The organism is Modestobacter lacusdianchii, from assembly GCF_054177765.1.
The window spans coordinates 115,159-171,766 of sequence record NZ_JBJJTJ010000002.1 but is presented as its reverse complement, the minus strand read 5'-3'; the positions used below and the strand labels follow the sequence as shown (position 1 = coordinate 171,766).

General features: G+C 73.5%; 52 protein-coding genes, 2 tRNA genes and 1 pseudogene (2 of these 55 running past the window's edge). 28 read left to right on the top strand and 27 right to left on the bottom strand.

Annotation, left to right across the window (positions count from 1 at the left end; translation table 11 throughout):
* On the bottom strand, nt 1–225 hold the 5' end (the start) of the coding sequence (locus tag ACJTNH_RS02290) for a hypothetical protein (protein WP_458172653.1). It extends 819 nt beyond the left edge of the window; only the first 225 of its 1,044 coding nucleotides appear in the window; it begins with the start codon at nt 223–225; its stop codon lies beyond the left edge, outside the window.
* A 154-nt stretch (nt 226–379) separates the two neighbouring features.
* Nucleotides 380–1,657, bottom strand: a complete 1,278-nt coding sequence (locus ACJTNH_RS02285; protein WP_458172652.1) for an Nramp family divalent metal transporter — start codon at nt 1,655–1,657, stop codon at nt 380–382.
* A 67-nt stretch (nt 1,658–1,724) separates the two neighbouring features.
* Here ACJTNH_RS02285 and ACJTNH_RS02280 point away from each other — a divergent pair, with 67 nt between their 5' ends.
* The 3 genes from ACJTNH_RS02280 (at nt 1,725) to ACJTNH_RS02270 (ending at nt 5,439) form a co-directional block, all read left to right on the top strand.
* A complete protein-coding gene (locus ACJTNH_RS02280) occupies nt 1,725–3,035 on the top strand; it encodes an alpha-hydroxy-acid oxidizing protein (protein ID WP_458172651.1) in 1,311 nt (436 codons plus the stop codon).
* A gap of 89 nt (nt 3,036–3,124) precedes the next feature.
* Nucleotides 3,125–4,531, top strand: coding sequence for an amino acid permease (locus tag ACJTNH_RS02275; RefSeq protein ID WP_458172650.1), 1,407 nt, complete (start codon nt 3,125–3,127; stop codon nt 4,529–4,531).
* Entirely contained in the window at nt 4,528–5,439 is a 912-nt protein-coding gene (locus ACJTNH_RS02270) for a universal stress protein (protein WP_458172649.1), read from the top strand. The genes ACJTNH_RS02275 and ACJTNH_RS02270 overlap by 4 nt, the downstream gene beginning before the upstream one ends.
* Nucleotides 5,440–5,617: 178 nt before the next feature.
* Here ACJTNH_RS02270 and ACJTNH_RS02265 read toward each other — a convergent pair whose 3' ends face one another.
* The gene (locus tag ACJTNH_RS02265) at nt 5,618–8,398 is read right to left on the bottom strand and encodes a transglycosylase domain-containing protein (RefSeq protein ID WP_458172648.1); all 2,781 of its coding nucleotides are present in this window, start codon (nt 8,396–8,398) and stop codon (nt 5,618–5,620) included.
* A 254-nt stretch (nt 8,399–8,652) separates the two neighbouring features.
* Here ACJTNH_RS02265 and ACJTNH_RS02260 point away from each other — a divergent pair, with 254 nt between their 5' ends.
* Nucleotides 8,653–9,072 carry a PaaI family thioesterase gene (locus ACJTNH_RS02260; protein WP_458172647.1) on the top strand — a complete coding sequence of 140 codons (420 nt, stop codon included), beginning with the start codon at nt 8,653–8,655 and terminating at the stop codon, nt 9,070–9,072.
* A gap of 189 nt (nt 9,073–9,261) precedes the next feature.
* Here the strand turns inward: ACJTNH_RS02260 and ACJTNH_RS02255 are convergent.
* From ACJTNH_RS02255 to ACJTNH_RS02240, 4 genes and pseudogenes are all read right to left on the bottom strand, one after another.
* Nucleotides 9,262–9,675: pseudogene (locus ACJTNH_RS02255) on the bottom strand (MBL fold metallo-hydrolase); the annotation flags it as partial.
* Between the two features lie 115 nt (nt 9,676–9,790).
* Nucleotides 9,791–9,863: transfer RNA gene (locus ACJTNH_RS02250), tRNA-Arg, on the bottom strand.
* Nucleotides 9,864–9,886: 23 nt separating this feature from the next.
* Nucleotides 9,887–9,975, bottom strand: a tRNA-Ser gene (locus ACJTNH_RS02245).
* Nucleotides 9,976–10,065: 90 nt separating this feature from the next.
* Entirely contained in the window at nt 10,066–11,274 is a 1,209-nt protein-coding gene (locus ACJTNH_RS02240; protein WP_458172646.1) for an MFS transporter, read from the bottom strand.
* A 103-nt stretch (nt 11,275–11,377) separates the two neighbouring features.
* On the opposite strand from ACJTNH_RS02240, the gene ACJTNH_RS02235 reads away from it, so the two are divergent.
* The 9 genes from ACJTNH_RS02235 to ACJTNH_RS02195 all read left to right on the top strand — a co-directional run bounded on the left by ACJTNH_RS02235 (nt 11,378) and on the right by ACJTNH_RS02195 (nt 17,626).
* Nucleotides 11,378–11,908 (top strand): CGNR zinc finger domain-containing protein, encoded by a 531-nt coding sequence (locus ACJTNH_RS02235; RefSeq protein ID WP_458172645.1) that lies wholly within the window; start codon nt 11,378–11,380, stop codon nt 11,906–11,908.
* Nucleotides 11,908–13,404: a phosphatase PAP2 family protein gene (locus tag ACJTNH_RS02230; RefSeq protein ID WP_458172644.1), complete on the top strand. Its 1,497-nt coding sequence runs from the start codon at nt 11,908–11,910 to the stop codon at nt 13,402–13,404. Before ACJTNH_RS02235 ends, ACJTNH_RS02230 begins: the two co-directional genes overlap by 1 nt.
* Nucleotides 13,405–13,535: 131 nt before the next feature.
* On the top strand, nt 13,536–14,105 hold the full coding sequence (locus ACJTNH_RS02225) for a DUF6318 family protein (RefSeq protein WP_458172643.1): 570 nt from the start codon (nt 13,536–13,538) through the stop codon (nt 14,103–14,105).
* A 476-nt stretch (nt 14,106–14,581) separates the two neighbouring features.
* Nucleotides 14,582–15,007, top strand: coding sequence for a hypothetical protein (locus ACJTNH_RS02220; RefSeq protein ID WP_458172642.1), 426 nt, complete (start codon nt 14,582–14,584; stop codon nt 15,005–15,007).
* A 137-nt stretch (nt 15,008–15,144) separates the two neighbouring features.
* On the top strand, nt 15,145–15,312 hold the full coding sequence (locus ACJTNH_RS02215; RefSeq protein WP_458172641.1) for a hypothetical protein: 168 nt from the start codon (nt 15,145–15,147) through the stop codon (nt 15,310–15,312).
* A 170-nt stretch (nt 15,313–15,482) separates the two neighbouring features.
* Nucleotides 15,483–15,665 (top strand): hypothetical protein, encoded by a 183-nt coding sequence (locus ACJTNH_RS02210; RefSeq protein WP_458172640.1) that lies wholly within the window; start codon nt 15,483–15,485, stop codon nt 15,663–15,665.
* A gap of 57 nt (nt 15,666–15,722) precedes the next feature.
* On the top strand, nt 15,723–15,908 hold the full coding sequence (locus ACJTNH_RS02205) for a hypothetical protein (RefSeq protein WP_458172639.1): 186 nt from the start codon (nt 15,723–15,725) through the stop codon (nt 15,906–15,908).
* Nucleotides 15,909–16,018: 110 nt separating this feature from the next.
* On the top strand, nt 16,019–16,567 hold the full coding sequence (locus tag ACJTNH_RS02200; RefSeq protein WP_458172637.1) for a DoxX family protein: 549 nt from the start codon (nt 16,019–16,021) through the stop codon (nt 16,565–16,567).
* Between the two features lie 9 nt (nt 16,568–16,576).
* A complete protein-coding gene (locus ACJTNH_RS02195; RefSeq protein ID WP_458172635.1) occupies nt 16,577–17,626 on the top strand; it encodes a PHP domain-containing protein in 1,050 nt (349 codons plus the stop codon).
* Here ACJTNH_RS02195 and ACJTNH_RS02190 read toward each other — a convergent pair.
* Nucleotides 17,591–18,460, bottom strand: a complete 870-nt coding sequence (locus tag ACJTNH_RS02190) for an ATP-grasp fold amidoligase family protein (RefSeq protein WP_458172633.1) — start codon at nt 18,458–18,460, stop codon at nt 17,591–17,593. The two genes, ACJTNH_RS02195 and ACJTNH_RS02190, sit on opposite strands and share 36 nt — an antisense overlap.
* A gap of 100 nt (nt 18,461–18,560) precedes the next feature.
* Between ACJTNH_RS02190 and ACJTNH_RS02185 the strand changes: the two genes are divergently transcribed.
* Both ACJTNH_RS02185 and ACJTNH_RS02180 read left to right on the top strand, forming a co-directional pair.
* Nucleotides 18,561–19,751: a hypothetical protein gene (locus tag ACJTNH_RS02185; RefSeq protein ID WP_458172631.1), complete on the top strand. Its 1,191-nt coding sequence runs from the start codon at nt 18,561–18,563 to the stop codon at nt 19,749–19,751.
* Between the two features lie 47 nt (nt 19,752–19,798).
* Nucleotides 19,799–19,942, top strand: a complete 144-nt coding sequence (locus tag ACJTNH_RS02180; protein ID WP_458172629.1) for a hypothetical protein — start codon at nt 19,799–19,801, stop codon at nt 19,940–19,942.
* 42 nt (nt 19,943–19,984) lie between these two features.
* Here the strand turns inward: ACJTNH_RS02180 and ACJTNH_RS02175 are convergent, their stop codons facing one another.
* Nucleotides 19,985–20,662, bottom strand: coding sequence for a hypothetical protein (locus tag ACJTNH_RS02175; RefSeq protein ID WP_458172628.1), 678 nt, complete (start codon nt 20,660–20,662; stop codon nt 19,985–19,987).
* A gap of 300 nt (nt 20,663–20,962) precedes the next feature.
* On the opposite strand from ACJTNH_RS02175, the gene ACJTNH_RS02170 reads away from it, so the two are divergent.
* Together ACJTNH_RS02170 and cysC are read left to right on the top strand one after the other, a co-directional pair.
* The gene (locus tag ACJTNH_RS02170) at nt 20,963–21,103 is read left to right on the top strand and encodes a hypothetical protein (RefSeq protein ID WP_458172626.1); all 141 of its coding nucleotides are present in this window, start codon (nt 20,963–20,965) and stop codon (nt 21,101–21,103) included.
* A 48-nt stretch (nt 21,104–21,151) separates the two neighbouring features.
* Complete coding sequence (cysC, locus tag ACJTNH_RS02165) at nt 21,152–22,180, top strand: adenylyl-sulfate kinase (protein ID WP_458172624.1); 1,029 nt, start codon at nt 21,152–21,154, stop codon at nt 22,178–22,180.
* Here the strand turns inward: cysC and ACJTNH_RS02160 are convergent.
* The 3 genes from ACJTNH_RS02160 to ACJTNH_RS02150 are packed head-to-tail and all read right to left on the bottom strand — an operon-like array spanning nt 22,162 to nt 24,707.
* Nucleotides 22,162–22,929, bottom strand: coding sequence for a 3'(2'),5'-bisphosphate nucleotidase CysQ (locus ACJTNH_RS02160; RefSeq protein WP_458172622.1), 768 nt, complete (start codon nt 22,927–22,929; stop codon nt 22,162–22,164). The two genes, cysC and ACJTNH_RS02160, sit on opposite strands and share 19 nt — an antisense overlap.
* Nucleotides 22,930–22,945: 16 nt before the next feature.
* Nucleotides 22,946–23,236, bottom strand: a complete 291-nt coding sequence (locus ACJTNH_RS02155) for a hypothetical protein (RefSeq protein WP_458172620.1) — start codon at nt 23,234–23,236, stop codon at nt 22,946–22,948.
* A complete protein-coding gene (locus tag ACJTNH_RS02150) occupies nt 23,205–24,707 on the bottom strand; it encodes a sugar transferase (RefSeq protein ID WP_458172619.1) in 1,503 nt (500 codons plus the stop codon). Before ACJTNH_RS02150 ends, ACJTNH_RS02155 begins: the two co-directional genes overlap by 32 nt.
* A gap of 356 nt (nt 24,708–25,063) precedes the next feature.
* Here ACJTNH_RS02150 and ACJTNH_RS02145 point away from each other — a divergent pair, with 356 nt between their 5' ends.
* The 3 genes from ACJTNH_RS02145 to ACJTNH_RS02135 all read left to right on the top strand — a co-directional run bounded on the left by ACJTNH_RS02145 (nt 25,064) and on the right by ACJTNH_RS02135 (nt 29,406).
* Nucleotides 25,064–26,179, top strand: coding sequence for a glycosyltransferase family 4 protein (locus tag ACJTNH_RS02145; protein ID WP_458172617.1), 1,116 nt, complete (start codon nt 25,064–25,066; stop codon nt 26,177–26,179).
* On the top strand, nt 26,176–27,405 hold the full coding sequence (locus tag ACJTNH_RS02140; RefSeq protein WP_458172615.1) for a glycosyl hydrolase family 28-related protein: 1,230 nt from the start codon (nt 26,176–26,178) through the stop codon (nt 27,403–27,405). Before ACJTNH_RS02145 ends, ACJTNH_RS02140 begins: the two co-directional genes overlap by 4 nt.
* 459 nt (nt 27,406–27,864) lie before the next feature.
* The gene (locus tag ACJTNH_RS02135) at nt 27,865–29,406 is read left to right on the top strand and encodes a glycosyl hydrolase family 28-related protein (RefSeq protein ID WP_458172614.1); all 1,542 of its coding nucleotides are present in this window, start codon (nt 27,865–27,867) and stop codon (nt 29,404–29,406) included.
* Between the two features lie 4 nt (nt 29,407–29,410).
* Here ACJTNH_RS02135 and ACJTNH_RS02130 read toward each other — a convergent pair whose 3' ends face one another.
* The 5 genes from ACJTNH_RS02130 to ACJTNH_RS02110 are packed head-to-tail and all read right to left on the bottom strand — an operon-like array spanning nt 29,411 to nt 35,282.
* A complete protein-coding gene (locus tag ACJTNH_RS02130) occupies nt 29,411–29,932 on the bottom strand; it encodes a hypothetical protein (RefSeq protein WP_458172612.1) in 522 nt (173 codons plus the stop codon).
* Nucleotides 29,919–31,007, bottom strand: a complete 1,089-nt coding sequence (locus tag ACJTNH_RS02125; protein ID WP_458172611.1) for a glycosyltransferase family 4 protein — start codon at nt 31,005–31,007, stop codon at nt 29,919–29,921. Before ACJTNH_RS02125 ends, ACJTNH_RS02130 begins: the two co-directional genes overlap by 14 nt.
* Nucleotides 31,007–32,338 carry an oligosaccharide repeat unit polymerase gene (locus ACJTNH_RS02120; protein ID WP_458172610.1) on the bottom strand — a complete coding sequence of 444 codons (1,332 nt, stop codon included), beginning with the start codon at nt 32,336–32,338 and terminating at the stop codon, nt 31,007–31,009. Before ACJTNH_RS02120 ends, ACJTNH_RS02125 begins: the two co-directional genes overlap by 1 nt.
* Nucleotides 32,335–33,765, bottom strand: coding sequence for a lipopolysaccharide biosynthesis protein (locus ACJTNH_RS02115; RefSeq protein WP_458172608.1), 1,431 nt, complete (start codon nt 33,763–33,765; stop codon nt 32,335–32,337). Before ACJTNH_RS02115 ends, ACJTNH_RS02120 begins: the two co-directional genes overlap by 4 nt.
* Nucleotides 33,766–33,767: 2 nt before the next feature.
* Nucleotides 33,768–35,282 (bottom strand): hypothetical protein, encoded by a 1,515-nt coding sequence (locus ACJTNH_RS02110; RefSeq protein ID WP_458172606.1) that lies wholly within the window; start codon nt 35,280–35,282, stop codon nt 33,768–33,770.
* A gap of 185 nt (nt 35,283–35,467) precedes the next feature.
* Between ACJTNH_RS02110 and ACJTNH_RS02105 the strand changes: the two genes are divergently transcribed.
* Nucleotides 35,468–36,622, top strand: coding sequence for an acyltransferase family protein (locus ACJTNH_RS02105; RefSeq protein WP_458172605.1), 1,155 nt, complete (start codon nt 35,468–35,470; stop codon nt 36,620–36,622).
* A gap of 717 nt (nt 36,623–37,339) precedes the next feature.
* Here the strand turns inward: ACJTNH_RS02105 and ACJTNH_RS02100 are convergent.
* Entirely contained in the window at nt 37,340–38,347 is a 1,008-nt protein-coding gene (locus ACJTNH_RS02100; protein WP_458172604.1) for a glycosyltransferase, read from the bottom strand.
* Nucleotides 38,348–38,368: 21 nt separating this feature from the next.
* Between ACJTNH_RS02100 and ACJTNH_RS02095 the strand changes: the two genes are divergently transcribed.
* A complete protein-coding gene (locus ACJTNH_RS02095; protein WP_458172602.1) occupies nt 38,369–38,968 on the top strand; it encodes a phosphoribosyltransferase family protein in 600 nt (199 codons plus the stop codon).
* On the top strand, nt 38,949–39,539 hold the full coding sequence (locus tag ACJTNH_RS02090; RefSeq protein ID WP_458172601.1) for a haloacid dehalogenase-like hydrolase: 591 nt from the start codon (nt 38,949–38,951) through the stop codon (nt 39,537–39,539). Before ACJTNH_RS02095 ends, ACJTNH_RS02090 begins: the two co-directional genes overlap by 20 nt.
* A gap of 112 nt (nt 39,540–39,651) precedes the next feature.
* Here ACJTNH_RS02090 and ACJTNH_RS02085 read toward each other — a convergent pair whose 3' ends face one another.
* Nucleotides 39,652–41,001, bottom strand: coding sequence for a sugar transferase (locus tag ACJTNH_RS02085; protein ID WP_458172598.1), 1,350 nt, complete (start codon nt 40,999–41,001; stop codon nt 39,652–39,654).
* Nucleotides 41,002–41,613: 612 nt separating this feature from the next.
* Here ACJTNH_RS02085 and ACJTNH_RS02080 point away from each other — a divergent pair.
* Nucleotides 41,614–42,618 carry a glycosyltransferase gene (locus ACJTNH_RS02080; RefSeq protein WP_458172597.1) on the top strand — a complete coding sequence of 335 codons (1,005 nt, stop codon included), beginning with the start codon at nt 41,614–41,616 and terminating at the stop codon, nt 42,616–42,618.
* Nucleotides 42,619–42,696: 78 nt separating this feature from the next.
* On the opposite strand, the gene ACJTNH_RS02075 is transcribed toward ACJTNH_RS02080, so the two are convergent.
* Nucleotides 42,697–44,208, bottom strand: a complete 1,512-nt coding sequence (locus tag ACJTNH_RS02075; protein ID WP_458172596.1) for a hypothetical protein — start codon at nt 44,206–44,208, stop codon at nt 42,697–42,699.
* On the bottom strand, nt 44,205–45,302 hold the full coding sequence (locus ACJTNH_RS02070) for a hypothetical protein (RefSeq protein ID WP_458172595.1): 1,098 nt from the start codon (nt 45,300–45,302) through the stop codon (nt 44,205–44,207). The genes ACJTNH_RS02075 and ACJTNH_RS02070 overlap by 4 nt, the downstream gene beginning before the upstream one ends.
* A gap of 352 nt (nt 45,303–45,654) precedes the next feature.
* Here ACJTNH_RS02070 and ACJTNH_RS02065 point away from each other — a divergent pair, with 352 nt between their 5' ends.
* On the top strand, nt 45,655–47,379 hold the full coding sequence (locus ACJTNH_RS02065) for an SGNH/GDSL hydrolase family protein (RefSeq protein WP_458172594.1): 1,725 nt from the start codon (nt 45,655–45,657) through the stop codon (nt 47,377–47,379).
* Nucleotides 47,380–47,405: 26 nt separating this feature from the next.
* On the opposite strand, the gene ACJTNH_RS02060 is transcribed toward ACJTNH_RS02065, so the two are convergent.
* A complete protein-coding gene (locus ACJTNH_RS02060; protein WP_458172593.1) occupies nt 47,406–48,410 on the bottom strand; it encodes a glycosyltransferase family 2 protein in 1,005 nt (334 codons plus the stop codon).
* Between the two features lie 436 nt (nt 48,411–48,846).
* On the opposite strand from ACJTNH_RS02060, the gene ACJTNH_RS02055 reads away from it, so the two are divergent.
* From ACJTNH_RS02055 to ACJTNH_RS02045, 3 genes are all read left to right on the top strand, one after another.
* A complete protein-coding gene (locus tag ACJTNH_RS02055) occupies nt 48,847–50,046 on the top strand; it encodes a hypothetical protein (protein ID WP_458172592.1) in 1,200 nt (399 codons plus the stop codon).
* Nucleotides 50,047–50,156: 110 nt separating this feature from the next.
* A complete protein-coding gene (locus ACJTNH_RS02050) occupies nt 50,157–51,110 on the top strand; it encodes a glycosyltransferase family 2 protein (RefSeq protein ID WP_458172591.1) in 954 nt (317 codons plus the stop codon).
* Complete coding sequence (locus tag ACJTNH_RS02045) at nt 51,107–52,051, top strand: glycosyltransferase (protein WP_458172590.1); 945 nt, start codon at nt 51,107–51,109, stop codon at nt 52,049–52,051. Before ACJTNH_RS02050 ends, ACJTNH_RS02045 begins: the two co-directional genes overlap by 4 nt.
* 45 nt (nt 52,052–52,096) lie before the next feature.
* Here ACJTNH_RS02045 and ACJTNH_RS02040 read toward each other — a convergent pair whose 3' ends face one another.
* The 5 genes from ACJTNH_RS02040 to ACJTNH_RS02020 form a co-directional block, all read right to left on the bottom strand.
* Complete coding sequence (locus ACJTNH_RS02040; RefSeq protein WP_458172589.1) at nt 52,097–52,969, bottom strand: hypothetical protein; 873 nt, start codon at nt 52,967–52,969, stop codon at nt 52,097–52,099.
* A 264-nt stretch (nt 52,970–53,233) separates the two neighbouring features.
* Nucleotides 53,234–54,565, bottom strand: a complete 1,332-nt coding sequence (locus tag ACJTNH_RS02035; RefSeq protein WP_458172588.1) for an NAD(P)H-dependent oxidoreductase — start codon at nt 54,563–54,565, stop codon at nt 53,234–53,236.
* On the bottom strand, nt 54,562–55,110 hold the full coding sequence (locus ACJTNH_RS02030) for a dTDP-4-dehydrorhamnose 3,5-epimerase family protein (RefSeq protein WP_458172587.1): 549 nt from the start codon (nt 55,108–55,110) through the stop codon (nt 54,562–54,564). The genes ACJTNH_RS02035 and ACJTNH_RS02030 overlap by 4 nt, the downstream gene beginning before the upstream one ends.
* 17 nt (nt 55,111–55,127) lie before the next feature.
* Nucleotides 55,128–56,153: an NAD-dependent epimerase/dehydratase family protein gene (locus tag ACJTNH_RS02025; protein WP_458172586.1), complete on the bottom strand. Its 1,026-nt coding sequence runs from the start codon at nt 56,151–56,153 to the stop codon at nt 55,128–55,130.
* A gap of 215 nt (nt 56,154–56,368) precedes the next feature.
* Nucleotides 56,369–56,608, bottom strand: the 3' end of a protein-coding gene (locus ACJTNH_RS02020) for a sugar phosphate nucleotidyltransferase (RefSeq protein ID WP_458172584.1). It continues 603 nt past the right edge of the window; 240 of the gene's 843 nt are visible here — the last part of the coding sequence; its start codon lies off the right edge, out of view; its stop codon occupies nt 56,369–56,371.

Genomic DNA, 56,608 nt, shown 5'->3' with positions numbered 1-56,608 from the left:
CACCAGGGAGACCCGGTGCGGCTCGCTGCCGTTGGTGACCAGCGTGCGGACGACGCCGGGGCCGCAGCTGGGCCCGTGGGTCACCGTCGCGGTGGGCCGGCGGGGGTCCTCGAGGGCGGCGGCCGGCGCAGCCAGGGCGACCCCGGCCAGCAGCACCCCGGTGGTGAGTGCGACGCTGCGGGCAGCGCGCAGCCCGGTGCGAGCGGACGATGACGTCGGCAGCACGCGTTCCCCCGTTCTCGCCCACCCGGTGGACGGCGTCCGGACGTCCCTGCCCAGGAACTGCCTCCACCATGCCCGCCGCGGCCGGGGAGTTGCCGCTCCGTCACACCCGTCACTTCCGTGTCGCTGGCGTGTCGCAACGGGCGCGTCGCGCAGGTCAGCCGATCAGCCCGGCCAGCTCGTTGACGCACAGGACGACGAACAGGGCGGCCGCACCGGCCAGCAGGGTGTTCGACAGCCAGCCGCTGCGCCACTCCCGCGGGGTGCGCCGTCCGTTGAGCAGGTAGAGCAGCGTGCCAGCCAGGAACGGCATGAAGAACGCGCCGAAGGCGCCGTAGGCGACGACCAGGGCGAACGGCCGGCCGAGGAAGAGCAGCGCCATCGGCGGGAAGGTGAGCCACAGGAGGTAGCCGCGGTAGGGCCAGCTGCGCTCGACCGCGCCGGTGAGCTGCCCCTCGGCCGTGCGGCGGTTGCGCACGAAGTCGGCGAACAGCAGGCTCACCCCCTGCCAGACGCCGAGCAGCGAGGAGAAGGAGGTGGCGAAGAAGCCGATCAGGAAGAAGGTGGCGACGACCGGGCCGAACCGGTCGCGGAGCACCTCGTCGAGGTCGAGCAGCCCGCGGTCACCGCTCTCCAGGGCGATGCTGCTGGCGTAGAGCAGCTCCGCGCCGACGATCAGCATCGCGACGACGAAGACGCCGGTGGTGATGTAGGCGACCCGGTTGTCCAGCCGCATGACCCGCATCCAGGAGGCGTCGCGCCAGCCCTTGGCGTTCACCCAGTAGCCGTAGGCGGCCATGGTGATCGTGCCGCCCACCCCGCCGACCAGGCCGAGGGTGTACACCGCCGATCCCTCGGGCAGCCGCGGCACCAGCCCGCCCAGGACGTCGCCCAGGTTCGGGGTGACCAGCACGGCCAGGCCCACGACGATGACGAACATGACGCCGATCAGCGCCGTCATCGCCTTCTCGAACACCGCGTAGTTGCCGAACCAGACGAAGGCCAGCCCGGCCAGGCCGCAGATGATGCCCCAGGCCCAGATGGGCAACGCCGGGAACAGCGCGGCGAGCGGCAGGGCCGCCGACGTCATCGCGGTGGCGCCGTAGACGAAGCCCCAGACGGCGACGTAGACGGCGAAGTACACCGACGTCCACACCCCCAGCGACCGCCAGCCGGTGAAGATCGTGGAGCCGGTGGCCAGGTGCCAGCGGCCGACCGCCTCGGCCAGCGCGATCTTGACCACCACGCCGAGGACGACGGCCCACAGCAGCGCGTAGCCGTACTCCGACCCGGCGATCAGGGTGGCGACCAGGTCGCCGGCGCCGACGCCGGTGGCGGCCACCACGATGCCGGGCCCGATCAGACGCCACCTGCGACTGGGCTGCTGGGCGGCCTCCGGTGCGGGGTCGACGTGCTGGGTCGTCGGGTCGTCCACGGTGCTGCTCCCGTCGTTCGGCGGTCCAGGGAGCGTACGGGGAGAGCCAGGTCACTACGGTGGCCCGATGGACTCAGCGGCAGGCACCGGGCGGCGGCGGCAGGACGCGGTCTACCGCGCGGGCGTCTACGGCAGGCACCCGCGGGTGCCCACCGTGTACCGCGCGCTGGCCGAGGAGGCCAGGCGCCGGCTCGACGCGCGCGCCCACGGCTACGTGGCCGGCGGTGCCGGCGACGAGGCGACCCAGCGGGCGGACCGGACGGCGTTCGACCAGTGGTCGGTGGTGCCCCGGGTGCTGCGCGACGTCAGCTCCCGGGACACCTCGGTCGAGCTGTTCGGGCGCCGGCTGCCCGCGCCCGTGCTGCTCGGCCCGGTGGGTGCGCTGGAGCTGGTGCACCCGGAGGCCGACCTCGCCGTCGCCCGGGCCGCGGCGGCCGTCGGGGTGCCGATGGTCTTCTCCAACCAGGCGTCGGTGCCGATGGAGACCACCGCGGCGGCGATGGGCGACGCCCCGCGGTGGATGCAGCTGTACTGGTCGACCTCCGACGAGCTGGTGGAGAGCCTGCTCGGGCGGGCCGAGGCCGCCGGCTGCGACGCCGTCGTCGTCACCCTGGACACCACGATGCTCGGCTGGCGCCCGCGCGACCTCGACCTGGGCCACCTGCCGTTCGCCCTGGGCAAGGGCATCGCGCAGTACACCTCCGACCCGGTGTTCCGCCGGCTGGTCGAGGAGCGCGCCGCGGCCGCCGCCGCCCCGCCGACCGGCGCCGCCGCCGGGCCGGTCGACCGCCAGCCCCGGCCCACCCTCGCCGCGGTGCGGGCGCTGGTCGGGATGGCCCGGGCGTGGCCCGGCCCGCTGGTGGAGAACCTGCGCTCCCCGCTCCCCCGCGCCGCCGTCGAGACCTTCCTGTCCATCTACTCCCGGCCCTCGATCACCTGGGCCGACCTGGCCTGGCTGCGCGAGCGCACCCGGCTGCCGATCGTGCTCAAGGGCGTGCTGCACCCCGACGACGCCCGGCGCGCGGTCGACGAGGGCGTCGACGGGCTGGTGGTCAGCACGCACGGCGGGCGGCAGGTCGACCGCTCGATCGCCGCCCTGGACGCACTGCCCGACGTCGTGGACGCCGTCGCCGACCGGGTGCCGGTGCTGTTCGACAGCGGGGTGCGCAGCGGGGCCGACGTGCTGGTCGCCGTCGCCCTCGGCGCCCGCGCGGTGCTGCTGGGCCGGCCCTACGCCTGGGGGCTGGGCCTGGCCGGGGAGTCCGGCGTCCGGCAGGTGGTGGAGGACGTGCTCGGCGAGTTCGACCTGACTCTGGGGCTCACCGGCCACACCGCGGTCGACCAGCTCTCCCGGGAGGTCCTGCGCCGCCGTCCCTGACCTGCACGGAGCGGCCCGTGCCGTGATCTCGGACCCACGGGCGCTGGATCGGGTGGTCAGGTCACCATGATCGCGGGACAGTTCCCCGGGTGAGCGCACCGTCGGCCAGGTCCCAGTTGCTCCGGCGGAAGCCGGTCGCGGAGTTCGACCGCGAGGACGGCGGGCTGGCACGCCGGATCGGCCCGCTGCAGCTGATGAGCTTCGGCATCGGCGCGACCATCGGCACCGGCATCTTCTTCGTGCTCAGCACCGCGGTGCCCGAGGCCGGCCCGGCGGTCATCGTCAGCTTCGTCATCGCCGCGATCACGGCCGGGTTCACCGCGCTCTGCTACGCCGAGCTGGCCTCCAGCATCCCGGTCGCCGGGTCCTCGTACTCCTACGCCTACGCGACCCTCGGCGAGGTCGTCGCCTACGCCGTCGGGTGGTGCCTGGTGCTGGAGTACGCGGTCAGCTCCGCCGCGGTCTCGGTCGGCTGGAGCGAGTACCTCGACCAGCTGCTCGACGACACCCTGGGCGTGCGCATCCCCGACGCGCTGTCCGGCGCCCCCGGCGCCGGGGGCGTGGTCAACCTGCCGGCGATCGTGCTGGTCACGCTGTGCGCCCTGCTGCTGATCCGCGGGGCCAGCGAGTCGGCGCGGGCCAACGCCGTGATGGTGGTGGTCAAGGTCGCCGTCCTGCTGCTGTTCGTGGTGATCGCCTTCACCGGCTTCCGCAGCGGCAACCTGACGCCGTTCGCTTCGATGGGCGTCGCCGGGATCAGCGTCGCGGCGTCGACGATCTTCTTCTCCTTCATCGGGCTGGACGCCGTCTCCACCGCCGGGGAGGAGGTGCGCGACCCCCGCCGCACGCTGCCGCTGGCCATCGTCGGCGCGCTGGTCGTCGTCACCGTCGTCTACCTGCTGGTGGCCGTCTCCGCCGTCGGCGCGCAGCCGGCCGCGGAGTTCGAGGGCCAGGAGGCCGGGCTGGCGGTCATCCTGGAACGGGTGACCGGCTCGACCTGGCCCGGTGTCGTGCTCGCCGCCGGCGCCGTCGTCTCGATCTTCTCCGTGACCCTGGTGACGATGTACGGCCAGACGCGCATCCTGTTCGCGATGAGCCGGGACGGCATGATCCCCTCGCTGTTCAGCCGGGTCGACCCGCGCACCCTCACCCCGGTCCGCGGCACCGTCGCGGTCGCGCTGTTCGTGGGCGCGCTGGCCGGGTTCGTGCCGCTGGACTTCCTCATCGACCTCACCAGCATGGGCACGCTGGTGGCCTTCACCGTGGTCTCGATCGGGGTGATGGTGCTCCGCCGCACCCAACCCGACCTGCCGCGCGGCTTCCGGGTGCCCGGCTACCCGGTCGTCCCGCTGCTGTCGGTGGCCTTCTGCCTGTACCTGATCGCCGGGCTCGGCGGGACGACGTACCTGCTGTTCGCCGGGTGGCTGGCGGTCGCCGCGATCGTCTACGTCACCTACGCCCGCACCCACTCCACGCTGCGGACGACGGACCGATGACCGTCCTGCTGGGCTGGGAGGCCGCCGAGCACGGCGGCGGGGACGACGCCGCCCTGCGGCTGGCCGCCGGGCTGGCCCGCGCCGAACGGTCACCGGTGGTGGTGGCCACGGTGGTGCCCCCGGACGCCGCCGGGTCCATCGCCTCCCGGGTCGACCGGGAGTACCGGCAGTGGCGGGCCGCGCTGACCGCGACGCGGCAGGCAGAGGCGCTCACCGGGCTGCGCGCAGCCGGGGTGGACGACGTCCGCACCGCCGTCGTCCCGGCGTCGTCGGTGCCCTCCGGACTGGTGGAGGCCGCCGGCCGGTACCGCGCGCGGGTGCTCGTGCTCGGCGCCGCCGCCGAGGCCCCGGCCGGCCGCTTCGCCGCTGGGTCGGTGGCCGAACGGCTGCTGCACAGCTCGCCGGTGCCGCTGGCCCTGGCACCCCGGGAGTGGTCGGCCCCGGCCACGCCCCGGCGGCTGACCTGCGCCTGGGCGGGGACCGCCCGTTCCCGGGAGGCGCTGGCCGCGGCCCGCGGCTTCGCCGACCGGTGGGGCGTGCCGATCCGGCTGGTCACCTTCGTGCCCGAGCGGGCGGCGATGCTGCCCTCGGAGACCGGCCTGCGGATGGAGCAGGTGGTCAGCGAGGAGTGGGCGGCGCAGGTGCAGGGCTCGCTGGACGAGGTCGTGGCCGGCTGGCCCGGGCCGGGCGCGGCGCCGGAGACGCTGCTGGCCCGGGGGGCCGGCTGGGCGGGGGCGATCGCCGCCGTCCCGTGGGAGCCGGGCGACGTGCTGGTGGTCGGCTCCTCCCGGATCGGGCCGCTGACCCGGGTGTTCGTCGGGTCGACGGCGACGAAGATCTTGCGGGCCACGACCGTGCCGGTGCTGGTCGTCCCGCGCGGCGCGGGAGGCACGCCGACGTCCTCTTGACGGCGCGCTGTGGCCTGAGTCACAGTGAAGGCCGGGCGGGGGAAGCCGGTACGAGTGGCTCTCCACTGCTGGAGGGACCGACCAACGCGGCCAGACCGTCAGGACCGGCCCCCCGCCCGCCACCCACTCCCCTGCACGCCGCCCCGCCGTGGCCGGCCCGCGGCCCTGCCGTCTCCCGCTACGGCCCCGGCGTGGGCTCGGGTCCTGCTGTGGGCGCCGGACTGGGCGCCGGGTCCGGACTGGGCGTGGGCTCCGGGGCCGGCTGCGGGCCGGGATCCGGGCTGGGCGCGGGCTCAGGTGCCGGGGCCGGGGACGGCTCGGGGGTCGGTTCCGGCTGTGGTTCCGGGGACGGCGGCGGCGCCGGGCTGGGCTCCGGGGACGGCGGCGGCGCCGGGCTGGGCTCCGGGCCGGGCTCCGGGGACGGCTGCGGGGCCGGCTGGGGCTCCGGAGTGGGCTCCGGGGTGGGCTCCGGGGACGGCACGGGATCCGGCGTCGGCTCCGGACTCGGCTGCGGCTCTGGGCTCGGCTGCGGCTCCGGGGTCGGCGACGGGGTGGTCGGCTCCGGGGCGGTCGGCTCCGGCGTCGGGCTCGGCTCCGGGCTGGGGCTCGGCTCCGGCTCCGGCTCCTGCGTCGGCTCGGGGGTCGGCTCGGGCGTCCGGGTCGGCGGCGGCGGGGGCGGCGTGTACCCGGACCCGTTGCTCACCAGCACCCGCACCGGGTGCCCCTCCGGGACCGTCGTCCCGCTCGACGGGGACAGGGCGACCACCCGGCCGGCCGGCAGGTCGCCGTCCACCGTCGTCCGCTCGACCTGCAGGCCGGCGCCGGTCAGCAGGGTCCGGCACCGGTCCAGCCGGGCTCCGACGCAGCCGCGGGGCACGGTGCTGCCGGTGCCCTCCAGGTAGCGCGCGTCGGCGGGCGGGAAGGCGGCCGCGGGCCGGCCGTCGAGCACCGGGGCCATCGCGTCGCGCCAGACGGTGGCGGCCTTGCCGCCGCCGAAGCCACCGACGTCCTGGTTGCGCACCGGGTTGTAGACCATGACGCTCGCCGCGAACTCCGGCGTGTAGCCGACGAAGGTGACCGAGTAGTTGTCCTGCGTCGTGCCGGTCTTGCCGGCGATCTGGTGGCCGGGCACGAACGCGCGACGACCGGTCTGACCGGGGTGGCCGGGCTCGACGTCCTTGCGCAGGGCCTGGGTCAGCGTCGTGGCGATGCCCGGGGCGATCGCCTCCGGGGTGCACTGCGGGCCGCCGACGAGCGGCTGCCCGTCCGGGCCGGTCAGCGGCTGCCCGGACCGGTCCAGCACGGCCTCGACCAGGCGCGGCCGGCACTGCGTGCCCTGCGCGGCGAGCGTCGCGTAGGCGCTGGCCAGCGCGAGCGGGCTGGTCGGCTCGGCGCCGAAGGTGAACGACCCGCGGTTCTCGGCGACGACCTGGTCGGCGATCGGGTCGAGGCTGCTCAGCCCCATCCGCTGGGCGATCCGCACCGGGCCCTCGACGCTGCCCAGCGCGTCCTCCAGGGCGAGGAAGTACGTGTTGGACGAGCGGTAGAGCGCCTCCTCCATGTCCAGCCGGCGCGGGTACCGGCCGGCGTTCTCGACGTCGTAGCGGCCGTCGCCGTCGCGGTACACGGTCGAGACGTAGGGGTCGGTCGTGCGCAGCTCCAGGTCCAGGCCGAAGCCGCGCTCCAGGGCGGCGGCCGCGGTGAACACCTTGTAGGTGGAGCCGGCGCCCTGCCCGGCCGCGGCCGGCAGGTCGACGGTGGTCTGGGCCGGGTCGGTCTCGCTCAGGCCGTACCTGCGGTTCACCGACATGGCGAGCACCCGCCCGGTGCCCGGCTGCACGTTCACGTAGACCGCGGCGCGGGGGTCGTCGAGGGCGAGGGTCTGCACGACGGCGGCGTCCCCGGCCCGCTGCACCGCCGGGTCGAGGGTGGTCCGCACGGTCAGCCCGCCGTCCTGGAGCTCCTCCCGGGTGAGGCCGTGCTGCTCGGTCAGCTCCCGCAGCAGGTGCCCGCAGAAGAAGCCGCCGACGGTGGCCTCGGTGCACCCGTTGGGCGGGCTGCCGCCGTCGACGACGCCCAGCGGCTCGGCGCGGGCGGCCTCGGCGGCGGCCGGGTCCAGCAGCCCCACCTCGGCCATCCGGGTGAGCACCAGGTCCCGGCGGTCGAGGGCGTGCTCGGGCTCGGCGACCGGGTCGTAGAACGAGGGGCTGCGGACGACGCCGGCGAGCACCGCTGCCTGGGCGGCGGTCAGTCGGTCGGCGGTGGTGGCGAAGTAGCGGCGGGCGGCGGCCGCGACCCCGTAGGCGCCGTTGCCGAAGTAGACGGTGTTGAGGTAGCGGGTGAGGATCTCGTCCTTGCTGTACTGCTCCTCCACGGCCAGCGCGATCTGCGCTTCGCGGAGCTTCCGGCCGACCGTGTCGGCGGTGGCGGCGTCGCGGCCGCCGGCGCTCCCCGCGGTCTGCAGCCGCAGCTGCTTGACCAGCTGCTGGGTGATCGTCGACCCGCCCTCGGTGACCTCACCCGCGGCCAGGTTGCGCACCAGGGCCCGCAGCAGGCCGCGGGAGTCGACGCCGGCGTGGTCGCGGAACCGGGCGTCCTCGATGGCGATCAGCGCGTCGGTCATCACCGGCGCGATCTGGTCAGGGGTCAGCGGCTCCCGGTTGCGGCGGTAGAACTCGGTGATCACCGAGCCGTCCGCGGCCAGCACCCGGGTGTTGCCCGGCAGTCGGGCGTCGACGGCGGCGGTCTCCAGCGGGTGCGCGAGGGCCGCGCCCCGTTCGGCGACGACGCCGGCGCCGCCGATCCACGGTGCGGCCACCCCGGCGACCAGCGCGCCGGCCAGCACGACCGCCAGGACCAGCCGGGTGACCAGCGCGGCGGGGCGCCGGCGCCGGGGCGCTGCCGGCTCGGCGGTGGGCAGCAACCAGGGCTGCCGGCGCCGCTCGTCGCGGGCGCTCATCGCCGGCGCCGGTGGTCGCGGCGGCGCGCCTGCTCCCACGTCACCGGCACACCGCCGGAGGACCACGTCGACATCCACACCACTCCCGGGACGGCTCACGGACGCCCCGGGCCGGGGACGCCTCTCCCCTTCCTTGGTGCCACGCGATCCGCGGCCCACCCACCCGCGCTCCCCTTCTCCACACGATCGTCATGTGCGGCCCGGGCGCCGGGCACGGTGCCGGCCGCCGGTGCCCGGGCCGTACCGTCGCCGGCGTGACCTCCGCCGACGACCTCCTGGCCGAGCGCGTCCGCGGGGTGCTCGACGTGCCGCTGCACGCCTGGCTGGGCCTGCGCATGGCCCACCCGGGCGACCCGGCCGCCGGCCTCGTGCTGCCGGTGCGTGAGCCGGCCCTGAACAACGGCGGGGTGCTGCACGGCGGGATCGTGGCGGCCCTGCTGGACGTCGTCGCCTACGTGCACCTGCTGCCCCACCTGGCGCGGGGCGAGAACGCGGTCACCCACGACGCGACCAGCTCGCTGCTGCGCGCGGTCCAGCCCGGCGCCGACCTGCTGCTGACCAGCACGCTGCTGCGGCTGGGCCGCTCGGTGGCCTTCCTGCGGTCGGAGGCGACGGTCGACGGGGTGCTGGTCGCCACCGGCCAGGTCACCAAGTCGGTGCTGCGGCCCCGCTGACGCCGATCGACCCCGGGCGCCGGCGAGCGGCCCCGCCTTCGGCCCGCCGCGGCAGCACCCGGCCGGCGTCCGGCAGCGGTCACCGGACCGCTGCCCGACGCGTCTGCCCGCCTCGGCACCGGGGACGAGGAACGCGCTGTGCCCGTCGGTGTGCCCGGGCGTGGGCACCGGGACAGGCCGACCGGGCAGGTCCAGCGGGCCCTCGGACGGGAAGGCCCGCGCGTGCGGGACGGCGACCGGCCGGGTGCCGCCGAGCCGCACGGCGTGCAGCGCCCACGGCAGCACGCCCGGGCGCCAGGCGTTGGCCAGCACCTGCACCGGCGTGACCTGCTGCAGGTGCTCACGGCGGGCGTGCGCCACCTCCACCGCGCTGCAGTACGCCGGGGTGCCGTGCCCGGCATGCAGCGGGACGGCCGCACCGATGTGGTCGGCGTGCGCGTGGGTGATCAGCAGCGCTCGCAGGTCACCGGGCTGGTGGCCCAGCAGCCGGATGGAGGCCTCGACGTCGGTCGCGTTGCCCGGGTAGCCGGCGTCGACCAGCGTGAGGTCCTGTCCGTCGCGGAGCAGGTACCAGTTGACGATGCCCCCGTCGACGCGGAACACGTCGTCGGCGACCTGCTGGACGTCGCTGCGCTGCACCCGGTGAGTCTGGCGCAGGAACACGAACGGCCCCGCACTCACCAGGAGTGCGGGGCCGTTGCGCTGTCTCAACCAGACGTGCGCCCGAAGGGACTCGAACCCCTAACCTTCTGATCCGTAGTCAGATGCTCTATCCGTTGAGCTACGGGCGCGTGGTGCGTGTTCAGTTGTTGCGCGGAGGCTCCGGGATTTGAACCCGGGATGGGGATTAACCCAAACCGCATTAGCAGTGCGGCGCCATAGACCGGACTAGGCGAAGCCTCCCGGGGACCGGGTCACCCCGGAACCACCGAGAGAGAAGGCTACCAGCGCCGCTGGGCGGCTCCCAACGGGGGTCGGGAGCCGCCCCTCCGGTCAGGCTGGGACGGCGTCGCGCCGGGACGCCATGGGCACCTCGGGACGGCGTCCGGGCAGCAGCGTCACCGCGACGGCCAGCGCCGCGGCAGCGGTGGCCATCACCAGGGCACCGGCCACACCGGCCGAGCTCTCGATGAGCCAGCCACCCACGGCGGCGCCGATGGCCGAGGCGCCGAAGGTCACCGTGGACAGCCAGGTGAACGCCTCGGTGACCGCCGACGCGGGCGCGATCGAGCCGACCAGCGAGCTCTGCACCGTCAGCGTAGGGGCGATCGCCGTCCCGCCGAGGAAGAGCAGCGCACCCAGCAGCCACGGGCTGGACACCGCAGCCAGCGGGGCCAGGCCGATCGTCACGCCGAGCAGGCACCAGCGGTACTGCCGCGGGAGCGACGCGCTGACCACCCGGGCGCCGAACCAGAGGCCACCGCCGGCCGAGCCCAGCGCCCAGACGGCGAGCAGCACGCCGGACATCCCCGGCGAGCCGGCCGCGTCGGCGAAGGCCGGGACGGCGACCTCCAGGCCACCGATGCCGAACATCAGGGCCGTGCCGCTGAGCAGGATGCGCGGCATGCCCGGGGTGGTGACGGTCGCCAGCAGCGGGCGCCGCGGGGCGACGACCGGCTGCCAGGCACGCATCGGTGCGCTGGTAGCGATGCCAAGCGCGCCGCCCACGCCGAGCACGCCGGCGACGGCGAGCGCGATCGAGGGGCTGGCCAGCAGGGTGAGCGCGGCCACCAGCGTCGGGCCGGCGACGAAGACCAGCTCGGTGGCGGTCGCGTCCAGGGCGTAGGCGGTGGGCCGCACCCGGGCGTCGACCCGGGACCACAGGGCACGCACGGTGCCCGACACCAGCGGGGTGCTCGCGCCGACGGCACCAGCGGCGGCCAGCATCAGCGCCACGTGCGCGTCGGCCAGGACGACGACGGCGACCGCGGCGAGGAGCAGGGGGTACAGCGCGGACTGGGCGAGCAGCACCCGGCGCGGGCTGCGCCGGTCGGCGAGGCGGCCGAGCACCGGCGCCAGCACCGCCGTCGCGATGCCGTAGGTCGCCGAGACAGCGCCCGCCACCGCATACGAGCCGGTCTGGTCCTGCACCATGAGGAGCAGCGCGAGCGGCACCATAGAGGACGGCAGCCGTCCGGCGAAGCCGGAGAGCAGCAGCACCGGGGCGGACGGAAGCCGCCACACGGTGAGGTACGAACGCATGACTGGACTCACTTCAGGACGTGCGAGACAGGGAATCTGTAGGTGGCCAACGGCGGTTGACCCCCTACAGATTCCGAACGGTATCACGGCGGTAGGGAGTCAAATGGACTACGACACCTACGGGTCGAACGCCGTCGAGCTGGCCATCGACCTGGCCAACGCCGACCGCGACGACCCGCAGTGGGTGCAGGTGTTCCTCGACGCCCACGTCGAGTGGTTCACCGACGGGACAGCGCTGGAGCTGACCGCGCCGGACGCCGGGTCGGTCGAACGGACGGCGGCCCTCGTGCGGGACGTCGCACTGGCCGACAACGAGCCGGACGTGATGGCAAGGCTCAACGCGCTGCTCGACCTGGCCTCCCCCAAGCCCTACGCGACCGCCCACGACGGCGAGCTGCACCTGCACTACGCGCGCCCGGACGCCGACGCCGTCGAGCAGTTGACGACCACCGTGGCCATGGGGCTCTCCCAGGTCGTGGTGCAGCACGGCTGGCAGCGGCTGGGCGTGTGCGCAGCCGAGGGCTGTGGGCACGTCTACGTCGACACCTCGCGCAACGCCAGCCGCCGCTACTGCTCCAACACCTGCGCCAGTCGCTCGACGGTCGCCGCCTACCGGGCCCGCCAGCGCGCCTGATGGAGGACCTCCCTGCTCCCCACTCGCACGCTCGCGGCCGACCCCTGCAGGGAGGCCGGAGGAGCACGCTCTCCCCGCTGAGCTGGGACGCCGCTCTGCTCGATCGCGTCGGCCGGCTGCCCACCACGCGGGTCGACCGCTGGCTGCGCCGCCTGTCGACCGCCGCCGACCACGGCAAGCTCTGGCTGCTCCTCGCCGGCGCGCTCGGGCTGTGGCGTGGCCGGTCGCGGCGGGCCGCCGTCCGCGGAGCCGGGTCGCTGGTCGTCTCCAGCGCGCTGGTCAACGCCGTCCTGAAGCGGTCGTTCAGCCGGGTGCGACCGGAGTTGGCCGTCATCTCAGGTGATCGCGCACTGCGGCGCGTGCCGCACACCTCCTCCTTCCCCAGCGGGCACTCGGCGTCGGCGGCTGCGTTCGCCACGGGGGTGGCGCTGGAGAGCCCCGTGACCGGCGCGCTGATCGCACCGCTGGCTCTCGGCGTCGGCTACTCCCGGGTGCACGTGGGGGTGCACTACCCCGGCGACGTCCTGGCCGGGATGGCCGTGGGCAGCGGCGTCGCACTGGCCACCCAGCACTGGTGGCGGGTGCGCCCCAACGACCCGGCGCGGGTGTGGCGGGCCTGGAAGGCACCTGCCCTGCCGGACGGCGACGGCCTGGTCGTCGCGGTCAACCCCCGGTCGGGACGGGAGGACTACGACCCGGCCGCCGACATCGCCGAGCTGCTGCCGCGCGCCGAGGTGCTGGAGATGACCGAGGACGCCGGCGTGCGCGACCTGCTCGAGGCGGCCGCCCGGTCGGGTCGGGCGAAGGCGCTGGGGGTGGCCGGCGGGGACGGCAGCGTGGCCGCCGCCGCAGCCGTCGCGTTGGAGCACGAGCTGCCGCTGGCCGTCGTCCCGGCCGGGACGCTGAACCACTTCGCCCGCGACCTCGGGGTCGCCACGCCGCCCGAGGCCGCCGCCGCGGTCACCCAGGGGGCCGCTGTGCAGGTGGACGTCGCCGAGGTCAACGGAGTGCCGTTCCTGAACACCGCCAGCATCGGCAGCTACCCCGAGATGGTGCGGCGCCGCGACCAACTGAGCGGGCGGCTGGGCAAGTGGGCGGCGCTGACCGTGGCCACCGCCCAGGTGCTCCGCCGCGGGTCGCCGGTCGAGCTGGAGGTCAACGGGCGGCGCATCTCGGCCTGGATCCTGTTCGTCGGCAACGGGTGCTACGTGCCCCGCGGGCTCTCCCCCGCCTGGCGCCCGCGCCTGGAGGACGGCCTGCTCGACGTGCAGTACCTGCGCGCCGACCTGAGGTTCGGCCGGACCCGGACCGTGCTCGCCACACTGTTCGGCGTCAGCGAGCACAGCCGGTGCTACGCCGAGTTCCAGGTGCCGGAACTGCGGGTGCGGGTGCTGTCGGGTGCGCAGCGGATCGCCTACGACGGCGAGACCGGAGAAGCGGCGACGGAGTTCCTCTTCCGCAAGCGCGAGCGGCTGACCGTCTACTGCTCCCGCTGAGCTGGTGCTCTGCTGCCACCCGGGCAGCAGAGCACCAGCGTCCACAGGTACGGCTTTCGGGGGACGCGACAGCCCGCTGACCTGCGTAGTCTCCGCAAGGACTCTGCTGAGGGGCTCGAGGAGGACGACGGATGCGGCTGGTCAGGACGGTGGCCGCCACGGCCATGGGCATGGCCCTGCTGGCCAGCTGCTCGAACGGCGAGACCGCCAACGAGACACTGCCGCCGGCGTCGTCATCGGCGGAGAGCAGCGAGTCGCTTGCCCCCCTCGGCCCAGCCGACTTCCCCATGCCGATCGAAGCCCGCGAGAAAACCCAAGCTGGCGCAATCGCCGCTAGCCAATACTTTATTCAACTGACTGTTCGCGCCTATCAACAAGGCGACACTGAACCAGTCCGCGCCCTTAGTCGTGATTGCGAGTATTGCGAATTTCTCATCGAGGCAGTCAATGAGGATCAGGCGGCCGGCAACCAGATTAGAGGTGGCGACGTATCGTTCGCCGACCCGGGTCAGGCGCATCTAACTGGCGAGACAGCCGAAACCGCGTTCACTGTTGAGCAAACTAGCCTCTCCGTGATCGGGCCGGACAAAGAACTCATAGCCTCACGCACACAGCCAAGCTTCACCGCCTTCACTGCCCTTGCGGCAACCTGGAGTCCAGACTTACAAGCTTGGCTCATCAACCAGGTGACCATCACTTGAGAGCGACCTTCTGTGCACTGATTGTCGGCGTCCTGTTGACACTCTCTGCGCAGGATGCCTCTGCGGCCCCCTGCTACGGGTGCCCAGCGGAACCTACGCCGACCACCTCAGTTGGCACCGGCACACTGCTGGTCAGTTTTGTGGATGGTGTCCCGGGAGCCGGACTCCGCAAGGCGTACGCCGCGCAGCCTGAACCAGTCCCTTATCGATGGCGGCTCCGAACTCCGTGCCAAGCCGACGACGAAGACCTGGGGGCGTGTCAGCCTGGGGCGCAAACATGTCCAGAGTCGGCAGGCACAGTGGTCGTGCTTTACGAGGTTGGACGCCAACGACTAGCCCAACCGGGCGCGACAGAAGTCGATGGCATTGCCCCTAGCCCCGGAGTCCCGATTGGCGAAGGTTATGGAACCTGGGTCAACGAGGGCAGCACGTGCATCGACGTCACAGATCTGAACCCGCCGCCGTCGCCGGATGAGGTGTTCCGGTACTTCCAGACGCTGCCGCTCCCGGAGCTGACGACCCGTCAGCAACCACCGGGCGAGGCGCTCGTCGGCCTTCCGGTCGTCTTCTTCACCGACAGCCCGACGACGCAGACCTTCACCGTGGACATCCGCGGCTTCGAGGTGGTCATCGTCGCGAGGGTGGAGAGCTACGCCTGGGACACCGGCGACGGCACCGTCCTCACCACGACCGAGGCCGGCGCCCCCTACCCGGACCACACCATCACCCACGACTACGCCGCCGGGACGTACACGGCGTCGTTGACCACGACCTGGGCAGCGACCTACTCCGTCGACGGAGGCGTGCAGGCCGACGTCCCCGGCACGACCACCACCCAGGGCGACCCGGCCACCTTCACCGTGCGGCAGGCACGCTCGGTCCTGACCAGCCCGTACGACTAGCGGGGCGCCACGGTCCGCTCGCGCTGGGGCACGCCGAGCCGATCCGGCACCCGCGCCGACTCGGTGCCTCACCAGGCCATTGCGTGTGCCCCCTGTCACAGGCATGATCCGTCCACCCTCAACGAGGAGGAGCACGGATGTCCTGGTGGGCTTGGGCGCTGGTGGCATGGGCACTGGTCGCGATCGGTGGCGCGCTGTGGCTGGGCCAAGCGGCCCTGGCGGTCAAGCGCCAGGAGTGGGCAGACCGCAACCGGCACGTCGCCGGGTTCGACCAGTCGGCGGCTGACCACCGCCTCGCCGGCTGAGTTGCGGGCGGCTCGGGTGTCACAGCAGTCACTGCCACACCGACACTGGTCATCAGGCGATGGCTTTGTCTGACATCGCCCATGATCACCCAACAGAGGCGCAGCGCCTCGTCAGCTGTTGCCCACGCGAGTCCGCATGGACACCAAGCCTGGACGGCTAGAAACAACTCGTGGTCGTCGCCGTGGTCTCCCTCAGCTGGGTCGTCGTCTCTGCCGGGCTCGCCCTGGCCGTCGGTGGCGGGATCCGCCTCGCCGACCGTCGCGCCCCGTTCACCGACCACCTGGCCGGGCTGCCGGCCGACCTCACCGTCGACGACGTCCTCGGCGCCCGGCCGGTCCAGCCCAGCCACTGACCCACACCCGCGCACCCTGGGCTCAAGGAGTCGGCCGAACTGGTCGATGACCAGGGAGTGACGACGACGCTGCTCCTCATCGCCGCCGTCTGGGTCGTCGTCGCGGTCATCGCGGCGCTGTGGGTCGGTGCCGCGATGCGCCGAGCCGACCAGGGCGAACGCCACCGCCTCGAGCGGGAACGCGCCGCCCGCGACGACACGGGCCAGGACTCCTCCGAGGAGGACGGCCGGTACAGCGCCTGACGCTCGCCCAGCGATGATCGGCACTTCTCACTACGGTCACGGATCAGAGGTTGTCCTGGCGCTGACCAGGGCACTGCTCTGCTGACGTCACCGATGGGAAGAGGTCACAGATGTTGGTCCGCCGGATCGCCCGGCCGATGCTCGCCGCCACGTTCATCTACGGGGGGATCGACACCCTCCGGAACCCGCAGTCGCGCGTTCCTGGCGCCGCACCGGTCGTCGAACAGATCACCGAGATCGCCGAGAAGCAGCTGCCCGTCGAGGTCTCGCACGACGTCGAGCAGTGGGTGAAGATCAACGCCGGCGTGCACGTCGGTGCCGGCACCCTGCTCGCGCTCGGCAAGTTCCCCCGCTTCTCCGCCCTCGCCCTGGCCACCTCGCTGGTGCCCACCACGCTGGCCGGCCACCGCTTCTGGGAGCACACCGACCCGAAGGAGCGCTTCGGGCAGACGAGCAACTTCCTGAAGAACGTCGGCATGTTCGGCGGTCTGCTGATCGCCGCCGTCGACACCGAGGGCAAGCCGTCGGTGGGCTGGTGGGCCAAGCGCACCGCCACCTCGGCAGCTGCCGCCGCTGAGGCCAGCTACGAGAAGGCCTCCAAGAAGGCCGCCAAGGCGCAGAAGCGTGCCGCCAAGCAGACGAAGAAGCTCAAGCACTGACCTGACCGCATGAGCACGGCACACACGCCCGCGGGCGCGCTCCGGAGGATCGCCTTCCTCCTGGAACGCGCCCGCGAGCCGTCCTACCGGGTGCAGGCCTTCCGCACCGCCGCCACCGTCGTCGCCGGCCTGGACGACGCCGAACTCGACCGCCGGGTGCGCACGAAGACGCTCACCGACCTCAAGGGCATCGGCGACAAGACCGCCGCCGTCGTCCTGGAGGCGCACCGCGGTGAGATCCCGGCCTACCTGCAGCGGCTCGAGGAGTCCTACGCCGAGCTGACCCCGCTGGCCGACGGCGCTGCGGCGCTGCGCGCGGCGCTCAAGGGCGACCTGCACGCGCACTCGGACTGGTCCGACGGTGGCAGCCCGATCCGGGACATGGCCGAGGCCGCCATCTCGATCGGCCACGAGTACCTCGCGCTCACCGACCACTCGCCGCGGCTCACCGTCGCCAACGGCCTCACGCCCGCGCGGCTGGAACAGCAGCTGGACGTCGTCGCGGCGCTGAACGACGAGCTGGCCCCGTTCCGGATCCTCACCGGCATCGAGTGCGACATCAACGTCGACGGGTCGCTGGACCAGACCGACGAGCTGCTCGGCCGCCTCGACGTCGTCGTGGCCAGCGTGCACTCCGAGCTGCGGGCGCCCGCGGCCCAGATGACCGAACGGATGCTGGCCGCCGTCGAGAACCCGCACACCGACGTCCTGGGCCACTGCACCGGCCGGCTGGTCATCGGACGCAAGCAGCGCAACGGCACCCAGCGGCCGCGGCCGGAGAGCGAGTTCGACGCCGACGCCGTCTTCTCCGCCTGCGTCGCGCACGGGACGGCGGTGGAGATCAACTCCCGGCCCGAGCGGCTCGATCCGCCGCGCCGGCTGCTGACCCGGGCGGTGGAGCTGGGCTGCGACTTCGCCATCGACACCGACGCGCACGCCCCCGGCCAGCTCGACTGGCAGGACGCCGGGTGCGCCCGCGCCGTGGAGTGCGGCGTGCCGGTCGACCGGGTGGTCAACACCCGGTCAGCGGAGGAGCTGCTCGCCCGCACGCACGGCTGAACGCGGCGGCAGCTGCCACAGCGCGCCGAGCCGGCGGTCCAGCTCGGGGTCGAAGCGGTCGAGCCCACCGCCGGGGTAGGGCGTCAGCTCGCCGAACCACACCTCACCGGCGACGTCGAACAGGTCGACCCGGATGAAGTCCAGCCCCTCCCCCAGCGCCTCGGCGACCTTCGTCAGCTCCGGCAGCGACTCCGGCGGCGGCGTCACCGGCCCCGGCGGCACCGCCTCGGCGACGTCCACCGGCGTCCAGTCCGGGGTGTAGAGCCGGCGCCGGTGCTGCCCGAACCGGCCGGTGTCCACCTGGACGAGCTCCAGCCGGCCGCCGAAGACCAGCAGCTTGTGGTCGGCCGGCACCTCACCCGCCGGGCCGATGAACTCCTCGACCAGCAGCGTGCGGCGGGCCTGGCTGTAGACCCACTCGCCGCGGTCGCGGAACAGCGGCTCGTCCAGCCAGCCGGTGGTGAGCCGGCGCAGCGCGGCGACGTCGGGCCGGCCGGCGCCCAGGTGCACCCGCATGGTGCCGTGGTTGGGCTTGAGCACCCACCGGTCGGGCAGCGGCACCTCGGCCAGCTCGGCGACGTCCGTCCCGGTCCAGAGCACGCGGGGCACGCTGAGCGCGGGCAGCACCGTCGCGGCGTGCTCCTTCATCGCCAGCTTGTCGCCCAGCCGGCCGATCAGCGGCCGCCGGTCGTGCACCACCCGCCAGTTCACCTTCTCGGTGAACGTCCGCGGCGGACGACCCGGCCAGCGGCCGTGCGCGCGCCGGTACAGGACGGCGCGCTTGGCCGGCAGTGGCAACCGCCGGACGGCGGCCGGTGGCAGCAGTGGGGCCACCGGGGCGCCTCCTCGTGCGATCGACACAGCTCACACAGTCTGGGCCAGCGGGTGCACCGACCGGCTCCTAGGGTCGGGGCGTGAGCACGGCAGCGGCCTCTTGACCTCGACCGAGCACCCCGAGCTGGCCGCCGGCGTCGGCTTCGTCGCCAAGGACCCGTGGCACCCGGCCATCCGCCGCGAGCACATGATCGCCGGGCAGCTGGTCCGCCGGGGTGCGCCGGTGCGGTTCGTCCAGGCGCCCAGCGACTGGCGCCGGCTGCGCACCGACCCCGGCAACTGGCGGCGTCACCTGCTGCGCGGACGGTTCCTGCCGGCCGCGCCGGGCGTCAGCGTCTCCGAGCGCTCGACGCTGCTCCCCGGCCTTCGCGGCCCGGTCGCCGAGCGGGTCGACGCCGCACTGCTCGGCGGCTTCCTGCGACGCTCGGGCTGGACGCCGGGGCTGACCGTGCTGATGTTCCCGTGGGAGTGGCGGGCGGCGCGCTCGCTGGGCGGCCGGGTGGTCTTCGACTGCACCGACGACTGGGCCCGGCTGCTCCCCCAGGCCCGCGGCCTGCCCGACCAGCTCCGCCGGATCGCCGACGAGGCCGACGAGGTGGTCGTGGTCAACCAGGTGCTGGCCGACCTCTTCCCCGGCCGGACGCCGGTCGTCGTCCCCAACGGCACCGACGAGGTGCTGCTGTCCGCGCCCCGGACGGGTCCGCGCCGGGAGCGGCACGCCGTCTACGTGGGCAGCGTCGCCGAGCGGTTCGACGTCGAGCTGGTGCGTCAGGTGCTCACCGCACTGCCGGACTGGACGCTCACCGTGCACGGGCAGCTGGTCTTCCCGCAGCGGGCGCAGGCCGCGGCCGACCGCTTCCGGGCGTTGGAGCAGGAGTTCCCCGGGCGCTTCCGGTACGCGGGGCTGCTCGACCGCGACCGGCTGCCCGCGGTGCTGGACGCCGCCACCGTGGGGCTGATCCCCGACGTCGCCAGCCGCGCGCTGGGCCAGTCGTCGATGAAGACCTACGACTACTGCGCCCGCGGGGTGCCGGTGGTCGCGACCGCCGGCCACCTGGAGCACTCCAGCGACGTGCCGCCGCACACCGCCGTCGTCCGGGGCGCTGCCGAGATGGCCGCGGCGATGGTGGCCGCCGCGGACGAGCCGTCCGGCCACGCCGAGGCCCGGACGGCGTGGGCGGCCGACCGCACGTGGGACCGGCGCACCGACGCGTGGCTGGACGCTGCGCTGGGTGATCGACCGGTGGGTGTGACAGGAGTGCACCGGTCACGAACCCGTAACGCGTGCTGACCGTGTGTCGACCGGGTGCGGACACGGCGTCGCCCTAGCTTTCGGCCATGACGCAGACCGCAACTCCTCCGGTCGCCGGGTCCACCGACCCCGCCATCGCCCTGGCCGACGCCCTCCAGTCCGGCTTCGCCGCCCAGCGGGCCGCCCACCAGCGCACCCGGATCCCGGTGAGCCGCCCCGCCGTCCCCTGACCGCAGGGTCGCCCGGGGCCACCGCCCCGGGCGACCGAGAGCTCAGCGACCGGGTTCGGCGGCCCGACCGGGCTGGACGGCCGGCAGCTCGAGGGAGTGCGCGTCGTCGGCCCGGCGGGTCCAGCCGGCGGGCAGCACCAGCCGCGGCGCCACACCGACCAGGACGGCGACCAGGAAGGCCACGCCGGCCAGCGCCTCACCGCTCTCCTCCACGAAGGTGGCCGCGGCCGCGCCCCGCGCGCCCCACTGCTGGGCGGCGACCGTGCTGACCGCGGAGAGCCCGACCGAGGCGAAGGCGTACCCGCCGAGGCAGCTGAGCACCCGGCGCCGGTCGCGGCGCTCGTGGCGGCTCAGCCACCACAGCCAGCCCACGGCGGCCAGGGCGATCGGGGCGGAGATCAGCAGGCCCCGGAGGGCGTCGCTGCCCGCGACTGCCCGCACGAACGTCACGTGCACGTCGCCGCCGGCCTTGACGGTGGCGATCCCGGCGGCGATCACCGCGACCGCGGTCCACCAGGTGCGCCGTCCGGGCATGCGCCCGGCGCCGAGCCCGGCGGCGACCGCGGCGGCGGCGAACAGCCCGGCGACGAACAGCCGGGCCAGGGAGAAGGGTGCGTCCATCGACAGCGTCCGGGCGACGGACGGCGAGGCGCCGCCGACCCGGGTCAGGTAGCCGACGAGCTCCAGCGCGATCGCGATGCCGGCCAGCACGAGCGCCACCCTCGGCACCGGGACACGCCGACGGGGTGTACTCAGTGTTCTCCCGTTGGCCACAAAGCGTGTCTACCGGACGGACTGCCCCGTCCCGGAGCAGGACGGCCCTCGGCGTCACCCGTGGTGGTGATGGGGTCCACGGGGCGAACGGGTGCCCGGAGCTGGCACAGTGAGGCGGTGCTGCCAGTGCTGAGGTCGGGCCTGCGGGCGTCCGGGCGGGCTGCGTCGACAGGTGTAGGTCCGCTGTTCACCCGCGCGCAGCGGGCACGGGGTCTACCGGGAACACGCCGCCGGGAGGATCCGGCTGTGCCGCTGCTCTCCGACACCCCGCGTCACACCCGCCGGCGCACGCTGCACGTGCACCGGTTCCACCGGCTCGGCGACGACCCGTTCGGCGGCGGGAGCCACTACGGCTGCCGGTGCGGCGTCGTCCGCTCCGCGTTCTGACCCGGCCCACGACGCACCTGTCCGCCCGGCGCTTGCCAGACTGCTGCCATGGCGCAGACCCGGACCCGGCTCACCCACGCCCAGTTGGCTGAGCTGGCCCGGCACGCCTTCGGGCTCAGCCCCACCCCGCCCGACCTGCCGGCGGACACCGACTTCGAGGACGCCGAGGGCGTGCTGGTCGCCAGCACGGGCACCGGGGGCCTGGCCGTCCGGGAGATCCCGCGCTGGCGTTCGCCGGCCGAGGTGCGGGCCGAGCTGGACCGCCGGGGCTGGTCGCAGCCGGCGGCCTGGGTCGGCCGGCCCCCGGACGACGCCGCCGGGCTGCCCGACCAGCTGCTCGTGCTGCTGCCGGTCGCCGGCACCGCCCCCGACGCGGCGGAGATCTCGCTGACCGCGGCGGCCTGGGCCCAGCGGGCGGTGGGCCGGGAGCTGGTGATCGTGCCGGTGCCGGTGACCGCGGCCGGCCCGGAGATCGGCTGGATGGAGCTGGCCGGCGCCTACGGCGCCGGGCCGGTGGCCAGCCGGGTCGACCCGGCGCCCGTGACGACCGGCGGCCGCGTGGTCGTGTTCACCGGGCTGTCCGGCGCCGGGAAGTCGACGATCGCCGGCCGGCTGGTGGAGCTGCTGCTCGAGGCCGGGCGCACGGTGACCCTGCTGGACGGCGACGAGGTGCGCACCCACCTCTCCGCCGGGCTCGGCTTCTCCCGCGCCGACCGGGACACCAACGTGCGGCGGATCGGCTGGGTGGCCGCCCAGATCGCCAAGCACGGCGGCTGGGCGGTGTGCGCGCCGATCGCGCCCTACGCCGCCAGCCGCGCCGAGGTGCGCCGGATGGTCGAGGAGCAGGCCGGCCCGGGGTCGTTCGTGCTGGTGCACGTGGCCACCCCGCTGGACGAGTGCGAGGCCCGTGACCGCAAGGGGCTCTACGCGAGGGCCCGGCGCGGGGAGATCGCCGAGTTCACCGGCATCAGCGACCCCTACGAGGAGCCGACCGACGCCGAGCTGACCATCGACACCCGGCGCAGCTCGGTCGACGAGAGCGCCCGGCTGGTGCTGGACTACCTCACCGGGAGCTGAGCGATCGCCGCCAGCAGCCGGCCGGCCAGCTCGGGGCGGCAGACGACCAGGTCGGGCAGGTGCGGGTCGGGCTGGTTGTAGCGCAGCGGGGCGCCGTCCAGCCGGCTGGTGTGCAGGCCGGCGGCCCGGGCCACGGCGACGGGGGCAGCCGAGTCCCACTCGTACTGGCCGCCGCCGTGCACGTAGGCGTCCGTGACGCCGTCCAGCACCGACACGGCCTTGACCCCGGCCGAGCCCATCGGCACCAGCTCGGCGTCCAGCCGGGCGGCGAGCTCCTGGACGAGGGCCGGTGGCCGGCTGCGGCTGACCGCCAGCCGCAGCGGCCCCGGCCGGCGGGCGGGGAACGTCGTCGGCTCGGCGGTGCTCGGCGTGCGGCCCTCCGCGGGGAGCGCGACGGCCCCGGCGACCAGGTCACCGCGCTCCCAGAGCGCCACGTGCACCGCCCAGTCGCGCCGGTCGAGCTCGGCGAACTCGCGGGTGCCGTCGAGCGGGTCGACGATCCAGACCCGGTCCGCGGTGAGCCGGGCCCGGTCGTCGGCGCCCTCCTCCGACAGCACGGCGTCGCCGGGGCGGGCGGCGCGCAGCCGCTGGAGGAGGAACTCGTGCGACCCGGCGTCGCCGGCGGCCTTGCGGGCGGCGGCGTCGGGGAGGTCGCGGCCGCGGACCCGCAGCAGCAGCTCCCCGGCGGCGGTGGCCAGCTCGGCGGCGAGGGCGGCGTCGGCGGCGCGAGCGGGGTCGACGGTCGTCACCGGGCCACTCTCCCAGTCACCGCTCGCGCCGCCCCGCCGAGGCAGCCGCGGTCAGCACCGCGGACACGCCGAGCACCCAGCCGGCGACGACGAACAGGTCGCCGCGGTGCACGCCCCGACCGGGCCGCAGGACGAGGAGGACCGGCCCCTCGTCGGCGTATCGGCCGGTGACCAGCAGGTAGGCGAAGGCGGTCAGCACGGCGACCGCCACCGACGCGCCGAGCCAGCGCAGCGCCGACCAGAACGGCTGGGTGCCGGGCCGGACCGGCGGGGGGTCAGTACGCGCCGGAACCGCGGACCACCGCACCCAGCGTCTTGCCCAGGATCATCAGGTCCATCGCCAGCGACCAGTTCTCCACGTAGCGGACGTCGATGCGCACCGAGTCGTCCCAGGAGAGGTTCGACCGGCCGCTGACCTGCCACAGGCCGGTGATGCCCGGCTTGACCAGCAGGCGGCGGCGCATGTCGAAGCCGTACTGCTCGACCTCGCGGGTCACGTGCGGCCGGGGGCCGACCAGCGACATCGAGCCGCCGATGACGTTGAACAGCTGGGGCAGCTCGTCGAGGGAGAAGCGCCGCATGACCGCACCGACGCGGGTGACCCGGGGGTCGCGCTTCATCTTGAACTGCACGGCGTTGCCCTCGTTCATCGCCATGAGCGCCTCGATCCGCTTGTCGGCGTCGGGCACCATGCTGCGGAACTTGAGCACGTGGAACGGCTCGCCGCCCTTGCCGATCCGCTGGTGCCGGTAGAACACCGGGCCGCGGCTGGTCGTCTTGACCGCGAGCGCCAGGCCGAGCAGCACCGGCAGCAGGACGACGACGGCGAGGGAGGCGACCGAACGGTCGAAGACGTCCTTGGTCACCCGGCGCAGCCCGCGGAACTCCGGGCGCTCCAGGTGCAGCAGGGGCAGGCCGCTGACCGGCCGGATGCCGACCCGGGGCCCGGCGAACTCGGTGACCGCGGGGGCGAGCAGCAGCTCGGCCTCGGTGGTCTCCAGGTCCCAGCCGAGGCGGCGCAGGCTGGCGCCGTCCAGCTCGGGCGAAGGCAGCACGGCGACGGTGTCGACCTCGTACCGGCGGACGACGTCGACGACGTCGGCGAAGCTGCCGAGCACGGGCAGGCCGTCGAACACGGTGCCGGCCGGCTCGGCGGTGGGCAGGCAGACGCCGATGACCCGGAGGCCGTGCTTGGCCTGGCGCTCCAGCTGGGCGTGCAGCTCGGCGGTGCCGTTGCGGTGGCCGACCAGGATGGCGGTCTGCTGGAACCGGCCGTGCACCCGCTGGCTGTGCAGCCAGGCCCGCTGGACGTAGCGCAGCAGCAGGGTCAGCACGGTGGCCAGCGGGAGGGCGACCACGACGAAGCTGCGCGCCAGCTCGAGCTTGAACGCCCAGGAGATGGTGCCGACGGCGGCGAGCAGCAGCGCGGCGGCGAAGAAGACCCGCCGGAACTCCTCGGGCCCGACCCAGAGGAAGCGCTCCTCGTAGGTGCGGGCGATCGCCATGGCGCCGACCCAGACCAGGGGCATGACGAGCACCGGCCAGGGCACGGTGGTCGCGGAGAGCGGGCCGGTGTCGGGGAGCAGCCGGCCCACGAGGGCGGCGAGGACGGCCACGATCGCGTCACCCGCGACGACCCGGCGGACGTAGGTGCTGCGCCAGGCACGGCGCGCGGCCGTGCCCTCGCCGCGGAGCCGGGCCACGGACCAGAAGCGGCGCCGAGCGACCACGTCGGTGCGTAGCTCGGCGACCTCGTCAGTGGAGTCGAGCAGTGACAATGTGTAACTCCCGGTGCGCTCCTGCCGGCTCGTCGTACCCGGCGTCTCGTCGTCTCCGTCGGGAACCGCGCTGTTCGACCGACCCAGGGGAACGTACGGTCTCGCAGCTCAGCGCGCTGCCCCCCGTCCACGTGACGAACATCGGCCCGGGCCGTCTTCGTGTGCATCTCGCCACCCGCGACCCACCCGCGACCACGGCATCCACGCGGTTGCTCACTCACCGTACCGACGCGCAGAGGACGCAACACGGCGTTCAATTGCGGGCGATCTGCTGGACGCATCGTGAGATGACTCACGTTTGGGCACTTTCCGGTGTCAGCGAGCGCCACCCCTGCCGATGTGGTCATGCTCGGGACGTGGGTCTTGCAGACAACCGGACCGTGCGCATCCTGCACGTCAGCCAGCCCGTCGAGGCCGGGGTCGCCAAGGTGGTCGCCGGCCTCGTGGGCGACCAGTGCCGGCGAGGGTGGGACGTGACCGTGGCCTGCCCGCCGGAGGGCTGGCTGGCCGGCGTCGTCCAGGAGGCCGGTGCCCGGCTGGTGCCGTGGCAGGCCACCCGCTCCCCCGGCCCGACGGTGCCCCGCGAGACGCTCGCGCTGCGGCGCGTGATCGCCCAGGTCGCCCCCGAGGTCGTGCACCTGCACAGCGCCAAGGCCGGGCTTGCCGGCCGGCTCGCGCTCCGCGGCAGCCGGACCACCGTCTACCAGCCGCACGCCTGGTCGTTCGAGGCCGTCACCGGCCCGGTCCAGGTCGCCACCCGGCTGTGGGAGCGGACCGCCCAGCGGTGGACCGACCTGACGCTCAACGTCAGCCAGGCCGAGCTCGCCACCGGCCGGGCCGCCGGCCTGACCGGTCGCGCCGTCGTCATCCCCAACGGGGTCGAGCCCGACGCCTGGACGCCGCGGGACCGGGCGGCCAGCCGCGCGACCCTCGGCCTGGCCTCCCCGGACGCGCCCACGGTGGTCTGCGTCGGGCGGCTGGCCCGGCAGAAGGGCCAGGACATGCTGCTGGAGGCCTGGACCGCCGTGCGCCGGGCCGTTCCCACCGCACAGCTCGTGCTGGTCGGTGGCGGCCCCGACGAGGCGGCCCTGCGCGCCGCCGCCGGCGACGGGGTGCACTTCGCGCCCGGCGAGCGGCTGGCCGACTGGTACGCCGCCGCCGACGTCGTCGCCGTCCCCTCCCGCTGGGAGGCCGGCCTGCCCCTCGTGGCGATGGAGGCGATGGCCAGCGAGCGCAGCGTCGTCGCCTTCGACGTCGCCGGGATCGGCACCTACCTGGGCGGATCGGGCACCGCGGTGCCCCCGTTCGACGTCGCCGGGTTCGCCCGGGAGGTCGTCGCCCGGCTGCTCGACCCGGCGCTGGCCGCCACCGAGGCCGCGATCGGCCGTACCGTTGCGTCCACCCGGTTCTCCGCGGCCACCTCCCACGAGACCACCGCCACTGCGCTGCTGGACCTGATGGAGGCTGGATGACCTCGCTGCCCACCGGCCCGCCCGCGCCGACCGGTCCGGACGCCGGCGCCACGATCGACGGCCCGGGCGGTCGGCCCGGACGCGGCCGGCTCGTCCTCGTCCTGGGTGTCGTCGCCGTCGCCGCCCTGGTGGCGGTGCTGGTCATCTCGGGTCGCGACGACCGGGAGGTGCCGGTGGCCGACTTCGGGGCGGTGGGTGACGGCGTCGCCGACGACGGCTCGGCCCTGCAGGAGGCGCTGGACGCCGTGCCCGAGGGCGGGACGCTGGTGCTCGAGGACGGCGCCACCTACCGGTACTCGCAGGTCCTGACCGTGAGCACCCCCGGCCTGACGATCGCGGGCGCCGGCGCGACGCTGGAGGCGTCGGACGAGACCGCCTCCGCGCTCAAGGTCGTGGCCGACGACGTCACGGTCACCGGGCTCACCCTGACCACCCCCACCATCACCCAGCGCTGGGACCCCTTCGAGTCCACGATGGTCTGGGTCGCCGCCGACTCCGCGGTGCTGCGCGACGTGCACGTGCGGGGCGCGGGCGGGGCCGGCATCGCGGTCACCGACGGCGCCGGCGACTTCCTGATCGACCGCGTGACCGTGACCGACAGCCGGGCCGACGGCATCCACATCACCGACCGGGCCCACGACGGCCGGGTGGTCTCCCCCGTCACCACGGGCACCGGCGACGACGGCGTCGCCGTGGTGTCCTACATGAAGGACGGCGGCCCCTCCGAGCGGATCACCATCGAGTCCCCCACCGTGAACGGGACGACGTGGGGCCGGGGCGTGTCCGTGGTCGGCGGCAACGACATCACCTACACCGACGTCACGGTGCGCGACACCGACGCGGCCGGCATCTACGTCGGCAGCGAGGGCGACCCGTACTTCACCTACGCCTCGGTCGGCGTGCTCGTCGACGGCGGCACGGTGACCGGCGCGAACACCAACGCCGACAAGGACCACGGCGCCGTGCTCGTCTACGCCGGCAACGCCGACACCACGACCAGCGACGTCACCGTGCGCGACCTGACCATCAGCGGCACGCGCACCAGCTCGCCCTGGGACGTCGGCGTCCTGGCCGCCCCCGACTCCGCGGTCGAGCAGGTCACCTTCGAGGAGTTCCGGATCAGCGAGGGTCCGGCCGAGTCGTTCTACACGAACGAGCCCGCCGCGGTGCAGCTCACCGGGGTCGAGGCCGACGGCGCCGCGGTGCCCGACCAGGGCGGCCGGTGACCCGGCGCCTCCCGTCCTCGCCGTCCCGTACGTGGATCAGGTGACCTGATCACCGCCTGTCCCCCTGCACCAGCGTTGGTGCAGGGGGACAGCTGTTGGTGCAGGGGGACGACGGCCGGTGGGGCGCTCGCAGCAGGCCTCGACGGCACGATCCGGTGACCGTCGCGTCCCGGTGGTCACACCCGGCGTCGCGGCTGCCGATGACAGCGCCGAGGACCGTGCCCCAGGGGTTGCTGCGACCCGTGTGACGCGTGTGCTGAACGTGTGCGGCAAGTAGCGCGTCGTTCACGGAGAGTCTTCGTGCGCCGCCCATCCTGGGTGCGTGGGGACGCCGAACAGCGCTGTCGGCTCCTCCGCGGTCGACCGGACCGGAGCGCCTGGCGCCCGGACCGCGACCGTGCCACCCCGACGCACAGCCGGCTCAGCCCCACGCCGCGCGCTCCGCCTCCTGGAGGCCCGATGACCTCGCTCCCCCACGTCGGCCCCGACGTCGACGAGCTGACGTTCCTCGACCCGACCCCGGAGGAGGCCGCGCCCCGCGGGCGCAGCCGGCGGGTGGCGGTGCTGGGCACCGCGTTCGCCGTGTGCCTGACCGCCGTCGGCGTGCTGTCCGTGCAGGGGGTGCAGACGGCGGACGCGCCGGCGCTCGAGGTGGTCACCGCCTCGCCGCGCGCCGCCGCGCTGCAGGCCGCCTCCCCGACCTCCGCCGCGCAGGCCCCGAGCGCCGCCGCGGTCCCCCCGGCCGCCTCCGCCTCCGCCGACGCCTCCGCCGGCGCCTCGACCTCTGCCACCGCAGCCGCCCCGGCCGCGGTGAGTCCGGCCGGCGCCCAGCCCGCCGTCGCACCTGCGCCGGCCGAGCCCGCCGCGGTCGCCCCCGCCGGCACCGCCGCCCTGCCGGCCGCGCCCGCCCCGACCGCACCGCAGGCCGTGTCCGCGGCCCGGGGCATCCTGCCCGTCGAGAGGTTCGGCGCCACGGGCGACGGGCGCACCGACGACACCGCCGCGCTGCAGAAGGCGCTGGACAGCATCCCGGTCGGCAGCGTCCTGCAGCTCAAGGCCGGCGCGACCTACCTGCACTCCGACGTGCTGCGCCTGAGCCGGTCGGACGTCACGGTGTCCGGGCCCGGCGCCACCCTGCTGGCCACCAACGAGGCTCGGTCGTCGTTCCACGTGACCGGCTCCAAGGTCAAGGTCACCGGGGTCACCTTCGGCCTCACCTCCTCCACCCGCCGCTGGGATGCCCCCGCCCAGGACAAGGTGCGGGTCTGGGGCAACGACGTCGTCCTGCGCGACGTGCGCGTCGAGGGCGCAGCCGCCGCGGGCATCTTCGTGGACGGGGCCGCGCGCTTCCTGCTGGACCGGGTCACCGTGTCCGACAGCCGCGCCGACGGCATCCACATGAGCAACGGCGCGCGGGACGGCCGGGTGGTCTCCCCCGTCACCAACCGCACCGGGGACGACGGGGTCGCGGTCGTGTCGTACAGGTCCGACGGCGTCGTGAGCGCCCGGATCCAGATCACCTCGCCGACGGTCAACGGCACCACCTGGGGCCGCGGCATCTCCGTGGTCGGCGGCAACGACATCACCTACACCGACGTCACGATCCGGGACACCGACGCCGCCGCGGTCTACCTCGGCAGCGAGGCCGAGTACGACACGTACCCCTCGCAGCGGGTGGCGGTCCGCGGCGGCACGGTGACCGGCGCCAACACCAACCCCGCCAAGGACCACGGCGCGCTGATGGTCTACTCCGGCAACACCGGCCCGCAGACCAGTGACATCACGCTGCAGGACCTGACGGTGCGCGACACCCGCAGCAGCGCGACCTGGGACATCGGCGTGCTCGCCAACCCGGGCGCGGGCCTCAGCCGGGTCAGCCTGACGCGGATCTCCCTCGCCGGTGGGCCGGCGATGCCGATCTACACCAGCACGCCCTCCGCCGTCCGGGTCACCGGGCTGGTGGACGACGGCGCGCCGTCCGCCTTCCGCAGCGGCTGGTGACGGCTCAGCCGGCGGGCTGCCCGGCCGGACGGCGTCCGAACGCGTAGGCGCGGGCGGTCCAGGCCGAGAGCACGGTGACGGCGTCGTCGCCGGGCAGGCCCTCGGGCCGGTGGGCCAGCGGCACCGGCGGGCCCCAGCGCGTGTAGCGCTCCGCGAGGCCGGCGGGCACCAGCAGCAGGTTGGTGTCCGCCGCCCGGCGCAGCTCGGCGGCCCAGCGGGCGGGGCGGGTCAGCACGGCCCGCACGTCCGCGGCGTCGAGCACGACGACGGTCGCCCGCCGGCCGGCCACGACGTCCCGGCCGGCCGCGGCCCCGGCGCCCCAGAGCACGACCGCGTCGACGTCGTCCAGGGCGAGCCCGGGCAGGTCGGCGACCTCGTGCGCGGTGCTGTTCCAGCCCGCCGCGGTCTGCACGGCCGCGGCCGCGCGGGCGGTGGCCAGCTCGGCGCCGGTGGCCACGTGCACCACCGTCAGCACCTCCCCGTAGACCGGGGTGGACAGGATGCCGCTCACGTCAGCGCTGGGCACGCCGCACCGCCTCCAGGGTCTCCTCGACGACGTCGTCCCAGCCCCGCCGGGCGGGCCGACCGGCGACGTCCGGGCGGGGACGACGCAGGTGCTCGGTGATCGCGGCCGCCCACACCTCGGGACGGCGGCCGGGCAGCCGCTGCGCACCAGCCGGCGAGGCCTCGGCCAGGGCCGGGTCCTCCGAGGTCAGCACGGGGGCACCGAAGGTGAGTCCCTCGGCGGCCGGGAGCCCGAAGCCCTCGGCGAGGCTGGGGCACAGCACGACCCGGGCGTGCTCGTAGAGCCAGCGCAGCTGGGCGTCGGGCACGTGCCCCATCGGCGCGACGGCGCCCTCGGCGGCCAGCGCGGCGAAGGCCTGGCCCCGGTCGGTGGGGCCCCAGCTGTCCGGCCCGACGACGACGAGGACGGCGTCGGGCACCTCGGCCCGCACCTGGGCCCAGGCGTCGACGACCAGCCCGACGTTCTTGCGCGGCGAGGGGTCACCGACCACCAGGGCGAACGGCCGCCCGGCCAGCTCGGCCACCGGCTCGGCGTCGACGGAGGTGAGCGAGGAGCCGTCGGGGTGGTGCACGACCGACGTGCGGCCGGCGACCGAGGGCAGGTAGGCGGCGACCCGGTCGCGGGTGGCCGCGCTGACGCAGACCAGCGCGTCGGCCGCCCGCAGCGAGGCCAGGTAGGGCCCGCGCACCAGCAACCGCTTGGCCAGGCCGAAGTCGTAGGGCCGGTCGAGGGCCAGCATGTCGTGCACGGTGAGCACGCCGGTGCCGGGCACCCCGCGCGGCAGCAGGTGCTTGGTGCCGTGCACGACGTCCATCCGCCCGCCCACGCGCGCCCCGGCCAGCCGCTCGACGGCGGAGCCCAGCGGCCCGCGACCGGGCAGCGTGTGCACCCGGTCGGCCTCGACCAGGTCGGTGAACGCCCCCTCGGCGCCGGCGCCGGCGAGGACGTGCAGCTCGACGTCGTCGCGGACGACGAGCCCGCGGGCCATCTCCATGACGTAGCGGACCATCCCGCCGCCGCCCCCACTGGGCGGTACGTGGGTGGCCACCAGCAGGTAGCGCAACGGGGCGGGCATCAGAGAACGGCTCCGGTTCGTCGTCGGCGGGCTCGGTTGACCAGCAGGGCGACCACCACGAGGGCCAGCAGCCCCGGCGTGGCCCGGCCCTGGCCGATGTAGAAGTAGCGGGGCAGCTCCAGCAGCGTCAGCACGAACACCGGGTAGAGCAGCAGGCCCCAGATCCGCCCCTCGCGCAGCGAGCGGTAGAGGGTGCCGGCGAGCAGCCCGGCGAGCACGTAGAACACCAGCCCGCCGGCGATGCCCAGGTCGACGAAGGGACTGGCCACCCCGCCGTAGTTGTTGAACTCGGGGTTGCCGAACTGCTCGAGCGCCTGGGTGTAGGCCGGGTCGGCGTCGACGCCGGTGAGCGTGCGGAAGAGGTTCGCGCTGCCCACGCCGGGTGCGGTCCAGAACGCCGACCACAGGTCGTAGGGCAGGCCGGGGCTGTCCTGGTGCAGCAGCCGGATCGCGCCGTTGTTGTAGGCGGTCACGTAGTAGCCGGCGAACCGCTCGACCACGAACACCGGGAACGACTGCCCGCCCTGCGCGGCGTAGAAGACCCAGCTGCGCGAGTACTCGAACGCGGCGAAGACCAGGACGACGACCGGCAGCAGCACGGCGGGCAGGAACGCGGCGCGGCGCGCGCCCCGGGTGCTGCGGGACATCCCGGCGACCGCCAGGACCAGCAACGGCAGCAGCAGTTCGAGCAGCGCCAACCGCTCGGTGACGAAGAAGGCGCGCACCAGGGCGAGCAGCACCACGACGACGAGCCGGCGGGTGTAGCGGGCACGCCGGCCGTTCGCGATCAGCAGCACGCCGGTGACGACGACGAAGCCCAGCCCGAACTGGGTCATCGTGGTCAGCCCGGGCACGGTGCCCAGCCGGTCGCGGATGCCCAGGCCGTAGAGCTCCTGGTTGATCAGCGAGGTCAGCAGCAGGGTGGGGCTCAGCCCGACCCGCACGGCCTGACCGGCGTAGGCGATGTAGCCGACCATGGTGAGCCAGAACAGCACCGTGGCCGAGCGCTCGAGGATGCGCAGGTCACCGGTGGACAGGCCGGGCCAGTTCGCCACCCGGCGCACGCCGCGGGTGCCGGGCAGCATCGCCGCGCCGAGGAAGAGCACCAGGCCGAGGCTGAACCACAGCGTCCAGTGCAGGTCGATCGACTTCGGGGTGCCCCACAGGGCGCGGTAGCGCTCGTCGGGGATCGCCAGCGCCAGCCAGGTGGTGGGCAGCGCGACCAGGCCGATCAGCGCCAGCGGCGACAGCCACCAGACGCCGGGGGTGCCCCCGAACTCGGCGCCCTGCGGCCGGAACCGGCGGGGCCGGACGGCGGTCAGCACGCTCATCGCGGCGTCCCCGGGCTGTCGGCGACCACGCCGGGGCCGGCGCCGCTGCCGGTGACCGCGCCGTTGTCGGCGGCCGCGGCCGCGGTCGCGTCGATGGCCGGGTCGTCCTCGCCGGGCCCGCGGCCGGCCAGCAGGAGCAGGCTGCGCCGCAGGTGCAGGCCGGGCAGGGGCGCCGTCCCGAAGGCCCGGCGGCAGGCGAAGGCGTAGGAGCCGAACAGCAGTGCGGTGGCCGAGGCGCTGGCGATGGAGAGCGCGAGCGGGCCGCCGAGCACGGCGGCGAGCACGGCCCCCGGGACGGCGACGAGCATGGCCACGCCGACGGCGCCGGCGGCGGTGCGGCCGTTGCCGGTGACGACCAGCAGCACCGCGCAGGCGCCGAAGACGGCCATGCCCAGGCCGCCGGTGGCCAGCACGGCCAGGTAGGGGGCGGCGTCGTCCAGCCCGTCGCCGTAGATGGCCAACACCTGGGGGGCGAGCAGCCAGACCGCGGCGACGAGCAGCACGGTGACCGCGGTGGAGAGCGTGGCGCTGGCCCTCAGCAGGGCGAACACCCGGTCGCGGCGCCCCTCGGCCCACAGCCGGGCGGCGACCGGGGTGATGGCGATGTTGGCCAGGCCCTCGAGCACGGTGACCTGCATGGCCAGCACGCTGGCGGTGGAGTAGAGCAGCACCTCGTCGGCGGGGAACACCGCGCCGGCCAGCCAGACGTCGCCGCGGCCGACGAGGAAGGCGCCGAGCTCGACGGTGAACAGCCACGCCCCGGCGGCCATGGCCACCAGCATCGGCCGCCACCAGCGGCCGCCGGTGCCGCCCGACCGCAGCGGCAGCCGGACGACCACGACGAGCAGCAGCACCAGCGAGGTGCCGGCGTAGGCGGTGAGCAGCGTGGGCAGGGTGGTCTCCCCGCCCTGGGCGAGGACGACGACGAGCATGGCCAGCAGCGCGAGGATCGACCGGCTGTGGTGGGTCGCGGCGACCGACCAGGTGATCCGGCCGAGCGCGGCGTAGACGTCGCTGATGGTCAGCCGCAGGGTCTCCAGCACGATCAGCCCGGCGACCAGCGCGACGACCAGGCCGCGGTCCTCGCGGACGACGACGGTGGCGACGAAGGCGACCAGCGGCGCGGTGACCACGCTGAGCAGGGCCACGGCGCGCAGGTGGGCGACCACCTGCACGGCCACCTCGGCGGGCGACCCGGCGCCGGCGATGGCCCGGATGGCGCTCTGCCCCAGGCCCAGCCGGCCGACCATCGGGCCGAGCATCAGCGCGCCGAGGATCGCCAGGAACCCGGCGGCGGCCCGGTCGTCCAGGGCGCGGACGGCCACCACCGAGGTGAGGAAGGTGGCCACCAGGCCCAGGACGGCGACCACCATGCGCAGCCCGAAGCTCCGGCGGACCTCCTGGGTCTGCTCTTCCGCGACCGCCAAGGTCAGACCTCGCTGGCGATGGTCTCCTGCCGAGGCGACGTGGTCTCCTCCGCAGGGTGGCCGGCCGGTGCCTCGACCTGGGACCGGCCGAGGTGGCCGCTGGTCGTGGTGACCACGACGCCGAGCAGCGGCGCACTGGAGGCGCTGACGTCGCGGACCGCGGCGAGCGCGCTCTCCAGCGAGGAGACGCCCTCCCCCACGACCACGACGGCCCGGTCGACGTGCCGGGCGAGGTCGTGGGCGCGGACGCCGGCGGTGAGAGCCGGGGCGTGCAGCAGCACCTGCCGACCGGCGGCGCGCTGCTGGGCCACGGCGGCGGCGAGGGCGTCGTCATCGGGCTGGGCAGGCAGCTCGATCACGCTCAACGCGGAGGTGACGACCCGCTCGGTGCCGTCGGCGCGCCGCTGGCCGCCGGGGCGCTCGGCGTGGGCGGCCGAGGTGGTGGTGAGCAGGGCGACCGGAGCGCCGCCGGAGGCGATGGCCCAGGCCAGCTCCCAGACGACCTCGCTGGCCCCGGCCCGCTCGTCGGCCCCGAAGACGGCGAGGCTGCCGGCGCCGCGGCCGACCTCGGTCACCTGGGGCACCAGCAGGCGGGCGGCGGAGAGCGCACGGGCGTTGGGCACGCGGTTGGGCACCTGGCGGCCCCGGCCGCGGACCCGCCCGGCGGGCAGCCGCGGCAGCAGTACCGTGACGCCGGCGGCGACGAGCAGGCGGGCGTCGAACATCCGGCTGGTGGTCGCCCGCCAGACGGCGCCGGCGGCGAGCAGGAGAACCGCGCCGAGCACGGCCCCGACCAGACCGGACAGCAGCCACGCGGGGGCGCCGGAGGCGTCGTCGGCGGTGGGGCCGCGCAGCACCGGCACGATGCCGGGGACGCGGGTGGTGGCGGCCTGCAGCTCGCTCTGCTGGGAGAGCAGCCGCTGGACCTCCTGGCCGACGGGGGTGCCGGCCTCGTCGGTGCCGCCGAGCACGGAGAGGGCGTCGAGCCGCTGCTGGACCGCGGCCAGGGCGGCGGTCACCGACGCACCCGCTGCCTCCTGGCGGGCGGCGACGTAGGCGTCGAGCAGGCCGCTGACAGCGGCGGTGGCCTGGTCGGCGGTGGGCGCGGTGGCGCTGATCCGCAGCACGTCGGCGGTGCCGACCTGGGTGACGGCAAGAGAGGCGTCGTCGTCCTCGCGCCCCTGGCGCAGCGACTCCAGCGCCTGCAGCTGGCCCTCGACGAACGTGTCGGTGTTGGTGTTCGTCGTGGTCGTCGCGAGCGGGTTGCCGAGCGCCCGCTCGTCGGGGACGACCTCGAAGGTGGCCGACGCGGTGACCGACTCGTCGCCGGTGGCGCCGACGAGGGCGCCGATCAGGCCACCGAGGAGGGCGCCGATCAGGGCGAGGGTGGCGAGCCAGACCAGCGGCGCGGCCGGGCCCGGCCAGGTGTCCGCCCGGGACACCCCCTGGGCCTCGTCCTGCTGATTACCGTGGGTCACCGACCGTGTGTCGGTGGCGCCCGTGGTGGTGCTGGTCATCTAGTGGCGTCCTCTCGTCTGACTGGCGGAGTCCGCCCGCTGACAGCGTTCGAATGATAGGGCGAGCGCGGTTGGCGACGGGCCCGGAGAACACGTTCGGGTGACCGTCGTGACCCAGCTGTGCCCCCCGCACGTGACACAGCTCCCATCTGCGCCGATGGGTCGAGCGACCTAGGTTGGGGCGCGTGACCGAGACCCCCGTGCGCCCTCAGCGGGTTCACGCGATCGACGTCGCGAGGGCCGTGGCGATCATCGGCGTGGCCGCCAACCACTCCATCGACGGCATGCTCAACGCCGGCCTCATCCCGCCGGATCATGCCCTGGAAACGGTCAATTCCGCGCTCTACTTGTTCCGCATGCCGGCATTGGCGTTCCTGCTGGGCCTGTTCGTGCCGCGAGCCGTCACGAAGCGTGGTCGTCTGGGGTACATGCGCGAGCGCATCTCGCTGATGCTCTACCTCTACCTGCTCTGGTACGCGCTGCAGAGCGCCGCCGAGGCGGCCACCAGCGGCCTGAAGAACATGCCCCGGGACACCGGCTCGATCTGGTCGGTGTGGATCACCTTCGCGCACCTGTGGTTCCTGCCGTTCCTCATCGTCACCTCCGTGCTGCTCGCCGTTTCCCAGCCGTGGGTGAGCCGTTCACGGGGGCTGGTGGTCGGTGGCGCACTTCTCGGCGTGAGCCTGGTCACGTGGGGCTGGAACCCGGACGTCGTCGGCCTCACCGGCCTGTCGTTGCTCGTCTTCGCGGCGGCCGGTTCGATCGTCGGGCTGCCGCGGCTGGGGGCGCTGATGCAGCGCTCGGTGTGGGGGTGGACGGCGGTCGGCACGCTCGGCCTGGCCGCCTTGGTGCTGATCGACCAGCTGGACGTCGTCCCGGGCACGGTGCCCGCCTCGGCCAGCCTGGCGCAGAGCGTGCTGAGCCTGTGCGCGGCCGTCGCCGGCACGGTCGCGCTGCTGGCGGTCTCGGTACTGCTCTCGCACGTGCGGCCACTGCGCGGCCTGCTGGCCGCGATCGGCCGGCGAACGCTGCCGATCTACCTGGCCCACGTGATCGTGGTGGCCGGCGTGCGGGTGGTGCTGCTCGCCCTCGGCGTCGACGAGCCGTTCGTCATCGTGGCGATCGCGGTGCCACTGGGCGTGGCCGTGCCGTTCGTTGCGGCGGTGTTCGCCGAGCCCCGCCCCTGGGCGAACTGGGTCTTCGACCTCCCCCGGCCCTGGAAGACCTGGTCGCAGGGCACGCCGTGGACCGCCGCTCTCCCGACGGGCGACCACGTCGCCCCCTCGTCGCCGCGACACCGCAGTCGTCCCGGGGTCGCCTCCACGAGCGACGCCACCTGACGCGGAGAAGGCATCGGCTCGCACACGCACGACACAACGCCGCCCACTGAGCATCCGCTCCCGCGCCCCAGCCCCCGCCGGAGAGACCACCGCCCACACACCGGCCATTGACGGCTGCTCTCCCGCGACGGGAGTGACGCGCCGGTCGGACACTGTCCGCCCCCCCTCGAGTCCTCATCGCACCGGCCAGCAGGAGGGACACGTGTCGGCTGACGTGCCGTGACGAGCGGCCCCGCCGGTGACCGTCCTGCCGTCGGACACTCCGGGCACCGGGCACCGGGCACCGGGCTCACCGACGATCGACCGAGGCTCCGATCTCGGCGCCCCTCGGGGGCACCAGCCCCGCGGGTCCGGCAACACGATCGTCTACGGGCGACGCCCACGATGGTGCTCCCCTGAGGGGCCACCCGTCTTGGCAGCTCGACCCGCCGCCGCTGGCCGTCCCGACGCGGTCGGCGTGGTCGGCGTGGTCGACGGCCTGGTCGGCGGTGGCGACTGCTGTCACCGACCCAGTCGCTGCGCGAACCAGCCCCGGGGGACGTCGACTCCTCCACCGTCAGCGCGAGGCACAGACACGAAGGCGCGACCGGCGTCTCCCACCTCGATCCGACGACGGGGGTGGGTGAAGGCGGGAGCCAGCTGCCGACCGGCTTCCCCGGCCAGGACCGCCCGATGGTGCCCCGCTGCGCTCGTCGGGACCTGGGCGGCGACCGGTCCTCAGCGATCGGCGAGCATCTCGGTCAGGGCGTCGGCGACACCTGGCAGACCTGACGTCTGCCTCGGGGCGAGGCCCAGGGGGCCGGTCGCCCGCTCACGCTGTTCCACCGTGAGCGGCCCGGCGACGGCCACGACCAGCCCGAGCTCGTCCAACCGCGACACCAGCTGCTGCTGGTGGTCGTCGACGTGCTCCCCCTCCTCCGCACGTCGCGCCATGACCAGCGGCACCCTCCCGACTCGGAGCGCCGTCGCCATGGCCCCGGCTCCGGCGTGGGTGACGAGGACGCGCGCGCCCTCGACCGCCGCCCGGAACTCCTCGGGACTGAGGAAGGGCTGCGAGGTGCCATGTCGCTGCTCCCTGTTGGACACCCCGCGCTGGACGGTGATCGGCGCCGGCAGCAGTCCGTCGTCGACGGCGTCGTCCACCCATGCCAACAGACGGTCGAACGGTGCGTCGTGGGAGCCGACGGTCACGAAGGTGCCCTCGCCGTCAGGAGCCGGCGCAACCCCGATGTCCTCGAGCAGCGTCGGCCGGCAGACGACGGCGCGCGGGTACACCCTGCGCAGATCCGGCCACTGGACGATCACGTCGGCACCGAGGCGTGACAGGATGCGGCCGCTCATGCTCCCCGTCGTGACCCGGGCCATCGTCTCCACGAAGACGAGCCGGGCACCCAGCATCCTCGCAGTGACGGCGAAAGGGACCGCCAGCCCGGCGCCGGACGTGACCACGAGGGACGGCCGCTCGCGCAGCGCGAGGACCACCCCGGCGGCGAGCGTGGACAGCCGAAGACTGCCCCGGTCCAGCCTCGGCAGGACACGGACGGTCTCCCCCGAGCGTCGGAGACTGTCTGCGCGTGAGCCCTCACTGGTGATCCACACACGCGACCGGTCGCTCAGGGCGGGCGCGAGGGCGTGCAGCAACTCGAGGTGTCCACCGAGACTGGCGATGAGGTGGACGCGGCCGTCGGCGCGCCTCCTGGTCCAGCTCTTGATCTTCGTGGTCATAGGTTTTGGTAGTCTGCCTGCATGCCCGCGCGACCGCATCGGCGGGACCTGTACGCAAGCGAGCTCGAGACGGTCAGCGGCCATTTGGCGAAGGCCGTCCGTGACTTCGAGCCGGATCTCATCGTCGGCATCGAGACCGGTGGAGCACGGGTCGCCGAGTCGATGCTGGAACAGCTGCCCGGAGCCGCTTACATCGCGGTACGTCTGCAGCGTCCGGCCACGAGGCTCAAGTCGCGCCTGCGGCTCGGTTCCGTGGTCAGCCGCCTGCCCCGGCGGGTCGCCGACGCCGCCCGGTGGCTGGAGGTCGAGGTGCGCGAGTCCGCACTGAGTCGCCGCCCGGCCCAGCCGGAGGTGCCCGCCCGGGATCTCCTCAGGTCCACGGGTCTGTCGGACGCAGCAGCCACCGCCGAACGCATCCTCGTCGTCGACGACACCATCGACTCCGGGCGGACCCTCACCACCGTGGCTGCTGCTGCGGCCATGGCTCGGCCGACTGCCGAGGTCAGGACAGCGGTTCTCGCCTCGGCGTGGCGCAATCCGCCCGTGCGGGCGGACTACTGCCTCTTCGACCACACCCTCCTCCGGCTGCCCTCGAGTCTCGATGCGACACCGCCCGCTTGAGGAGCCCGTCCTGGCGGTCGACCTGGACGGCACACTCCTGCGCGGCAACACCTTCCCGGGCTTCGTCCGGTTGACATACCGGCGCTTGGTCGCCGACCGACGAGTCGTCCCGCTGGCACGGCTCGGCGGGGCTGTGGTCCGCCGAAAGCTCTTCCGGGGGCCGCACGTCGACTTCAAGGCAGCAGTCCACCGCGCCGGACGGCTGGTCGATGTGGCAGACGTAGAGGCGTGGATCGACGATCTCCTCGCCCACCGGGTCCACGAAGAGGTCGCTGACCTGGTGGCGACCTGGCCGGGCAACACCATCCTGGTCACCGCGGCGCCCAGTGTCTACGCGGACCGCATCGCCGACCGCTTCGGCTTCACGTGCGTGCAGGCCAGCGACTACGTCGGCGACACCTACGTCGAGAACGTGCACGAGAACAAGGCGGTCCGGCTTCAGGCCGTCCTGTCCGGTGACCTTGACTGCGCGGTGACGGACGACGTGGTCATCGACGGCCCACTGCTCCGGATGGCCGCTCGGCCGCTGGTCGTGGACCCACTCGGCTCCCTCCACCCCCTGGCCAACTGAGCGGGGCGACTGACCTCGCGGACCCTGCACACACGCCGATGTACGAGCCGCCGAGCTCCGTGCACGCTGTCTGAGCTGGCCCAGGTCCGGGCGAGAGAGCCGGACGACCCGCTCAGTAGGCGCCGGCGCCCCTGATCACCGCACCCAGCGTCTTCCACAGGATCATGAAGTCGAAGGTGAGCGACCAGTTCTCGACGTACCGCACGTCGATGCGCACGGAGTCGTCCCATGACAGGTCCGACCGGCCGCTGACCTGCCACAGACCAGTGATGCCCGGCTTCACGAGGAAACGCCGGCGCATGTCGAACCCGTAACCCTCGACCTCGGTAGGCAGCGGCGGCCGAGGACCGACCAGGGACATCTCCCCACGGAGCACGTTGAGCAGCTGCGGCAGCTCGTCGAGCGAATAGCGCCGCAGGACCCGCCCGGCGCGCGTGACCCGTGGGTCTCGCTTCATCTTGAACAGGACCCCGTTGCCCTCGTCGTCCGCCGACAACTGCGGGATCAGACGCTCGGCCCCGACAACCATGCTCCGGAACTTGAGCATCGCGAACACCTGACCGTCTCGGCCGACGCGCTCCTGGCGGAAGAACACCGGGCCCCGACTGGTCGACTTGACCGCGAGCGCGGCCCCGACGAGGACGGGCAGGAGCACCAGCAACGCCAGTGCCGCCCCGACCCGGTCCACCGACTCCTTGGCGAGCCTGCGCACGCCGCGGAGCTCGGGCCGTTCCATGTGCAGCAACGGGAGACCGCAGACCGGACGGATGCGCACCCGGGGACCGACGATCTCGGTCACGGCCGGCGCGAGCAGCAGCTCGGCGTCGGTCTTCTCGAGGTCCCAGCCCAGCCGCCGGAGCACGGGACCGTCCAGTTCCGGCGACGGCAGGACCGCCACCGTGTCGACCTCGTACCGGCGGACGACGTCGACGACGTCCTTCACGTCACCGAGGACGGGGAGCCCGCGGAAAGTCGCCCCGGCGACGGCACCTCGCCCGGTCGGCAGGCAGCAGCCGATCACCCGGTACCCGTGGTAGGCCTCCCGCGCGATCTGCTCGTGCAGGGCGGCGACGCCGTTGCGATGGCCCACGATGATCGCCGTCTGCTCGTACTTCCCGTGCTGACGCTGCCGGTGCACGTCCAGCCGGTAGCCGTACCGCACCAAGAGCGTGAGCAGGGTGGCCAGCGGCAGCGCCAAGACGACGAAACCCCGTGCGACCTCGAGCTGGAACGCCCAGGAGACGGTGCCGACGCCGGCCAGGAGCAGCACGGCGGCACTGAAGACGCGCCGGAACTCCTCGGGCCCGATCCACAGGAAGCGCTGTTCGTACGCACGCGCCACCAGCATCGCCAGCACCCACACGAGCGGCAGCGCAACGGCCATCCCGATGGAGGCACGCCCCTGACTGAAGGCGCCGGTGGTCGGCCCGAAGCGCACCGAGAAGCCGATCACCGCAGCCACGAGAGCACAGACGAGGTCAGCGACGGCGATCTTCCGGACGTAGGCCGACTGCCAGGCCCGCCGGGCGACAGTGCCCTCGCCCCGGAGCCGAGCCCGCGTCCAGGGTCGCCACGTCTGGACGGCCGGATCGACATCCCGGACCATCGCACTGTCGAGCTCTGACATGTCCCGCCTTCGTCGCCGTCCCCCTGCGCGCCTGGCCTCGGCCAGCTCACCCCGGCGCACCCGTGTGGGTGAGCCCGATCGTGGACCTTACCGTGAGTCATCAAATCGGCAACCGGCTCCTACGTCACATTCGTGTATGGGGGGCCGCTAGAGGCCCAGTCCCACCAGTGGGCGAACGGGCACACACTCATCGTCACCGACACGCAGCTGTGACCCTTCCGACGTTTCAACAGGCGTTTGCCCTGCTCAATGCCAGGAAAGGGAAGAGCACCCGCGGCCGCGCAAGCCTGCACACGTCCCCGCCGACCGTCCTGGGGCGGGCCGTCGGGTCCCCGTGCGCTTGCCTGGCGAGGTGGCCGTTCGCGCAGCCGCGCACACGGTCAGTTACTGAGCGTTAGTGGACCGCTGCAGCGCCTGCCCGCGCCGGTCGGTTGCGAGAATGACGGCATGCCCAGGACGCAGCAGCAGGACGCACCCGCCGTATCGGTCATCACCTGGCAACGACATGCCGGCCGGGCCGAGGAGATGGCCGCGGCTCTCGGGGGCCGGGCGGTGCACGTCCACTTCCCCGCGCTCACCGCAGGCGTCCCGCGCAACCTGCTGCGCTTCGGCCTGTCAGCTCTGGTCACCGGGTGGCACTTGCTGACCCGGCGCCCGCGGGCCGTCGTCGTCACGAACCCCCCGGTGGTGCCCGGACTGCTGGCGACCACCTACGGCGCACTGACCCGTCGACCAGTGGTGCTGGACAGCCACCCGACGTCGTTCGGCGCCAAGGGACACACGCTCTCCCGGCGCCTGTTGCCCCTCCACCGCTGGATGGCCCGCCGAGCCTCAGCCGTCATGGTGACGACAGGACACTGGGTTCGCGAGGTCGAGGGCTGGGGCGGACGGGGCCTCATCGTCCACGAGGCGCCGCCGCGCTGGGAGGTCCCCACGCACAGGGGCCGCCCGACGGGCCGCCCCCGCGTCCTCTTCGTGGGCGTGTTCGCGTCCGACGAACCCGTCGACGTGGTGTGGGGGGCCGCCCGGGCCATGCCCGATGTCGACGTGCTCGTCACCGGCGACGCCCGACGGTGCCCACCGGAGCTGCGCACGTCCATGCCAGCGAACGTGCAGCTGCTCGGCTTCCTGGGACCGGCTGAGTACCGGGCTGCCGTGGAGGAGGCCGACGTCCTCCTGGTGCTGACCACCGAGCCCACCTCGGTCGTCCGCGCCGGCTACGAGGCCGTCTACGCACGACGTCCGCTGGTCGTCTCCGACACCCCGGTGCTCCGTGAGGTGTTCCCCGAAGCCGTCCACACGTCGAACGACGCTGCTGCTGTCGCGACGGCTCTCCGGACGGCACTGTCACTGGCCGGCGACCCCGAACGGCTGGATGCCGCCCTGGAGCTCCAGCAGTCCCGCTGGGACGACCAGCTCTCGCGCCTGCGGGCGGCGCTGACGAAGGCCTGATCCGGGGTTCGTGTCCCTCGCGCGCCGGACCTGCTGAGCCTGTCTGGAGGGCTCAGCAGGTCAGGCGCGCACGGACGATCATCGGCCGTTCGGGAGGGCGGCCATCGACCACGGGACCAGCACGTCAGCCCGAGGCCGGGACGGTTCCACCGCAAGCACGGCGCCGGCGATGGCGACCAGCGCGTAGGAGAGCCCCGCGTTGCTGACGTAGGGCCAGACCATGGTGGCGGCAGGCAGGAACGACACGACGCCGACGAGCGCCAGCGCACCCGAACGTGAGGGGTTTGCCGGCGCCCGGGCGTGCCGGAGGGCACGCACCGCGATCGCACCCATGGCCAGCCAGGCCGCCGCCACCAACCCGATGCCCCCGCGGAGGACGTACGTGAGGTTCTGGTTCTCGGTCGAGGCGAACAGCGCTCCCTCCACCTTCTCGGTGCCCAGCCCGATCGGAGCCGCCTCGGCGACCACCGGCAGATAGTCCCGCTGCCAGACCAGGACGCGGTACTGGAGGGTCTGCAGGAAGCCGGCATCGGGCCCACCGAGTGCAGCCGTGGCCTCCGTCGCGGTGGTCTGCTGCTCCGTCCGGTCCGCGATCGCCTCCGGGAACACGAGCAGGGCCACCGCTGCCAGCACGGCCAGGACGGCCACGGCCCTGACCAGCCGACGGGCGAAGAGCGCGGCCAGCAGCACAGCCACCGGCAACCACAGCAGCAGGGTGACGGTGACCGACAGCACCAGTGCCGACACGTCCACGGCCAGGACGCAGACGAGCAGCGGCGTGGACAGCACCTTCCGGTCCCGCCGGAGCAGCAGGACCGTCGCCAGGACGGCGGGGATCAGCAGGTAGCCGCCCAGCGAGTGCCAGATGGTGAACGGCCCGGTGACCCGGAGCGTCTCGGTCACCTCGGCATCCCCGAGCAGGCCGGCGTCGCCCGTGGCGACGATCAGCGCACTTCGGATCCCCGGCACGTTGAAGTACTGCATCACGGCGAGCGCGGCCGGGACGGTGCTGACCAGGAGCACCCAGCGCAGTACACGCGGCACGTCGTCGGCCGTCTCCAGGCCGCGGGAGCCCGCCCACCAGGCGAGGAAGAGGAAGACCGGCTGGAGAGTGACGAGGAAGGCCAGGCTCAGGCTGCCGTCGTCGAACAGCACGATGTTGCCCTGCAGGAGGTGGTGGAGCCCGAACCCCACCGATGCGAGAGCGAAACCCGCCAGCGCGAAGTCGACGCCCACCGTGCGACGCCACCGGACCGGACGTCGGAGGAAGAGCGCGACGGTCGCCACCACGACCAGCAGCTCGGACAGCTTGAGCCCCGGTAGGCCGATGCCCCGGGACAGCCCGGCCACGGCAGGTGCCACCGCCGCCACGACGATGACCCCGATCACCGGGCGCGACCAGATCCCGGCACCCAGCAGCAACCCGACGGCCACGGCGACGGGACCCAGCGGCGAGACCGTCACCGTCGCAGCAGCGACGGCGGCGACCGCCGCCAGCCCGATCAGGACGGCCACCACGACCACCGGGGCCGGCAGGCGTCGCTCCGTCAGCGCCGGGCGATCGCGCAGCGACGCGGGGAACCCGGTCACGGCACCCGCGCCTGGGCCTCTGTCTCCTCGACTGCTCGCTCGGACCGGTCCTGTGACGTGGCCGGTGGCTCGTCGGACGCGTCGGCCTCAGCCGACCCGCCGGTGCTCATGCCGAGCACCACCAGGACCGGGCCCAGGGCGAGGGCGTCCAGCCGCTGCAGGGCCAGCGTCACCGGCCGCAACAGCGGGTGCCGGGGCAGCGCGAGCACCACGGCGTCGGCGTCCTGCAGCGCACGCTCACTCGAGCCGTCGTCCGGGATCCGGCCGAGCGGCAGCCAGGACACCACGGCGTCCTGGCCCACGAGCCGGCCCGACGCCCGCAACCTCGTCTCCGCCTGCCGCAGGTGACCGGCGAACTCGACCGAGGCGTGTGTAGACCGGCTGGCTGCTGTCACGACCCCCACCTGCTTCACGGCGGGTGCGCTGTGCAGGACTCGCAGGACCAGGGTCTCGTACCGCTCGGGCGAGACCCGCTTGGGCAACGTGAGGACCGGCCACGGGACCAGCGTCCGGATGTCGCCCGCCGAGCGGACCTGGGTCAAGAGCCGCTCGAGCAGGACGGCTGCGGCGAGGCCGAGCAGGAGACCGGCGGCAGCGCCGACGAAGGGGGCTGCCGGCGATAGACCGGGCTGCTCGTCGATCACGTCCGGCAGGCGGAGCGGCAGCAGCGTCCCGGCCGGGATGTTGGTGGTCGGACTGGCCGGTGCCGTCAGCACGGTCTGCAGCGCGGCGAAGTACGCGGCGACCTCCGCCTCCGTGTCCGCCGTGTAGGCCACCCGGACGACCGCGCTGCTGGGGAGGTTCACACCCTCGCTGCGCTCCACGACCTCGTCCACCGGTACCCCGGTCGCGCCGCTGATGGCGTCCAGGAACTGCCGGTCCTCGTCGATGAGGACCGCATAGTTGCGTGCGGTGCGCTCTGCGTCGTACGGGGTGGACGGCCGGGGGTCCGGTATGGTGACGATCACGTCGTCGGGGAGCGGCGGCTCGATCGGGACGATGAGCGCAGCCTCGGCCACGAACGTCGACGCGGACACGCGCTGCACCAACTGGGCCGTCAGGAACCCGGTGCCGATCCCGACGATCACGGCCACTGCCCCGAACCGTCGCAGCGCGGCGCCGAGGACGTGGTAATTCGACCTGCTGGCGATGATCGGCCTCCTTGAGAGATGTGGCGCGGCCGACGACGTGCCCCGGTCCCCGAGCGCCGGGAGGAGGCTACCCGTCTCAGGCGTCAAACCGGAGCGACGAGGGGCCCGAGGTCCACCGGAAGAGCGGCTGCCCGGTGCTTCTCGCGCCCCACGAGATCGAACATGTCACCCGTCCGGGTGAAGGGGTCGCTGTCCGCGACGGCGTGCGGAGGATCGCTGCGTGCAGCCTGGATCTGCATCACAGCTGACGCGGCGCCTCTGTCGCCCGCTCCCCGAGGGCCTGTATCCATGAGGCGTGCTGACTCGACGGGCCTTCTTCGGCGTGTCCGGACTGGTCACTGCGGCGCTTCTCGGCGTCGGCGAGGTCGGCCCCCTCGCGGGACGTGCCTCGGCCGCTGGGAGTGCGCTGGAGCGGCTTCGCGCGGCGCTGGCGTCGCCGGACACCGTCCGCCTCGTGGCACTGGGCAGCAGCACCACTGCGGGCACCGGCTCGACCACGAAGAGCGCGCGGTACGTCGACCTGCTCGCCAGACAGCTCCAGGCCGACCGGGGTCGGACCGATGGCGGCATCTACCTGGACGTCGACGGCGGGTGGAAGTACACCGGGACGACGTCCGCGGGCACCGCCGGTCTGGCACTGAAGTGCCGGCGACTGGAGCCCGGGGCCGTGATGACCCGCTCGACCAGCGTCGCGAACTGCACGGCGGTGACGGTGACCTATGCCGAGGGGCCCGGCTGCGGGCCCTTCACCGTGCGGCTCGGTGGCGCAACGCACACCATCACACCGCGAACCGACGGCACCGCGGTCGCGTACACCGGGGTCTTCCGCACACCGTCCCAGCCGGTGGGCAGCAAGAGCCTCCGGATCACGGCGCTGACCACGGCGGTGACGATCGACGGCTGCTACGCCCACAACGGCGACGAGACCACCGGGGTCCAGGTCTGGCAGGGCGGGAAGAAGGGCGCCACGGCCGCCAGCTTCCGTTCGTCGACGACGCTCCCGTCGCGCCTGCGGTCCCTCGCGGTCCAGGGCGCGGTGGTGATGGTCGGGAGCAACGACTACGCGGCTGCCCGGCCGATCTCCACCTACACCGCCGACGTGACCGCGATCGTGGCCGCACTGCGGGCCGCCTCACCCGGAGTCGTCGTCATGCTCGTGCACAGCTGGCAGCGGATGGACGTCACCGCACCCCGGATCCCGTGGTCGGCCTACGGTGCCGCGCTGAAGGGCATCGCCGACGCCGACCCCGCCACCGTGGTGTTCCTCGACCTCTCCGACGACTTCGCCCTCCGCGGCGTCCCCGGGTCCGATCCCGAGTCGCTGATCGGGTCGGACGGCGTACACGGCACGAACGCGGGGCACCGCTTGCTGTCCGAGCTGGTCCACGCCCCACTGGCCGGCCTTGCCGCACCGCCCGAGGAGGACCCCCCACCGCCTGCGACCCTCACGCTCTTCAGTTCCGACGCGTTCGCACACGGTGACGCCCTCACCTGCGTCGGACGGGTCACCGATGCGGTCCTGGGCGGGACGCCACGGCCGCTCCTCACGTCCTCCACGGCCGCCGCGCTGGCCGTGTCCTCCGGCGAGCTGGTCCGTGGTGGCACCCGGGCGGGTCAGTTCGCCGCGCTGCGCATGCCCACGGCCGACCAGTCGCTGTCTGTTCGCGTGCTGGACCCGCCGAACGCCGGTGGTAGCGGCGGGATCTCCCTGACCATCCGCCGGGCCGCGACGTGGACCAGTGCCAGCTACCGGGCCAGCCTCGGCCCCACGTCCGCCGTCCTGGAGAGGACCGACGCCAACGGCGTGGCCACCCGGCTGGCACAGCCGGTCGCTGTCACCCCCGGGGACACCGTCGAGATCTCCGCCGTCGGCCCGACGATCAGCCTGTACCGCAACGGTGAGCTCGTCGTCTCGGTGCAGGACACCACCGTCACCGCCGCGGGCCATGCGGGCCTGTCCGTGGGCTCCTGGGCGTCCGGTTTCCGCTGTGACGACCTCGTCTGGCGGACCGCCGCCTGACCTGCCCGGCGCCGCGACCGGGCGGGTCAGCCGCCGCTGTCCCCCGCAGGCCGCCGGGACTGCTGCAGCATGCCGTGCTGGTGCTCGACCCGACGCAGGATGCGCGCGGCCGCGACCGCGGGCCGTACGTCGGCCAGCCGGGTGGCGCCCCGCAGGACAGCGGTGAGCGCCCCGGACACGGGCCGCCGCACCCACTCGTGACGCGTGGCCCGGACGACGACCGCGAGCGGCCGCGGCAGCCCGACGGTCAGACCGTCGACGTCGGCGTCGGTCACCGAGGTGTACGACTGCGCCAGGGCCATGCGTCCCGCGCCCTGCTGCACGCAGTCGCGGACGAACTGGTCGACCGTTCGCGAGTGCTGGTGTGTGGCAGCCAACCCGCGGTCGAAGGTGCCCACCAGGCCGGCCCGGGCGCAGGCGAGCCCGATGTCCCGGTCCTCGTGACGGAAGCGGAACGAGTCCAGGGATGCCAGGCCCGCACGCTCGTATGCCTGGCGCGTCATGGAGACGTTGCCCATCCAGAGGTGCTGCAGGACGTCGGCGGGGTCGGCCTCGTAGTGACCGCACCTCCCCTCGTACTCCTGCGCGTACAGCAGGGTGGCGAACGCGGCACCCGTGGTGGGGCGTGGGACGACGGTCGGCATGTAGCCCACGACCACGAGGTCGGTCCGTCCTGCGTGTGCCTGCAGGTGGCCGGTGAGCAGCCCGGGCCCCGGCAGCACGTCGTCGTCCAGGAAGAGCAGCACCCGGCCACGAGCGCGCCGGACCGCAGCGGCGTTCGCAGCCCGCTTGCCCGCGTTCTCCTGACGCAGCGCCACGACTCGGGGGTCGGTGGCGGCCAGCTCCTGCAGCGCCGCCCACGTCCCGTCCGAGCTGCCGTCGTCGACCACGACGATCTCGCTGCCGGGCAGGTCATCGCGCAGCAGTGCGCGCACGGACGCCACGACTGCTGCGCGACGGTTGAACGTGGGCAGGACGACGGAGATCTCCGGAACCGGCTCCACCCCACCCGTCACTCGGGTCTCAGGCACGACGGGAGTCTGACAGACGTCTCTGCTGGTCACGCGGTGCCGCCCGACGCATGTGACTCACCGCTCTTGCGCGTTCACCCATTCGTGGGCTTCACTTTCCGAGACCTCTTCGTTACAACCCGCTTCTGTCGGGTCAACGGCGCTGCCCGCTTCCAGCATCGGATGAACACACATGAGCCGCCACCGCGACGACCATGCCCGAGCTCTCCGCCTGACCCGACGCCTCCGCCTGGCGGCCACCGCCGTCGTGCTGAGCAGCCTGGCGGCGGCCGTCACCACCACGGTCACCGCGCCTGAGGCCCCCAGCCAGACCGCCAGTGCCACGGGGGCCGCCCCTGCCGCCGGCAGTGCGCCCGACGGGAGAACCCTCCGGGTGCCGGGGGGATCCGACGCCACGGCGTCCGCCGAGGCCGGGACGGCGGGCGACGACCCGTCCGTGGGAGCTCCCCCGACCGCGACGACTCCCCTCGAGGACCCCACCGCCGCCGACGGGTCCACTGCCCCGGACGGAGAGACCACCGGGACGGCCGGGACTGACGACGAGACCACGCAGGACGATGCGCTCGACGCCCTAGCGTCGGGCGGGCAGGCGCCCTCGGGCCAGGTACCGGCTCAGCAGGCGGCGCAGGAGCAGGCAGCGGAAGCACAGACGGCCGAGGACGAGCTCACCCATGTCGAGTCGGACGGCAACGGGCCGAACCCGGACCAGTCGGCCCGCAACCAGTCGACCGGTGACAGGTCGACCGGGGACGAGTCGGTCCAGGACGCGCAGGAGGCCGCCAGTGGCCTGAGCGCCCAGGCCGACGCCTCCGCCGTCCAGCCGCGCGACCGCTCGAACCGCTCCCCCGCCGGCTCGACGAGCGCCGCCACCCCTCGCGGCCGGCTCACCTGGGCGCCTCCCCGGCTCGACGCGCCGATAACCGTGCACGTCTCCGACAAGAACAACAACCTGCAGCTGCGCGACGACCGTGACTACGTGATCGACATGCCGGACGCGAGCCTGCGCGCGGCGAACGGTCTGACGATCAGCGGCGGGAACGACGTCGTCCTGATCGGCGGGGAGATCCAGGCATCGCTGCGCAACGGCACGGCACGGGGGCTGTACCTGAAGAACCAGACGGGCACGATCCACGTGGAGGGCCTGCGGCTCTCCGGGGACCGGGCGACCGAGGGGATCAACCTCGACCAGCGGAAGGGCGCCACCGTCCAGCTGCAGAACATCGCTGTGGGCACCGTGCGCGGCTCCTACTCGGGCAACCACGCCGACGTGCTGCAGACCTGGGGAGGCCCCGAGGTGCTGCGCATCGACCGGCTGGACGGCTCGACCACCTACCAGGGCTTCTTCCTGGACCCGACCAAGTTCCACGACGACACACCCAAGCACTTCGACTTCCGCAACATCGTCCTGCGCGACGTCGGACGGACCAGTGCGTACCTGATGTGGCAGTCGGGGGACTTCCCGATCACCACGCAGAACGTGACCGTCGTGCGCAACCCCGGCAAGGCCTTCCCGAAGTACGTCCTCCGCTCCCGCGTCGGCTCGTGGCAGGACGTGGCGAACGGCAGCAGCGCGACGCCCAGCCCGCTGCTCGGGAAGCCCGGGCTCGGGTACACGACCCCCGGATACGCCAGCTGACCGGCGCACCGGCGCGCCAGATGCACCTGATCGGGCGACCGTCCGACTTCACTCAGGGACCGGCCTCGACGTAAGTTGCATCGCAACACCGTCGACGGAGCGAGGACCTGATGAACGAGCGGGGAACGTCCGGCACGCCGGACGCGGCGGTGGTGGCGGTCATCGTCACCCACTACAAGTCGGTGCCCGCGCTGCGCGCGTCACTCGAGTCCATCCGCGACGTGGCCGACCTGTCCGCGACCGAGGTCGTCGTCGCGGACTCGGAGGTCCAGGCAGGCACCGAGGCGGTGGTCGCCGAGATCCTGCCGGACGCCACCTTCATCGGCTTCACCGACGACGTCGGTTACGCGGTCTCCGTGAACGCCGGCCTCGAGGTCACCCAGGCCCCGTACGTGCTGATCCTGAACGCCGACGTCCGGATCAGCCCCGGGATGATCGACGCCCTGGTCAACGCCCTCGAAGAGGACGACAGGCTGGGTCTGGTCTCACCGGTGCTGCGGTACGACGACGGCACCCTGCAGGACTCCGCCTTCCGCTTCTACCGGCCGACCACGATCGCCTACCGGCGAACGAGACTGGGACGTACCCCGTGGGGGCGTCGGGCGCTCGGCCGCTTCTCCGCCCCGTCCCGGCTGGTCGAGCAGGAGATCGACCGTCCAGGGGGGCAGCCGATCCGTACCGACTGGGTGCTTGGCGCTGCCGTGCTCGTCCGCAGGGCTGCGTTCGCGACCGTCGGGACCGCGGACACGCGGTACTGGATGTACTTCGAGGACGTCGACTGGTGCCTCCGGATGTGGCAGGCCGGCTGGGAGGTGGCGGTCGTGCCGACGGCGCAGGCCCACCACACCTACGGCCGCGCCAGCCGTGGGAAGGGCCCCCGGGCGCTGCTGAACAACCAGATGGCGCGCGTCCACCTGCGCTCGGCCCTGAAGTTCTTCGCCCGCCACGGTCTGCACCCCGACCGGACGCCGCGATCGAGATGGCCGTGGGCCCGCCGGACCGGACGGGTCGCCGCCGCCCCGGCAGCCGCTCCGGGCCCCGACAGGGCTCCTGCGGGCCGATGACGGTCCTGCTCGCGTCCTCCGGCGGAGGCCACCTCAAGCAACTGCACGAACTGGTCCCCCGACTGGGGCTCGACGGTGAACCGCGGCTGTGGGTCACCTTCGACGGCGGCCTGAGCCGAAGCCTGCTGGCCGGAGAGGACGTCGTGTTCGCTCGTCACGCGGTACCGCGTGACGCCCGGAACATCCTGCTCAACGCCCTCCACGGGGCCGGCCTGCTCCACCGGAGACGCTTCTCCACTGCGGTCAGCACCGGTGCCAGCCCGGCGGTCTCCTACCTCGTACAGACCGCACTGCGCGGGGTGCCCAGCCACTACGTCGAGACCGCGGCCCGCGCCACCGGCCCCTCCCTCACCGGGCGGATCATGGCCCGGGTGCCCCGGGTCACCACCTACACCCAGTACCCGTCATGGGCCTCGGACCAGTGGCACTACAGCGGCTCGGTCTTCGACGCCTATCAGAGCGGCACCCCGGTCACCCGCTCGCCGATCCGGTCAGCGGTGGTCAGCCTCGGCACAGCCGAGTCCTACGGTTTCCGACGCCTGGTCGAACGTCTCGTGCCACTGCTGGACGGGTGCCAGGTCACCTGGCAGACCGGGGCCACGGACGTCAGCGGTCTCCCCATCCGCGGGCAGGACCGGGTTCAGCACCACGAACTCGCGGCAGCGATCGCTGAGTCCGACGTGGTGGTCTCCCATGCCGGGACCGGTGCCGCCCTCACCGCACTGGAGCACGGCCGGATGCCGCTCCTGGTCCCGCGCCGGGCGCAGTACGGGGAGCACATCGACGACCATCAACAGCAGATCGCGGCCGAGCTGTCCCGCCGGGGGCTGGCGGTGGCCCGTCAGGTCGAGGACGTCGACCACGAGAGCCTGGCGGAGGCAGCCTCCGGCGGTGTCATACGACTGCCTGCACCCCCGCCGTTCCGCCTGTTGCCCAGGTGAGGGGAGCCGGCCGACCGAGTCGGTCGGTCCGCTCCCGGCCGGAGGTCAGTCCCCCGCGTAGCCGGGGGACTCGTAGTCGACTCCCGGCTCCCCGGCGGGCGCATCCGCCGTCGTGCTCGACGCACCGACGGCGACGTCGTCCAGGTCGCCCTCGAGGAGCTGGTCACGGTCCTTGTCGGTGGCCGGCACGACCGTGACGTCCTGGACGCTGAGCCACGGCGCCTCGTCCTCGGTCCACATCAGGTAGGCAGCGTCGTCCGTGCCGGTCAGCGTCACGCGACGGAAGTCCCATTCCTCGATCTGCACGTCCCCGAACTGGAAGGGCAGGAGGAAGAAGCCCTGGTATCCAGTGTTGCCGGTGAACCCGTCGATCCTCAGCGTCGAGGGTCCGGCCCATGTCTGGATGAGGTCGGCGTGGTTGGCGTCCTCTTCCCCGGTGACCATGTCGACGTGGATGTTCTCCAGCTGCACGGTGGCTCCCTTGCGCTGGTCGAGGTTGATCCCTTCCAAGAGCCCGTCACCGCCGATCGACAGTCCCTCGATGTGCACGGTGCCGGTCTGATCGATCAGGTAGAGCGCACGCTCCTCGGCCTCGATCCGTCCACCGATCAGGACGACGTCGTGACCGCCCTTGATCACCAGCCCGCCGTCTGCTTTGAGCCCGTCCTCCGGGAGGACGATCCTGTAGTCGCGGTCGTCCTGCAGGCGCAGGCTGGTGTCCTCGGCCGTCACGTTCACCGTGAGAGGGGCATCCAGCGTCGGCGGCGCCCAGGTCAGCCGTGCGCTCTCCGGGACCTGCGGATCCTGACCGTCATCGCCTGACGGCCCGGGTGCGACCCCCTCGCCGTCCCGGGACACCAGCACGGTCACCAGCACGACGGCCGCGAGGACGAGGAGGGTCAGCGCCGAGAACAGCACGCGGCGGTACCGGGAACCCAGCAGGCCACCTCGTCCCCCTGGTGGGGGAGACGAGGTCTCGGGACGCTCGATCGTGCCACGCACGGGCTTGCCGCCTTCCGGATGTGGGCATGGAACTGACCCCCGCGACGAAGCCGTCAGGGCACCGCAGCCGACGCTGGCGCGGGACGAGTCGCTTGCCACCTTACGTGCCCGTCCGCCGCGTGGGCCCGGCTCCGACGGCGAGGACCTGCACGTCGGTGCCGGTCGGCAGCCCGGCACCACTCACTGCAACGGGATCGCGGCCGGCTGTCCGGTGGCCGCGGCCGCCGATCCGAAGAACATCTCGTCCTGCTCCGCGCGCAGGCGGTCGGCCAACCGGTCGGCCGGCAGCCGCACGTCGGCGTAGCCGATCACCTGGTCCTTGGGGACGTCGTGCAGCAGCACGGCCCCCTCGGCCAGCCCCACCGGCAGCAGCCGGTCGCGGTGCGTGGTGTCGGCCCGTTCCGCCTCGCCGTAGTAGTGGTAGCCACCTGGACGGTCGAGCAGGGTGCCGGCGGGCAGGTCGACCTTGGCCACGGTCACCACATCGACCTGCGGGGCACCCATCGGCCGGATGGCCGCGTCGCCCAGGAGTGCGGCCCGCGCCACCGTGATGGGGACCTCGAAGTGACAGAGGTGGTAAGGCGTGTAGAAGCTGTACAGCGGTCCGGTGCCGAGCTTGTAGAGCTCGAGGTAGTGCCGCTGTCTCGGGTCGTCGTGCTCGGCGAGGACGTAGACACCCGGACCGGGCTTCGCACCCACCACGTAGTCGACCACCCCGCCGAGTGCGCGCAGGTCCTCCACGTCGTAGACGCCGGTCAGCTCGTCGACGTGCCCGGTGTAGTCCATGGCGTAGAGACCGCGCTTGGGGACCGTCAGGCCGGCGGCATTGGCGACCAGCGCCTGCTCGACACTGACCTTCGTGCCGTCAGCGAAGCTGGTGACCATCCACGGGTCCTGCCCCCATCGCTTGGCGAACCCCTCCTGCGTCGTGGGGTTCCGGTACGGGTCCTGCAGGCCCTTGATGTTGCCGGCGACCCGAGGCGTGAGCCCCAGTTGGCGGACGAAGCGGATCAGGTTCATCTGCACACCAGGCTGATCGCCGTCGGCGCCCGTGTAGACCACGCCTGCAGCATCGGCCTTGGTCACCAGCAAGGGCCCCAGGGTGGCATCGACCTCGGCGTTGAGCAGCACCAGATGCTTGCCCGCGGCGATGCAGGCGAGGGCCAGCTCTGCACCGAACGGCACCGACCCGGTGGCGTCGACGACCACGTCCACCCGGTCACTGGACAACAGCACGGCGATGTCGTCGGTGACGGCGACCTGCCCGGCCGCAGCCACTCGATCGACCGCGGCACCGGAGTCGGCGGCGACCGGCCGTCCCCCTGCTTCGACGACGGCATCGTGGGCCTTGCCCGGCGTCCGGTTGGAGACGACGACCAACTGCATGCCCGGCGTGCTGTTCACCACCTGGTTGATCAGGCCCCTGGCCATGAACCCCGCACCCACCAGTCCGAGCCCCACCGGGTGGGCATCGGTCTGGCGCTGCGCGAGCAGCGTGTCGATGGCGATCATGCCGGCCGGCCCCCCGCGAACAACGCGCGATTGGCCTCGTCGTCGAAGGCTGCCCAGGACCTGTCCTTCTCCGACACGAGGGAGACGGCCGCCGGCCAGTCGATGGCGAAGGCCGGGTCGTCGTAGCGGTACCCCACCTCTGCACCGGGCGCATAGGGGACGCTGACCATGTAGAGCACCTCCGTGTCGTCGGTCAGCGTCTGATAGGCGTGGGCCAGGTGCGGTGGGAGGTACAGCGCTGCACCGTTGTCGGCCGTCAGCTCGACCTGCACGCGCTGGAGGTAGGTCGGCGAGTCGGGTCGCACGTCGACGGCGACGTCCACGATCGCGCCGCGAGTGCAGCGGATGAACTTCGCCTCCGGGTGACCAGGCAGTGACAGGTGGAGGCCGCGTACGGTCCCGGCTCTGTGGTTGAACGAGACGTTGCAGTGCGCCACAGCGGTCGTCAGGCCGTGCGCGGCGAACTCCTCCTCGGCGAATCCACGCGCGAACCACCCGCGTTCGTCCTGACGCCGTTCCATCTCCACCAGGTGGACACCGTCCACGCCTAGCCGGGTGAACCTCACGTGGCGCTCCAGTAGAGCTCGGGATCGACCTGGGCGGTCCGCATCAGGTGTTCGATCTGCTTGAGCCGGGTGTGCCCCCGGCCGGTGAACGTCGCCTCGTCCATGTCGATCGACCGGAAGACGCGGTGCAGCTGCGCGGCTCCGGCTGCAGCGTCCCAGTCGGTCCCGTAGCCGGGCAGCACCTCTGCGATCTTGTCGAAGGCGACGCGGTAGCTGCGGTTGTCGGCACTCGGGTCGCCGAAGGTGAGCTCGCACCCGGGGAACTCGGCCGCGACGATCTCGGCGATGTCGCGGACCCGGTAGTTGTTCGTGTCGCTGCCGACGTTGAAGACCGCACTGTGCACCCGCTCACGCGGAGCCTCCACGGTCATGCGGACCGCCTTGGCGATGTCGAGTGCGTGCACCAGCGGGCGCCACGGCGACCCGTCGCTGGTCATCGCGATCTTGCCGGTGGTCCAGGCCAGGCCGGAGAGGTTGTTCAGCACGATGTCGAAGCGCATCCGCGGGCTCGCGCCGAAGGCCGTGGCGTTTCGCAGGAAGGTCGGCGAGAAGTCGTCGGACGCCATGTCGCCCACGTCGCCCTCGACGAGCGCCTTGCAGCGGGCGTAGGCGGTCTGCGGATCGACCGGGCTGGACTCGTCGACCACCCCGTCGGCCACCCCGTAGACGCTGCACGACGACATGTACACGAAACGGGGCACCCCGGCGGCCTTGGCCAGCTGGGCCAGGTGCACCGACCCCCGGTGGTTGATGTCGTAGGTGACGTCGCCGATCAGGTCGCCGATGGGGTCGTTGGACAGCTCGGCCATGTGGACCACGGCGTCGACGCCCTCCAGATGGACCGGCTCCAGCCTCCGGATGTCCAGCGCGAGCGTCTCCGGGACCCTGTCCAGCCCTGGGTACAGCCAGCCGTTCTTGTAATAGCCGGTGTCCACACCGACGACCTCGTGTCCGGCTCGCAGCAGCTCCTGCGCAGCCAGGCACCCCAGGTAGCCCTCGGTTCCGGTGACCAGTACTCGCACGCTTCGTCCCCGCTCGTCTTCCATCATCTTCACCAATGGGATCGCGACGCTATCGCGATCACGCTCCGCACACGGGTCAGGTGACTGACGGCCGCCAGGGACCATGGCCCGCTCACCGCCGGCGTGCACGGTGCTCACGGCCCCCTTCGCGCCGACGCAGTGCTCACGACCGGCAGCCCACAGCGACCGGACGGCTCACCGCACCCGGAGGGGGCTCAGTCCTGCCAGACCTTCCACTCTGCTTGGCCGTCGTCCCACAGGCCGTTGAGCTCCTTCCAGTCGCGGAAGGTGTCCATGCCCATCCAGAAACCCTCGTGCCGGTAGACGCCGAGCTGCCCGTCACGAGCCAACCGCTGCAGCGGCGTGTGCTCGAGCATCTCGTCGGTGGCCTCGGCGTCCAGGTACCGGTCGACGAACTCACGCTCGAAGAAGAAGAAGCCACCGTTGACGAACCC

Coding starts and splice junctions, on each gene's coding strand:
- ACJTNH_RS02280 (WP_458172651.1), top strand. CDS start 1,725: ATGGACTCAGCGGCAGGCACCGGGCGGCGGCGGCAGGACGCGGTCTAC.
- ACJTNH_RS02270 (WP_458172649.1), top strand. CDS start 4,528: ATGACCGTCCTGCTGGGCTGGGAGGCCGCCGAGCACGGCGGCGGGGAC.
- ACJTNH_RS02265 (WP_458172648.1), bottom strand. CDS start 8,398: ATGAGCGCCCGCGACGAGCGGCGCCGGCAGCCCTGGTTGCTGCCCACC.
- ACJTNH_RS02240 (WP_458172646.1), bottom strand. CDS start 11,274: ATGCGTTCGTACCTCACCGTGTGGCGGCTTCCGTCCGCCCCGGTGCTG.
- ACJTNH_RS02235 (WP_458172645.1), top strand. CDS start 11,378: ATGGACTACGACACCTACGGGTCGAACGCCGTCGAGCTGGCCATCGAC.
- ACJTNH_RS02230 (WP_458172644.1), top strand. CDS start 11,908: ATGGAGGACCTCCCTGCTCCCCACTCGCACGCTCGCGGCCGACCCCTG.
- ACJTNH_RS02225 (WP_458172643.1), top strand. CDS start 13,536: ATGCGGCTGGTCAGGACGGTGGCCGCCACGGCCATGGGCATGGCCCTG.
- ACJTNH_RS02215 (WP_458172641.1), top strand. CDS start 15,145: ATGTCCTGGTGGGCTTGGGCGCTGGTGGCATGGGCACTGGTCGCGATC.
- ACJTNH_RS02200 (WP_458172637.1), top strand. CDS start 16,019: ATGTTGGTCCGCCGGATCGCCCGGCCGATGCTCGCCGCCACGTTCATC.
- ACJTNH_RS02195 (WP_458172635.1), top strand. CDS start 16,577: ATGAGCACGGCACACACGCCCGCGGGCGCGCTCCGGAGGATCGCCTTC.
- ACJTNH_RS02180 (WP_458172629.1), top strand. CDS start 19,799: ATGACGCAGACCGCAACTCCTCCGGTCGCCGGGTCCACCGACCCCGCC.
- cysC (WP_458172624.1), top strand. CDS start 21,152: ATGGCGCAGACCCGGACCCGGCTCACCCACGCCCAGTTGGCTGAGCTG.
- ACJTNH_RS02140 (WP_458172615.1), top strand. CDS start 26,176: ATGACCTCGCTGCCCACCGGCCCGCCCGCGCCGACCGGTCCGGACGCC.
- ACJTNH_RS02135 (WP_458172614.1), top strand. CDS start 27,865: ATGACCTCGCTCCCCCACGTCGGCCCCGACGTCGACGAGCTGACGTTC.
- ACJTNH_RS02125 (WP_458172611.1), bottom strand. CDS start 31,007: ATGCCCGCCCCGTTGCGCTACCTGCTGGTGGCCACCCACGTACCGCCC.
- ACJTNH_RS02120 (WP_458172610.1), bottom strand. CDS start 32,338: ATGAGCGTGCTGACCGCCGTCCGGCCCCGCCGGTTCCGGCCGCAGGGC.
- ACJTNH_RS02110 (WP_458172606.1), bottom strand. CDS start 35,282: ATGACCAGCACCACCACGGGCGCCACCGACACACGGTCGGTGACCCAC.
- ACJTNH_RS02100 (WP_458172604.1), bottom strand. CDS start 38,347: ATGACCACGAAGATCAAGAGCTGGACCAGGAGGCGCGCCGACGGCCGC.
- ACJTNH_RS02095 (WP_458172602.1), top strand. CDS start 38,369: ATGCCCGCGCGACCGCATCGGCGGGACCTGTACGCAAGCGAGCTCGAG.
- ACJTNH_RS02090 (WP_458172601.1), top strand. CDS start 38,949: ATGCGACACCGCCCGCTTGAGGAGCCCGTCCTGGCGGTCGACCTGGAC.
- ACJTNH_RS02080 (WP_458172597.1), top strand. CDS start 41,614: ATGCCCAGGACGCAGCAGCAGGACGCACCCGCCGTATCGGTCATCACC.
- ACJTNH_RS02050 (WP_458172591.1), top strand. CDS start 50,157: ATGAACGAGCGGGGAACGTCCGGCACGCCGGACGCGGCGGTGGTGGCG.
- ACJTNH_RS02045 (WP_458172590.1), top strand. CDS start 51,107: ATGACGGTCCTGCTCGCGTCCTCCGGCGGAGGCCACCTCAAGCAACTG.
- ACJTNH_RS02035 (WP_458172588.1), bottom strand. CDS start 54,565: ATGATCGCCATCGACACGCTGCTCGCGCAGCGCCAGACCGATGCCCAC.